The 52762-nt window shown below is 70.9% G+C and carries 39 protein-coding genes (1 of these 39 running past the window's edge); 29 read left to right on the forward strand and 10 right to left on the reverse strand.

The window, feature by feature from the left end; genetic code table 11:
• Positions 1-614 carry the 3' end of a proline--tRNA ligase gene (locus AB0C66_RS05685; RefSeq protein WP_362433162.1) on the forward strand. Its footprint begins 1096 nt before the window's first position, so the window shows 614 of its 1710 coding nt (coding positions 1097-1710); its start codon lies beyond the left edge, outside the window; it ends in the stop codon at positions 612-614.
• Between the two features lie 139 nt (positions 615-753).
• Here AB0C66_RS05685 and AB0C66_RS05690 read toward each other — a convergent pair whose 3' ends face one another.
• The 3 genes from AB0C66_RS05690 to AB0C66_RS05700 are packed head-to-tail and all read right to left on the reverse strand — an operon-like array spanning position 754 to position 2950.
• Complete coding sequence (locus AB0C66_RS05690) at positions 754-1698, reverse strand: aminoglycoside phosphotransferase family protein (protein WP_362433164.1); 945 nt, start codon at positions 1696-1698, stop codon at positions 754-756.
• Between the two features lie 58 nt (positions 1699-1756).
• Positions 1757-2260 carry a ferritin-like domain-containing protein gene (locus AB0C66_RS05695; RefSeq protein ID WP_362433166.1) on the reverse strand — a complete coding sequence of 168 codons (504 nt, stop codon included), beginning with the start codon at positions 2258-2260 and terminating at the stop codon, positions 1757-1759.
• A 21-nt stretch (positions 2261-2281) separates the two neighbouring features.
• The gene (locus AB0C66_RS05700) at positions 2282-2950 is read right to left on the reverse strand and encodes a hypothetical protein (RefSeq protein WP_362433168.1); all 669 of its coding nucleotides are present in this window, start codon (positions 2948-2950) and stop codon (positions 2282-2284) included.
• Between the two features lie 137 nt (positions 2951-3087).
• Here AB0C66_RS05700 and rimP point away from each other — a divergent pair, with 137 nt between their 5' ends.
• The 8 genes from rimP (at position 3088) to AB0C66_RS05740 (ending at position 11491) form a co-directional block, all read left to right on the forward strand.
• The gene (gene rimP / locus AB0C66_RS05705) at positions 3088-3600 is read left to right on the forward strand and encodes a ribosome maturation factor RimP (RefSeq protein WP_362433170.1); all 513 of its coding nucleotides are present in this window, start codon (positions 3088-3090) and stop codon (positions 3598-3600) included.
• 2 nt (positions 3601-3602) lie between these two features.
• The gene (gene nusA, locus AB0C66_RS05710) at positions 3603-4595 is read left to right on the forward strand and encodes a transcription termination factor NusA (RefSeq protein WP_254745065.1); all 993 of its coding nucleotides are present in this window, start codon (positions 3603-3605) and stop codon (positions 4593-4595) included.
• Positions 4596-4692: 97 nt separating this feature from the next.
• On the forward strand, positions 4693-4980 hold the full coding sequence (locus AB0C66_RS05715; RefSeq protein WP_362433174.1) for a YlxR family protein: 288 nt from the start codon (positions 4693-4695) through the stop codon (positions 4978-4980).
• Positions 4981-5131: 151 nt separating this feature from the next.
• On the forward strand, positions 5132-8254 hold the full coding sequence (gene infB, locus AB0C66_RS05720) for a translation initiation factor IF-2 (RefSeq protein ID WP_362433176.1): 3123 nt from the start codon (positions 5132-5134) through the stop codon (positions 8252-8254).
• Positions 8255-8387: 133 nt separating this feature from the next.
• On the forward strand, positions 8388-8684 hold the full coding sequence (locus AB0C66_RS05725; protein ID WP_362433178.1) for a DUF503 domain-containing protein: 297 nt from the start codon (positions 8388-8390) through the stop codon (positions 8682-8684).
• Between the two features lie 85 nt (positions 8685-8769).
• The gene (rbfA, locus tag AB0C66_RS05730; RefSeq protein ID WP_362433180.1) at positions 8770-9264 is read left to right on the forward strand and encodes a 30S ribosome-binding factor RbfA; all 495 of its coding nucleotides are present in this window, start codon (positions 8770-8772) and stop codon (positions 9262-9264) included.
• The gene (gene truB / locus AB0C66_RS05735; protein WP_362433182.1) at positions 9261-10187 is read left to right on the forward strand and encodes a tRNA pseudouridine(55) synthase TruB; all 927 of its coding nucleotides are present in this window, start codon (positions 9261-9263) and stop codon (positions 10185-10187) included. Before rbfA ends, truB begins: the two co-directional genes overlap by 4 nt.
• A gap of 350 nt (positions 10188-10537) precedes the next feature.
• Positions 10538-11491, forward strand: a complete 954-nt coding sequence (locus AB0C66_RS05740) for a bifunctional riboflavin kinase/FAD synthetase (RefSeq protein WP_362433184.1) — start codon at positions 10538-10540, stop codon at positions 11489-11491.
• 150 nt (positions 11492-11641) lie between these two features.
• Here the strand turns inward: AB0C66_RS05740 and AB0C66_RS05745 are convergent, their stop codons facing one another.
• Positions 11642-15154 (reverse strand): SCO5717 family growth-regulating ATPase, encoded by a 3513-nt coding sequence (locus tag AB0C66_RS05745; protein WP_362433186.1) that lies wholly within the window; start codon positions 15152-15154, stop codon positions 11642-11644.
• A 703-nt stretch (positions 15155-15857) separates the two neighbouring features.
• Between AB0C66_RS05745 and AB0C66_RS05750 the strand changes: the two genes are divergently transcribed.
• Positions 15858-17246 carry a PQQ-binding-like beta-propeller repeat protein gene (locus AB0C66_RS05750; protein WP_362433188.1) on the forward strand — a complete coding sequence of 463 codons (1389 nt, stop codon included), beginning with the start codon at positions 15858-15860 and terminating at the stop codon, positions 17244-17246.
• 103 nt (positions 17247-17349) lie between these two features.
• On the opposite strand, the gene AB0C66_RS05755 is transcribed toward AB0C66_RS05750, so the two are convergent.
• From AB0C66_RS05755 to eccE, 3 genes are all read right to left on the reverse strand, one after another.
• Entirely contained in the window at positions 17350-17580 is a 231-nt protein-coding gene (locus AB0C66_RS05755; RefSeq protein ID WP_254745047.1) for a DUF397 domain-containing protein, read from the reverse strand.
• A gap of 131 nt (positions 17581-17711) precedes the next feature.
• Positions 17712-18530 (reverse strand): hypothetical protein, encoded by an 819-nt coding sequence (locus AB0C66_RS05760; protein WP_362433192.1) that lies wholly within the window; start codon positions 18528-18530, stop codon positions 17712-17714.
• On the reverse strand, positions 18530-19888 hold the full coding sequence (eccE, locus tag AB0C66_RS05765; RefSeq protein WP_362433195.1) for a type VII secretion protein EccE: 1359 nt from the start codon (positions 19886-19888) through the stop codon (positions 18530-18532). Before eccE ends, AB0C66_RS05760 begins: the two co-directional genes overlap by 1 nt.
• A 182-nt stretch (positions 19889-20070) precedes the next feature.
• On the opposite strand from eccE, the gene eccB reads away from it, so the two are divergent.
• The 6 genes from eccB (at position 20071) to AB0C66_RS05795 (ending at position 27372) form a co-directional block, all read left to right on the forward strand.
• On the forward strand, positions 20071-21639 hold the full coding sequence (eccB, locus tag AB0C66_RS05770) for a type VII secretion protein EccB (RefSeq protein ID WP_362433197.1): 1569 nt from the start codon (positions 20071-20073) through the stop codon (positions 21637-21639).
• 4 nt (positions 21640-21643) lie between these two features.
• The gene (mycP, locus tag AB0C66_RS05775; protein ID WP_362433200.1) at positions 21644-22924 is read left to right on the forward strand and encodes a type VII secretion-associated serine protease mycosin; all 1281 of its coding nucleotides are present in this window, start codon (positions 21644-21646) and stop codon (positions 22922-22924) included.
• Positions 22925-23095: 171 nt separating this feature from the next.
• Positions 23096-23560: a hypothetical protein gene (locus AB0C66_RS05780; RefSeq protein WP_362433202.1), complete on the forward strand. Its 465-nt coding sequence runs from the start codon at positions 23096-23098 to the stop codon at positions 23558-23560.
• 1735 nt (positions 23561-25295) lie between these two features.
• Positions 25296-26483, forward strand: coding sequence for a type VII secretion-associated serine protease mycosin (gene mycP, locus AB0C66_RS05785; RefSeq protein ID WP_362433205.1), 1188 nt, complete (start codon positions 25296-25298; stop codon positions 26481-26483).
• A 117-nt stretch (positions 26484-26600) separates the two neighbouring features.
• Positions 26601-26978, forward strand: coding sequence for a hypothetical protein (locus AB0C66_RS05790; RefSeq protein ID WP_362433207.1), 378 nt, complete (start codon positions 26601-26603; stop codon positions 26976-26978).
• Positions 26979-27060: 82 nt separating this feature from the next.
• Positions 27061-27372 (forward strand): WXG100 family type VII secretion target, encoded by a 312-nt coding sequence (locus tag AB0C66_RS05795; protein WP_362433209.1) that lies wholly within the window; start codon positions 27061-27063, stop codon positions 27370-27372.
• A 109-nt stretch (positions 27373-27481) separates the two neighbouring features.
• Here the strand turns inward: AB0C66_RS05795 and eccCa are convergent, their stop codons facing one another.
• Positions 27482-31444: a type VII secretion protein EccCa gene (gene eccCa / locus AB0C66_RS05800; RefSeq protein ID WP_362433212.1), complete on the reverse strand. Its 3963-nt coding sequence runs from the start codon at positions 31442-31444 to the stop codon at positions 27482-27484.
• A 173-nt stretch (positions 31445-31617) separates the two neighbouring features.
• Between eccCa and eccD the strand changes: the two genes are divergently transcribed.
• The 10 genes from eccD to AB0C66_RS05850 all read left to right on the forward strand — a co-directional run bounded on the left by eccD (position 31618) and on the right by AB0C66_RS05850 (position 47685).
• Complete coding sequence (gene eccD, locus AB0C66_RS05805; RefSeq protein ID WP_362433214.1) at positions 31618-33084, forward strand: type VII secretion integral membrane protein EccD; 1467 nt, start codon at positions 31618-31620, stop codon at positions 33082-33084.
• 39 nt (positions 33085-33123) lie between these two features.
• The gene (locus AB0C66_RS05810) at positions 33124-35397 is read left to right on the forward strand and encodes a PQQ-binding-like beta-propeller repeat protein (RefSeq protein WP_362433217.1); all 2274 of its coding nucleotides are present in this window, start codon (positions 33124-33126) and stop codon (positions 35395-35397) included.
• 10 nt (positions 35398-35407) lie between these two features.
• Positions 35408-37501, forward strand: coding sequence for a PQQ-binding-like beta-propeller repeat protein (locus AB0C66_RS05815; RefSeq protein ID WP_362433219.1), 2094 nt, complete (start codon positions 35408-35410; stop codon positions 37499-37501).
• A gap of 5 nt (positions 37502-37506) precedes the next feature.
• Positions 37507-39669 carry a serine/threonine-protein kinase gene (locus tag AB0C66_RS05820; RefSeq protein ID WP_362433221.1) on the forward strand — a complete coding sequence of 721 codons (2163 nt, stop codon included), beginning with the start codon at positions 37507-37509 and terminating at the stop codon, positions 39667-39669.
• Between the two features lie 42 nt (positions 39670-39711).
• Positions 39712-41766, forward strand: coding sequence for a PQQ-binding-like beta-propeller repeat protein (locus tag AB0C66_RS05825; protein WP_362433223.1), 2055 nt, complete (start codon positions 39712-39714; stop codon positions 41764-41766).
• A gap of 374 nt (positions 41767-42140) precedes the next feature.
• The gene (gene rpsO / locus AB0C66_RS05830) at positions 42141-42428 is read left to right on the forward strand and encodes a 30S ribosomal protein S15 (protein WP_030288085.1); all 288 of its coding nucleotides are present in this window, start codon (positions 42141-42143) and stop codon (positions 42426-42428) included.
• 389 nt (positions 42429-42817) lie between these two features.
• Positions 42818-45043, forward strand: a complete 2226-nt coding sequence (locus AB0C66_RS05835; protein ID WP_362433226.1) for a polyribonucleotide nucleotidyltransferase — start codon at positions 42818-42820, stop codon at positions 45041-45043.
• Entirely contained in the window at positions 45040-46419 is a 1380-nt protein-coding gene (locus AB0C66_RS05840) for a pitrilysin family protein (protein WP_362433228.1), read from the forward strand. Before AB0C66_RS05835 ends, AB0C66_RS05840 begins: the two co-directional genes overlap by 4 nt.
• A 48-nt stretch (positions 46420-46467) precedes the next feature.
• The gene (gene dapB, locus AB0C66_RS05845) at positions 46468-47220 is read left to right on the forward strand and encodes a 4-hydroxy-tetrahydrodipicolinate reductase (RefSeq protein ID WP_362433230.1); all 753 of its coding nucleotides are present in this window, start codon (positions 46468-46470) and stop codon (positions 47218-47220) included.
• Positions 47221-47229: 9 nt separating this feature from the next.
• Complete coding sequence (locus AB0C66_RS05850) at positions 47230-47685, forward strand: tetratricopeptide repeat protein (protein ID WP_362433233.1); 456 nt, start codon at positions 47230-47232, stop codon at positions 47683-47685.
• A 22-nt stretch (positions 47686-47707) separates the two neighbouring features.
• Here AB0C66_RS05850 and AB0C66_RS05855 read toward each other — a convergent pair whose 3' ends face one another.
• Positions 47708-48262: a hypothetical protein gene (locus tag AB0C66_RS05855; protein WP_362433235.1), complete on the reverse strand. Its 555-nt coding sequence runs from the start codon at positions 48260-48262 to the stop codon at positions 47708-47710.
• 63 nt (positions 48263-48325) lie between these two features.
• The gene (locus AB0C66_RS05860; protein WP_362433238.1) at positions 48326-48568 is read right to left on the reverse strand and encodes a hypothetical protein; all 243 of its coding nucleotides are present in this window, start codon (positions 48566-48568) and stop codon (positions 48326-48328) included.
• A 189-nt stretch (positions 48569-48757) separates the two neighbouring features.
• On the opposite strand from AB0C66_RS05860, the gene thyX reads away from it, so the two are divergent.
• The 3 genes from thyX (at position 48758) to AB0C66_RS05875 (ending at position 52394) form a co-directional block, all read left to right on the forward strand.
• Positions 48758-49498 (forward strand): FAD-dependent thymidylate synthase, encoded by a 741-nt coding sequence (thyX, locus tag AB0C66_RS05865; protein ID WP_362433241.1) that lies wholly within the window; start codon positions 48758-48760, stop codon positions 49496-49498.
• 187 nt (positions 49499-49685) lie between these two features.
• Positions 49686-50585, forward strand: coding sequence for a 4-hydroxy-tetrahydrodipicolinate synthase (gene dapA, locus AB0C66_RS05870; RefSeq protein WP_362433244.1), 900 nt, complete (start codon positions 49686-49688; stop codon positions 50583-50585).
• Positions 50586-50708: 123 nt separating this feature from the next.
• Positions 50709-52394 (forward strand): ribonuclease J, encoded by a 1686-nt coding sequence (locus AB0C66_RS05875; protein WP_362433247.1) that lies wholly within the window; start codon positions 50709-50711, stop codon positions 52392-52394.
• Positions 52395-52762: the final 368 nt, after the last annotated feature.

Raw genomic sequence — 52762 nt, forward strand, 5'->3', positions numbered from 1 at the left:
GCGCCAACAAGGCCGACACCCACGCCCGCAACGTGGTCGTCGGCCGCGACTTCGACGTCGACGACTACCTCGACGTCGTCGTGGTCGAGCCGGGCGACCCCTGCCCGAAGTGCGGCGCGGGCATCGAACTCGACCGGGCCATCGAGATCGGCCATATCTTCCAGCTCGGCCGCAAGTACGCCGACGCCTTCCAGCTGGACGTGCTCGGCCAGAACGGCAAGCCGGTCCGCGTCACCATGGGCTCCTACGGCATCGGCGTCTCCCGCGCGGTGGCCGCCCTGGCCGAGCAGACCCACGACGAGTCCGGCCTGTGCTGGCCGCGCGAGGTCGCCCCGGCCGATGTCCACATCGTCGCCGCGGGCAAGGCCCTCCAGACCGAGCTGGCCCTCGACATCGCGGAGAAGCTGGGCACGGCGGGCGTCCGCGTCATGGTCGACGACCGGGCGGGCGTCTCCCCGGGCGTGAAGTTCACCGACGCGGAGCTGATCGGCGTGCCGACCATCCTGGTCGTCGGGCGCGGTGCCAAGGACGGTGTGGTGGAGCTGAAGGACCGCCGCACCGGTGAGCGCGAGGAACTCTCCCTCGACGAGGCCATCGCCCGCCTCACCGCCTGACCCGCTCCCGCCCACCGCCCGGCGCCGCACCCCCTGCGCGCCGGGCGGCGGCCGTCGGCCGGGCACCGCCCGCCCCCTATGGCAGCGGTGGGGCACCGCTCACGCCGAGCGTTCTGAGCGCCGCGCCGACCAGTCGGTCCTAGAGCCAGCCCGCGAACTCCAGGAGGAGTTCGGCGCGGGGGCGGTTGCCGGTGGTGGCGCGGTGGAGGCCCGTGGCGACGGCGCGGTAGAGCGTCCAGCCGCGGAGGCGGTCGCGGTCCACCTCCAGGGAATCGGCCAGTTTGGCCACCCGGCGGCGGGCCGCCGCGGCGGGCCCGGGGCCCGCGGCCAGATCCTCGCAGCGGTCGAGCACCAACTGCGCCAGGTCGTAGGCGCGTTCGCCGACCAGCGGGGCGGGGCCCACCGCGAGCCAGGGCGTGCGTTCCCCGGCGAGCACCTTGCCCTGCCGGAAATCGCCGTGCAGCAGGACCGTTTCCGGCGGGTCCGCGAGCAGTTCCGCCCGTATCCCCACCGCCTCCTCGGCCAGCGGGCCGGCGTCGGCCGCCCAGGTCCCGTGGGGGAGCAGCAGCCCCGCCTCGTGGCCCGCGCCGGTGCGCTCCGCGACCGTGGCGAAGGGGTGGCCGTCCGGCGGCGGCACCCACAGCCGCCGCACCGTGCCCGCCGCCTCCAGCAGCGCCTTCGCCTCCGGCAGCGAGCGGACCGAGACACCGCTGCTCAGCCGTTCGATCAGGAGCGCACCGGTGTCCGGGTCGGCGCGCAGCAGACGGGCCGCGCCCCAGCCGTCCCAGTGGGCGAGCGCTGCCCGCTCCGGTTCCGCGTCGGGCCCGGGGACGGGCAGTTTCAACGCGGCGGGGGCGCCGTCCGCCTGCCGTACCAGGACGACCAGGCCGTGCCGCCCGCCGGGCGTCACCACCCGCTCCGGGGTCAGCTCCCAGGCGTCGAGCAGCCGCCCCACGGTCTCCGGCAGGGCCTCCAGCCAGCTGCGAACCGGGCCTTCGGGAGCGTCGCTCAGCGCGTCCAGCAGCCGCTTGGGCGGGTGGAAGGGGGTCGTATCCCGTCCACCGGACTGCGGTGCCGATGCCATGCCTGAGCCGTCCCCTTCATCAACGTCATCACGATCACTGTTCGCCGCGGCTGCCCTGTCACAGCGCGTCGGCCGGGCCGCTCGCCGACGAGGACGGGGCGACCGGGGCGGCGGCGTGTTCGGTGAGTCCAGGGAAGGCTACGCCGCCCCCGCGCCAGCGCACCGCCCGGACCGCCGCCTCGCGCAGCGCGCCCGCGGCCTGACGGCGCAGCGAGGCGTCACCCGCCCGTACGAGATCGGCGTACACGGCGGCGATACGGTTCTCCAGCTCCGCCGCGAGCCGCACCGCGGCGGCCGCGTCCGGTACGGCGAAGGGCAGCGCGTACGCGGGCGCCGCGCCCGCGGGCGTGCCGCCGAGATCGCGCACGGTGCGGACCAGCGCGTCCCGGCGCGCGCGGTGCGCCGCGTACCCCTCGCGGGCTTCCGCGAGCCGGTCGTCACCGATCCGGCCGCCGACGACGCCGTAGCCGTAGACGGCGGCGTGTTCGGCGGCGAGCGCGGCCTGCGCGGCTCTCAGCGCCGCGGCGCGGCTGCCGCCCGTACGGCCTGGTCGAGAGGCCATGTCAACAACCCTTCCCGGTGGTCATGAGGCCGAGCCGCCCTGGGTCAGCAGGTACACATGGGCGGCGCCGCAGGCTGCGACGGAGGCCAGCAGCCGGGCGAGCTCGGGCGGCGCGGTGACGAGGGCGGTGGTGCGGGCGTCGGCGGTGTGCCGCTCGGCCTGGGCGAGCGCGGCGAGGGCCCCCTTCTCGTCCTTGGGCACCGCGGGCGGCCGCTCCCGCCGCGTGGCGGCCGGTCCCGACGCCGATCCCGAGGGGGACGCCGACGGTGCGGCGGACCCGCTGGGGGAGGCCGACCGCTCAGGGCCGCGGAAGGCCGAGGCATGCCGCGCCGTCTCCGCACGCAGCGGGGCCAGGCGCTTCGCAAGGGCGGGGTGCGCGTCCACGGTCGCGTCGTAGCGCGCCAGTAGCGCGGTGGACTCCCGCGCGCCGGTGGCCCGGAGTTTCGCGACGCTGGTGCCCCCTCCGGTGTCGTGCCGGGGCTCGGAGCCGTCGGAGCAGCCGCTGAGCAGCGCGACGGCCCCCAGCGCCCCGCCGCCCAGAAGCAGAGCGCGCCGTGGCGGAGTCGGCCCGTCCGAAGCGGAGAGCGCGGGGGAGACGTCGGTGGGGTACGGGGGGCCTGGTGGGGGCGTGGTGATCGACACGTTCCTCTTTCCGGGCTGCGGCAGCTCCCGGCCGCCGGTAGTGATCACAGCAGGCGAGCGTACCCGCGCGGGGGGCCGAAGCCCGGCAGCGCCCACCGAATCGTCAGCCCGTCACTGGAACAGATAGGCTTTGATCTGACACGCGACCTTCCCACAACAGCACACGCGGCCGAGGAGTCACCCGGATGAGCACCACCCAGAGCGAGAGGCTGCGCGGGCTGCTGGAACCGCTCGTCAGCGCCCGAGAGCTGGATCTGGAAGAGGTCGAGGTGACCCCCGCCGGCAAGCGGCGTGTGCTCCGTGTCGTGGTGGACTCCGACGACGGCGTGCAGCTGGACACCTGCGCCGAGCTCAGCCGGGACATCTCCCGCACGCTCGATGAGACGGACGCGATGGGCGCCACCCCGTATGTCCTCGAGGTCACCTCCCCCGGCGCCGAGCGCCCCCTGAACGAACCGCGCCACTACCGCCGTGCCACCGGCCGCCTCATGCGGGCCCGGCTGGCCGACGGCGATGAGCTGGTCGCCCGGATCACCGCCGTGGACGACGACGGGCTCGATGTGGAGGTGCCCGGCGTGAAGGGGCGCAAGCCCACCGCCAGGCGGCTGGCCTTCAAGGAGATCTCCAAGGCCCGGGTGGAGATCGAATTCAACCGCAAGCCCACTGCTGAGGGCGACGAGAGTAAAGAGGAGGCGTAGCCGTGGACATCGACATGAGTGCCCTGCGGGGTCTGGTGCGAGAGAAGGAGATCTCCTTCGACCTGCTGGTCGAGGCGATCGAATCGGCCCTCCTCATCGCCTACCACCGCACCGAGGGAAGCCGCCGCCGCGCCCGCGTGGAACTGGACCGCAACACCGGCCATGTGACGGTGTGGGCCCAGGAGGACGCCGAGGACCTGGAGGAAGGCGCCGAGCCCCGCGAGTTCGACGACACCCCCTCCGGCTTCGGCCGGATCGCCGCGATGACCGCCAAGCAGGTCATCCTCCAGCGGCTGCGGGACGCCGAGGAGGAGATCACCTTCGGCGAGTACGCGGGGCGCGAGGGCGATGTGGTCGCCGGTGTGGTGCAGCAGGGCAAGGACCCGAAGAACGTCCTGGTGGACATCGGCCGACTGGAGGCCATCCTGCCGGTGCAGGAGCAGGTGCCCGGTGAGGACTACGCCCACGGCACCCGGCTGCGCACCTATGTCGTACGCGTCGTCAAGGGCGTGCGCGGTCCGTCGGTGACCCTTTCGCGTACCCATCCCAATCTCGTGAAGAAGCTCTTCGCGCTCGAGGTGCCCGAGATCGCGGACGGTTCGGTGGAGATCGCGGCCATCGCCCGCGAGGCCGGTCACCGGACCAAGATCGCGGTCAGGTCCACCCGTTCGGGTCTGAACGCCAAGGGTGCCTGCATCGGCCCGATGGGCGGCCGGGTCCGCAGTGTGATGGCCGAACTGCACGGTGAGAAGATCGACATCGTCGACTGGTCGGACGACCCCGCCGAGCTGGTGGCCAACGCGCTGTCCCCCGCCCGGGTGAGCAAGGTCGAGGTGGTGGATCTGGCGGCGCGCTCGGCGCGCGTCACCGTGCCGGACTACCAGCTCTCCCTGGCCATCGGGAAGGAAGGGCAGAACGCCCGGCTCGCGGCACGGCTGACCGGGTGGCGGATCGACATCCGGCCGGACACCGAGCAGCCCGGCGATCAAGGCTGATTCAAGCCGCTGAGGCCCAGAATCCAGCCGAAAACGAGTAATCGTTCGATCACTCCCCCCGAGGGGTGAGGTCGATACGGGGAGGTAGACTTAAGCAGTGTCTGGCCGCGCGCTTGCTCGTGCCTGCCCTGAGAGAACCTGTGTGGGATGCCGGGATCGGGCGGCCAAGAACGATCTGCTGCGCATCGTGGCGGTCGAGGGCGCTTGCGTCCCCGATCGGCGCGGTACGCTGCCCGGTCGGGGTGCCTATGTGCACCCCACACGGGTCTGCCTCGACCTGGCGGTCCGCCGCCGGGCCTTTCCCCGGGCCTTCAGAGGCTCGGGGGCGCTCGACACCACGGACCTGCGCCGCTGCGTCGAGCAGAGCGAGCAGGCAACACCGTAAGTAGTTGTAAGAACGGCACGGGTCACCGTGCGGTCAGGTACCTCGCGAGTCGGAAGTAGGTCGAGATTGCGATGAGCACTCGATGAGTACGCGATGAGTACGCCCATGAAGTAGCGACGGTCCGGCGTAACCCGGACCTCAAAGGAGCGAAGTGGCTAAGGTCCGGGTATACGAACTCGCCAAGGAGTTCGGAGTTGAGAGCAAGGTCGTCATGGCCAAGCTCCAAGAACTCGGTGAATTTGTACGTTCGGCGTCCTCGACCATCGAGGCGCCGGTTGTGCGCAAGTTGACTGACGCATTCCAGGGCGGCAACGGTTCCGGCCGCGCCGCCGGCAAGCCCTCGGCGCCGCGCAAGGCGTCGCCCGCCAAGCCGCCGACACCCGGTCCGGGTTCCGCGGCCCGTCCGGCTGCCCCCAAGCCTCCGGCGCCCGGCCCCAAGCCGGCCGCCGCCGAGGCACCCCGCAGCACTCCCGCGGCGCCCGCCCCGGGCCCGCGCCCCGCGCCCGCGGCCCGTCCGACCCCCGGCCCCAAGCCGGCTCCGGCGCAGCCCGCGGCACCGCAGCAGCCCGAGTTCACCGCTCCGCCGGCGGCCGCCGGTCCCAAGCCGGGCCAGGCCCAGGCCAAGCCGGGCGCGCCCGCGAAGCCGGGCGCCACGCCCGGCCCGCGTCCCGCCCGTCCGGCCGCTTCCGGCCAGGGCCAGCAGGGTGGTCAGGGCCAGGGCGGCCAGGGTGCCCGTCCCGCGGGTCCGCGCCCCGGTGGCGGCGAGCGCGGTCCGCGTCCGGGCGGTGCCCGTCCGGCCGGTCCCCGGCCGGGTAACAACCCCTTCACCAGCGGTGGTTCCACCGGTATGGCGCGCCCGCAGGCGCCCCGTCCCGGCGGCGCCCCGCGTCCCGGCGGCCAGGGTGGCCCCGGCGCCCGCCCGCAGGGCGGCCAGGGCGGTCCCGGCCGCGGTCAGGGCGGCCCCGGCGGTCCCCGGCCCACTCCGGGTCAGATGCCGCGTCCGCAGGGCGCCCAGGGCGGCGGTCCGCGTCCGGGCGGCGGTCCCGGCGGTCCCCGTCCGAACCCGGGCATGATGCCGCAGCGTCCCGCCGCGGGCCCGCGTCCGGGCCCCGGTGGTGGCGGCGGCGGTCGCGGTCCCGGCGGTGCCGGTCGTCCCGGTGGCGGCGGCGGTCGTCCGGGCGGTGGCGGCGGCTTCGCCGGTCGTCCCGGCGGCGGTGGCGGCGGCGGTCGTCCCGGCGGCGGTGGCGGCGGCTTCGGCGGTCGTCCGGGTGGTCCCGGCGGTTTCGGTGGCGGCGGTGGCCGTCCCGGCTTCGGCGGTCGTCCCGGCGGTCCCGGTGGCCGTGGTGGCACACAGGGTGCGTTCGGTCGTCCCGGCGGCCCGGCGCGCCGTGGCCGTAAGTCGAAGCGGCAGAGGCGCCAGGAGTACGAGGCCATGCAGGCCCCGTCGGTCGGCGGTGTGATGCTGCCGCGTGGCAACGGCCAGACGGTCCGGCTGTCGCGTGGTGCCTCGCTCACCGACTTCGCGGAGAAGATCAACGCCAACCCGGCGTCGCTCGTCGCCGTGATGCTCAACCTCGGCGAGATGGTCACCGCGACCCAGTCGGTCTCCGACGAGACGCTCCAGCTGCTCGCCGACGAGATGAACTACGTCGTCGAGATCGTCAGCCCGGAGGAGGAGGACCGCGAGCTTCTCGAGTCCTTCGACATCGAGTTCGGCGAGAACGAGGGCGGCGAGGAGATGCTCGTCTCCCGTCCGCCGGTCGTGACCGTCATGGGTCACGTCGACCACGGTAAGACCCGCCTGCTGGACGCGATCCGCAAGACCAACGTCATCGCGGGCGAGGCCGGTGGCATCACCCAGCACATCGGTGCCTACCAGGTCTCGACCGAGGTCAACGAGGAAGAGCGCAAGATCACCTTCATTGACACCCCGGGTCACGAGGCGTTCACCGCCATGCGTGCCCGTGGTGCCAAGTCGACCGACATCGCGATCCTCGTGGTGGCGGCCAACGACGGTGTGATGCCCCAGACGATCGAGGCGCTGAACCACGCCAAGGCGGCCGATGTGCCGATCGTGGTCGCGGTCAACAAGATCGACGTCGAGGGCGCGGACCCGACCAAGGTGCGCGGTCAGCTGACCGAGTACGGCCTGGTGGCCGAGGAGTACGGCGGCGACACCATGTTCGTCGACATCTCCGCCAAGCAGGGTCTGCACATCGACAGCCTGCTGGAGGCCGTGGTCCTCACCGCGGACGCCTCGCTCGACCTGCGCGCCAACGCGGAGCAGGACGCGCAGGGCATCGCGATCGAGGCACACCTGGACCGCGGCCGCGGCGCCGTGGCCACCGTGCTGGTCCAGCGCGGCACCCTGCGGGTCGGCGACACGATGGTCGCGGGCGACGCCTACGGCCGTGTCCGGGCGATGCTCGACGACAACGGCAACGCGCTGGAGGAGGCCGGTCCGGCCACCCCGGTGCTGGTGCTCGGTCTGACCAACGTGCCGGGCGCGGGCGACAACTTCCTCGTCGTCGACGAGGACCGCACCGCCCGCCAGATCGCCGAGAAGCGCGCGGCGCGCGAGCGCAACGCGGCCTTCGCCAAGCGCACCCGCCGGGTCTCCCTGGAGGACCTGGACAAGGTGCTCAAGGCCGGTCAGGTGCAGCAGCTCAACCTCATCATCAAGGGCGACGCGTCCGGTTCGGTGGAGGCCCTCGAGTCCTCCCTGCTCCAGCTCGACGTCGGCGAAGAGGTCGACCTGCGCGTCCTGCACCGCGGTGTGGGTGCGGTCACCGAGACCGACATCGACCTGGCGACCGGCTCCGACGCCATCGTCATCGGCTTCAACGTGCGCGCCGATGGGCGTGCCACGCAGATGGCCGAGCGCGAGGGTGTGGACGTCCGCTACTACTCGGTCATCTACCAGGTGATCGAGGAGATCGAGGCGGCCCTGAAGGGCATGCTCAAGCCGGAGTACGAAGAGGTCGAGCTCGGTACGGCGGAGATCCGCGAGGTCTTCCGCTCGTCCAAGCTGGGCAACATCGCGGGTGTGCTCATCCGCTCCGGCGAGGTCAAGCGGAACACCAAGGCCCGCCTCGTCCGCGACGGCAAGGTCATCGCGGAGAACCTCAACATCGAGGGTCTGCGCCGCTTCAAGGACGACGTCACCGAGATTCGCGAAGGCTTCGAGGGCGGTATCAACCTCGGCAGCTACAACGACATCAAGATCGACGACGTCATCGCGACGTACGAGATGCGCGAGAAGCCGCGCGGCTGACGCGCTGCCTCTCATCCGGGGCCGGTCGGCGGGAAATTTCCGTCGATCGGCCCCGGCCCTTGCGTGTACGGTTCGAGGAGCCTGCACCGAGCCCGCACCTTCAAGGCCCCACGGGTGGCTTGACCCGGACCGCATGTATGTAGGGACGTTGTCCTTTGACCTGCTCCTTGGCGACGTACGGTCGTTGAAGGAGAAGCGCTCCGTCGTCCGGCCGATCGTCGCCGAGCTGCACCGTAAGTTCGCGGTGAGCGTGGCGGAGGTCGGCGACCAGGACCTCTATCGCAGGGCGCAGATCGCCCTCGCGGTGGTCTCCGGGGACGCGGGCCACCTCACGGACGTTCTCGACCGCTGTGAGCGTCTGGTCGCGGGGCGGCCGGAAGTGGAGCTGCTGTCGGTGCGACGGCGGTTCCACGGCGACGATGACGAGTGACGGACGGGGAACCCGACGGTGGTGACCACCGTCGATGACCGACCCCGGCCATCGATGACCAAGCGAAGAAGAGAGAAGTAGACGCATGACCGACACCGCGCGGGCACGCAAGCTGGCGGACCGCATCCGGGTCGTGGTCGCGGAGACCCTTCAGCGGCGGATCAAGGACCCGCGGCTCGGCTATGTGACCATCACGGACACCCGGATCACCGGTGACCTGCGGGAGGCGACCGTCTTCTACACGGTTTTCGGCGACGACGAGGAGCGGGCCGCCTCCGCCGCGGCCCTGGAGAGCGCCAAGGGCGTACTGCGCTCCGAGGTCGGCCGTCAGACCGGGGTGCGGTTCACCCCCACCCTGACGTTCGTCCCGGACGCCCTCCCGGACAACGCCCGCACCATCGACGATCTGCTCGCCAAGGCCAAGGCGGCCGATGAACAGGTCCGTGAGGCGTCCTCGGGCGCCGAGTACGCCGGTGACGCCGATCCGTACCGCAAGCCCGGTGAGGACGGGGACGGGGCCGCGGATGCCGACGCCGACGTGGAGGACAACACCGACGGCAAGGGCTCCCCGGACGCATGACGCGCAACGGCAGGGCCGGTTCCGGTGCGCCGGACGGCCTGGTGATCGTCGACAAACCGGCCGGGTACACCTCGCATGACGTCGTGGCCAGGATGCGCCGCTTCGCCCGGACCCGGCGGGTCGGCCACGCCGGCACGCTGGACCCCATGGCCACCGGCGTCCTGGTGATCGGCGTAGAGAAGGCCACCCGGCTCCTCGGCCACCTGGCACTGACCGAGAAGGAGTACACCGCCACCATCCGGCTCGGCCAGACCACCGTCACCGATGACGCGGAGGGGGAGATCACCGCCGCCCACGGGTCGGCCGGGGTCGAGCTCGACGCCGTCGAGGCCGGGATCGCCGCGCTGACCGGCGATATCCAGCAGGTGCCGTCCAAGGTCAGCGCCATCAAGATCGACGGCAAGCGGTCCTACGCACGGGCCCGTGAGGGCGAGGAGTTCGAGATTCCGGCCCGTCCGGTGACCGTCTCGTCCTTCGCGCTGCACGACCACCGGGAGACCAAGGCGGAGGACGGCACCGCCGTCCTCGACCTGGATGTCACGGTCGTCTGCTCCTCCGGCACCTACATCCGGGCGCTCGCCCGGGATCTGGGGGCCGGACTGGGCTCCGGCGGCCATCTGACGGCGCTGCGGCGCACCCGGGTCGGTCCGTATGGGCTGGCGGGCGCGGAGACGCTGGAGCGGCTGGAGGAGTCCCTGACGATCATGCCCACCGCGGAGGCCGCCGCGGCCGCCTTCCCGCGCTGGGACGTGGACGCGGACCAGGCCCGGCTGCTGGGCAACGGTGTGCGGATCGACATGCCCCCGGTGGCACCGGGGGAGGGGACCGGCGGGCCGGTGGCCGTCTTCGATCCGGACGGGCGCTTCCTGGCTCTGGTGGAGGAGTCGAAGGGCAAGGCCAAGAGCCTCGCCGTCTTCGTCTGAGCGATCTTCCCCGGGGCGGTGTCTGTCGAAGCCCGCGGCCGGGCCGCCGACGACGCCGTCCCGCACCGCGGGGCGGCTCATGCCGTCCTGCGGTGCGTGGCGACCCCCCGATCTCTTCCCCTCCCGATGTCTTTCCACTGCCGAGGGCGAATTCACCCCATCGTGCGGGCGCCCGGAAGGCATCACGGGAGTGAAAGGGGGCGCGTGACATCTCGCGAGGCCCCTGGCAGCCGTGGTGAAGACGGGGCCGGGCGCCCGGAGTGGCCACCGATGCAAGGGACGTGCCGACGGCATGGCACTCTTAGACCTGCGAAGTCGACAGACAAAGGTTCGGGCGAGGAGCGGGCAAAGTGCAGCGCTGGCGTGGCTTGGAGGACATCCCCGAGGACTGGGGACGCAGCGTCGTCACCATCGGCTCCTACGACGGGGTGCACCGAGGACACCAGCTGATCATCGGCCGCGCGGTGGCACGCGCGCGTGAGCTGGGCGTCCCTGCGGTCGTGGTCACCTTCGACCCGCACCCCAGCGAGGTCGTACGCCCCGGAAGCCACCCCCCGCTGCTCGCCACCCACCAGCGGCGCGCGGAGCTGATGGCGGACCTGGGCGTGGACGCGGTGCTCATCCTGCCGTTCACGGCGGAGTTCTCCCGGCTCACCCCGGGTGACTTCGTGGTGAAGGTGCTGGTCGACAAGCTCCACGCCCGTGTGGTCGTCGAGGGCCCCAACTTCCGCTTCGGCCACAAGGCCGCGGGGAACGTGGCGTTCCTGCGCGAGCTGGGCGCCACCTACGACTACGAGGTCGAGGTGATCGACCTGTACGAGCGCGGCGAGGCGGGCGGCGGCGAGGCGTTCTCGTCCACGCTGGTGCGCAGGCTGGTCGCCGACGGGGACGTCACGGGCGCCATGGAGGTGCTCGGACGGCCGCACCGCGTCGAGGGCGTGGTGGTGCGCGGCGCCCAGCGCGGCCGTGAACTGGGCTTCCCCACGGCCAACCTGGAGACCCTGCCGCATACCGCGATCCCCGCCGACGGCGTCTACGCGGGCTGGCTCACCGCCGGCGGCGAGGAGATGCCCGCGGCCATCTCGGTCGGCACCAACCCGCAGTTCGACGGCACCGAGCGGACCGTCGAGGCGTATGCGATCGACCGCGTGGGACTGGATCTGTACGGACTCCACGTCCAGGTGGACTTCCTCGCCTATCTGCGGGGCCAGGAGAAGTTCGACTCGATCGAGGCGCTGCTGGAGCGGATGGCGGCCGATGTGAAGCGGGCGCGCGAACTGGTCGAGGAGCACGGCGGCCGCTGAGGCCCGCCGCCCTTACTCCCGGCTATCCCCGGGGCCTTTCTTCCCGATTCCTTCCCGGTGCGTTCAGAGCGGCTCATACGGCGATCGCCCCGCCGGACCGGATCATCCGGTCCGGCGGGGCGATGCCTTTGGTGCCGGCGCGTCGCGCCGCTACTGCTGGGGCCCGGCCGGGGGCTGCTGCTGCCACGGCTGCCCCTGCTGTGCGGGCTGACCGGGCGGCCACGGCTGCCCGGGCTGGGCCTGGGCCTGTCCCGGCTGGCCCTGCTGGGGCGGCTGTCCCTGCGGCGGCTGCCATCCCTGCTGGGGGCCGGGCTGGCCCGGCTGGCCCTGTTGGGGGTAGCCCTGGGGCTGGCCGGGCTGCGGATAGCCGGGCTGGGGCTGCCCCGGCTGCGGCTGGCCCTGGGGCTGCGGCTGTCCTCCCGGCTGGGGCGCGTACGGCCCCGGGTAGGGCTGCGGCTGGCCCTGCCCCTGCCCCTGCTGCGGACCCGGCTGCTGCCCCTGCGCCTGGCCGGGGTACTGCTGCCCCTGACCGTGCACGGGCATCGGCGGGGCCACCAGCGGTGGCGGGGTGCTGCCGCCGTCCGCCGTCCACAGCCCCTGTGCCTGCTGGGCGCGGGCGAAGTCCTCCGCGACGAGGGCCGAGAGGTTGAAGTACGCCTCCCGGGTCTTCGGCCGCATCATGTCGAGGTCCACTTCGGCGCCCGCCGACAGATGCTCGTCGAACGGCACGACGACCACACCGCGGCAGCGCGTCTCGAAGTGCGACACGATGTCGTCAACCTTGATCATCTTTCCGGTCTCCCGGACCCCCGAGATCACGGTGAGGCTGCGCGAGACCAAGTCCGCGTAGCCGTGTGCGGACAGCCAGTCGAGCGTAGTGCTCGCGCTGCTCGCGCCGTCCACCGAGGGGGTGGAGATGATGATCAACTGGTCGGCGAGATCCAGCACTCCGCGCATCGCGCTGTACAGCAGACCGGTGCCCGAGTCGGTGAGGACGAGCGGGTACTGCTTGCCCAGGACGTCGATGACGCGGCGGTAGTCCTCGTCGTTGAAGGTCGTGGAGACCGCCGGGTCAACGTCGTTGGCGAGGATCTCCAGACCGGACGGGGCCTGTGAGGTGAACCGCCGGATGTCCATATAGCTGTTGAGATACGGAATCGCGGTGACCAGGTCGCGAATGGTCGCGCCGGTCTCGCGCCGCACCCGGCGCCCCAGGGTGCCCGCGTCGGGGTTGGCGTCGATCGCGATGACCTTGTCCTGGCGCTCGGTGGCCAGGGTCGCTCCGAGTGCGGTGGTCGTGGTGGTCTTGCCGACGCCGCCCTTGAGGCTGATCACCGCGATGCGGTAGCAGGACAGCACCGGTGTACGGATCAGCTCCAGCTTGCGCTGCCGCTCCGCCTCCTCCTTCTTGCCGCCGAACTTGAAGCGGGAGCTGCCGACGTTGTTCTTCTTCGGCTTCTGCTTGCCCCGGATGAGCCGGTCCGACGACAGCTCGACCGCCGCCGTGTAACCGAGCGGCGCACCCGCGCCGTGGGCGGCCTGGCGGCGCTCGTCCGGAGTGACGATGGGCCAGCCGCCGGTCCGCGGATCGGCAGGAGCGTCCGCCCCGGCAGCGGGGGTGGCACCGGCGTTGGCGGCGGCCGCGCCGCCGTCGGGGCGCGGGTAGCCGTAGCCGTCCTGTGGTGCGGGGGCCGCGTCGGGGCGCGGGTAGCCGTAGCCGTCCTGGCCCTGGGCCGGTCCCTGCGGTCCGGGCTGGGCGTACGGTCCGGGCTGGCCCGGCTGTCCCTGCTGTCCCTGCGGCATGGGCTGGGTCGCGGGGGGCGGCTGTGGGTGGTTCGGCGGTACGGCGTCCTGGGGCTCCGGCTGCGGCTGCGGACGCGGGAAGCCGTAGCCACCCTGTGCGGGCGCGGGCGCCGGGGGCTGGCCCGGACCGGCGGTCCCGGGCTGTCCCTGGTGCGGATAGCCGTACGGGGGCGGCTGCGGACCGGGGGCGGCCGGGGGCTGGCCACCGGGAGCGGGTGCGCCGCCCTGGCTCTGGCCCTGTCCCGGGAACGGGGTGGGGCCGGGCTGGCCGGGACCGCCGTGGGGGCCCGGAACGGGCTGGGCACCCGGGCCCTGCTGACCGGGGGCGGGCTGCGCCCCGGGGCCCGGGTATGGGCCGGGGCCGGGCTGTGCGTGGGGATCCGGAACGGGCTGGGCACCCGGACCTTGCTGACCGGGGCCGGGCTGGCCGGGAAGCGGACCCGGGGCGCCCTCGCCGGGGCGCGGGTAGCCGTAACCGCTCTGCGGGGCCGCGGGCGCCGGGATGCCGGGCGCGGGCTGACCCTGCGTACCGGGCACCGGCGGTGCCCAGGCTCCCCGCTGCTCCGGGACCGATGCCGCGGCGGCCCCGCTCGCGGGGGACCACGGGGCGCCCGCGTCGGGCTGTGGGGTGGAGGGCGCGGGGGGCTCCGGCGCGGTCGGCACGCCCGAACCGGCCGTACCGCCGTCCGAGCTCCGCGGCGCGGCGGGCTGGAAGTCCGGTGGCAGCGGCGGCAGTCCGGACTGCGGAGCGGCCGGAGGCGCCCACGGCGTGGCCGGCGGCTGCGCAGGCGCCTCGGGTGCGCCCTGCTGCGCCGCGCCCTCAGGGATCGCGTCCTGGGGCTCGTCGTCGGCCGCCGCCTCGCTCTCGGCCTTACGCCGCTCCGCGAAGTCCTGGCGCAGCGCGGCCGTGGAGAACCGCATGGTGCCCTCACTGCGCACCTCGCCGCTGGTGGGCGCCGAGACGTCTGCGGCGTCGCCCCCTGTGTCGCTCCCGGAGCTGCTGGGGCTCTCGGTGCTTTCAGGGCCACCGGCGCCGCGCAGTTCGGCCATCTCCGCCCGCAGGGCGGCGGTCGAGAAGCGCAGCGTGCCTTCACTGCGGAGCTCGCCGCCGTCGCTCCCGTCTGCGGGGGCGTCCTCGGGGGCGGGGTCGGCGTCGGCCTCGGCGGTGGGCTTCGGCGCGGTGACCGGCGGCAGCGCGTAGTCGTCGTCCTTCTCCGCGGCTTCCGAGGCCGGTTCAGCGGTGGTGTCCCGCTCCGACCGCTCGTCGCGCGCCGCGCTCCTCGAGCTCTCCGCGCCGAGGTCGCCCGCGTCGGCGTCAATGGCGGGCGGAATCATCGGGTTTGGGGAGAAGTCGGGCGCATAAGGTGTCGCGGGGGGTGTAGCGGAGTGCTCGTCGTCCGTCCCGCCCGGCCCGGCCTCGTCCCCGGGGCGCGTATGCGCCTCGCCCTCGTCGGACCCGCCCGGAGCGGCGCCGCCGGGGCCGTTCGCTATCTGGTCGGGCCCCGTCGGTGCGGGCGCGGTGGACGGCGCCGGGGGCGGCGGCCATGCCCCCGCGAAGCCATGCGGATCATGAACGCCCGGTGCGGGCACCGGGGTTCCGGTCGGGGGCGGCGGAGGCGGGGGTGCGGCCCCCGCGCCGGCCCCCGTGTCCACCCCGGATCCGATACTGTTCCCGGATGTCCGGGATGTCCCGGTCGGGCCGGGGGCGGGCGGGGCCGGTGACGGCGAAGCGTTCTGCGTGTACCAGGCGGGCGGGGTGTAGTCGATGGTGAACTCGCCGGTGTGCTCGGTCTCCGCGTCGGACCGATCATCGCCGGGTGTGGTTCCGCCCGCGCGGATCTCGTCCCGATCGCTGCTCACAATGCCTCCTGGTGTGGTCGAGCACCCTTGGAATTCTCGGCGAGGCCGATCCGTTGCCGATCGTTGCTGTCGTCCGACCGTACGGCTATTTCCCCTTTGGTGACGCCGGGGATACCTGATCAGGTTCTCCACCGCGTACACCAAGACTAATCACCCTGAGCGTCGCTATGGCAGGCCCGTCCGGCACTCAGACCTGTCCGATGCCTCACCGTGTCTCACGCGGCCGTAAACCCGCTCGCGCCCGGGGGGAGCCCCGGGGTCCGGTGGTAGAAATAAACCCGCTCGAATGCCGACGGACCCGCCTAAGAGGTGAGCGCTGATGCCGCGGCCGCCCCGACCGCCCCGCCAACCGCCGGCGGGGGGCTTCGGCCCGCCACCGGAACCCGAGCCGTCCCGTGGCGCCTTCGGCCCCCCGGCGCAGCCGCCGGTTCCACCGACCCCGCCTCCGGCCGCTCCGTCTCCGGCTACTCCGTCCCGGTCGAACGGGTCCACGCCACCGCAGATCTGGCATACCGGGGCACTCCCCACGAGCCCGTCCACACCACCGGCTCCCGACGTCCCGCCGCCCCCGGGGCCGCCGACGCCCGCCCCCGGCAATCCGTACGCCACGACCCCGACGCCCCCGTACGGCATACCCCCTGTCGACGGCGGCAGCGGCAGCGGTGGCGGTGGTGGCAGGAAGCGGAAGGCCATCGTCATCGGCATGGTGCTGGCGGTGCTGCTCGCGGCGGGCGGCGCGGTCCTCGCCGTCCTCGGTGACGACAGTGGCGACGACGGGCCCAAGAGGCCCACCGCCGTGTCGAACGGCGCCTCGGCCGAGCCCCACCGTAAGGAGCCGGCGGCCGAGCCCACCGGTGGCGGCGGAGGCGACGACAAGGTCCCGGACGGCGACGAGAGCGACCCCAACGACGTCCGGCGGCCGGGCGAGGCCAAGGTCCTGTTCCAGACGCCCGCGCCCGATCTCACCCGGCGCGGTGTGGACGTGCCCGGCTTCTGGGTGCGGAAGGGCCATGTCGTCAAGGCCGTTGACGACAGGGTGACCGCCTATAAGGACGACGGCAGCGAGAAGTGGTCGCTGTCGCTGCCCAAGCCCGTGTGCGCCGCGCCGGACTCGGCCACGGACGGCAAGGTCGTGGTCGCCTACGCGGGCCACCGTAAGAACTCGTGCAGCCGGCTCGCCCTCATCGACCTCGACAAGGGCGTCAAGCTCTGGGACCACGAGGCGCCCGAGGGGGGCCTCTTCGGCGGCGACCACTCGGAGATGGGCATGGCACAGAGCGGCAATCTGGTCGGCCTGGCCTGGTTCGGCGGCTCGGCCATGGTCAGGGTCGACAACGGCAAGGAGGTCTCGCCGGGCACGATGAGCCCCGCCTGCTCGGTGGACGGCTACGCGGGCGGCAAGGTCCTGGTGCGCGCGTACTCCTGCGACGACGGCACCGCCAAACTCCAGCGGTTCACCCCGGAGGGAAAGATCAAGTGGACCTATGTCGTCCGTAAGGGCTTCAAGGTCAGCAAGATCTTCTCCAGCAGCCCGGCCGTTGTCGCGCTCAGCAATGAGGACCGCAAGTCCGGTGGGGTGCTGGCCATTTCGGACCAGGGCAAGGAGCGCTCCGCCCTGGCCCTCGGCAAGCGGTCTTATCAGCCGCAGTGCGGGATGGACCTCTTCGGCACCGATATGGGCGCCTGCCAGGGCGTCGCCGCCACCGCCGACACCTTCTACCTGCCGACCGAGTTGAAACCGGGCGGTGCGGGCCCCACCACCGAGATCCACGCGTTCGACCTGGACAGCGGCAAGAAGAAGTGGGCCCTGAAGGTGAGCGGCCGGATGCTGCTCCCCTTGAGCATGGACGGAAAGAACCTCATCGCCTACGAGGAGCCCACGCTCTCCCGCGGCGGGATGGTCGTCCGTGTCGGCCCCAGCGGTGGAACACCGAAGAAGCTGCTCCAACTGCCCCGGGCCACCCGCAAGACGGAGCTCGGTCTCGCCACCGCCACCCGGATTTACCGGAACGGCACCTTCTACATCGCCTCGGACCGCGTCACGGGGACCTCTGGCGCCCACGAGAAGCTCCTGATCGCCTTCGGCCCCTGACAACCTGAACACCGCCTGAACGCCGCCTGAGCATCCCCGGTACCGCTGGAGACAGGCGGAGGGGGCGGACACCGGCCGGTGTCCGCCCCCTCCGCCGTACTCCTCAGCGCAGGTCGAACTCGCCGTCCCGTGCGCCCAGCACGAAGGCGCGCCACTCGGCCTCCGTGTAGCGCAACACCGTCCCGGGGTCGGCGGAACTCCTCATCGCCACCGCCCCGTTCGGCAGGTAGGCGATCTCCACCCGGTCCTCGGAGGTGCTGCCAGGCGCACTGAGCCACTCGACATCCGAGATGTCGAGGGCGTACAGCTCTGCCTTCTCTTTGGCGTCAGCCATCGGTGGAGATTCCCTTCACATACCGCGGACATCCGTCCGCCCGATGGTGACAAGTCTGATCCACCGCGCTGGCCGCGGCAATCGAACACGGAGAACCACCGGGGAGAGACGCACGGTGAGCCGACGTGGCGTCAGTCCATCCGGCGCGCCCCGCCCAGCAGCCCCGTCTCCACATCGGTGGGATGTGTGGCCACATAGAGCCGCGAGCGGCGGTTGCACCACAGGGTGACCCCGTCCGGCAGTGTGGACAGAGACTCGACGTCCGTGGTGGGCAGCCCCATGATCTTCCCCACCTGTGCGGCCTCGTCGGGTGAGACCCGCTGTACGCCGACCAGCTCGGCGTTCTCCATCAGCCGCGGTGCGACCGGGCTCAGATAGGGCAGCAGCGTCATCACCGACTGCCAGGGGGCCGCGGACACCCGGCCGCGCGGCGGCCGCATACCCGCGTCCCGGATCACCAGCACCGGGCTGCCGATCGACGCCCCCTGTGGCGGCACCCGGCCCACGTCGTGGAGGGTGATGCTCTCGTGGCCGCCGTTCGCCGCCTGGGTCAGCGCGGTCCACATCTGGCGGCGGCCGGTCTCGACGGTGACCCGCGCTCCCGTGGCCACCGCGCGCAACCCGATGACCTGCGCCGTCCACAATCCGCCGACCAGCAGGATGTTGAACGGTGTCGGACGGTGCAGACCGAGCACCGCGGGCTGGTCCCGGGCGCCGATGCCGATCACCACCCCGTCGTCGCCGACCGGCAGCGCCAGTGCGTCGAACTGCTCCGGGGACAGCTCATGCGGCTGCCGCCGGGGCCCGATCAGCCCGAAGCCGCGCCGCATCCTGCGGGGTGCGGGGGCGGTGGCCGCATCGCCCGCGCCACCGGGAGCGGGGGCGGGGGCCGGTGTGGTGCCTCCGTACGGGCCAGGGGCGCCGTAGGGGGCGGTCGTCGGCGTGGCCATCAGTGGGTCCCTCCCAGGGGCAGAGTGGCGAGGACACCGGGCACCTGCTCGCGGTCCAGCCGGACCAGCCCAACCCGAACCCCGCGCGTGGCGCGCTGCAACTCACGCCGGATCTGCACCAGTTCATCGGCGCTGCGCCCGGTGATCCGGATATGCCCGCTCACCGTCGGAGCGTGCCGACCGCCCTGGGTGCCCCCGCGGCGCAGGGTGAGGCTCAGGGTCGTGGCCAGCGCGGGCAGCGAGGTCAGCAGCGCGGCCAGATGGGGAAGCGGGGCGGCGCTCGGCCCCAGCTGCGGCCAGCGGCCCACCCAATAGGTGGTGTGCCAGCGATCGTCGCAGCGCCAGGTGCGGGAGCTCTCCACGGTGCGCCGCGAGAGGGTGTTGGTCTGCCGGGCCTGGGCCGTCGCCACCGGATTGACGCTCGCGGCAGTGGAGATGGCCGCGGTCAGCGCCTCCTCCGTCAACAGCGTCACCCCGAAACCGGCCCCCTGCAACCGGCTCGCCAACTGGTCGGCCGTGCGCAGCACGCAGCGCTGCGCACCCGCCAGACCGCCGCCGCGCGCCTCCACGGCCTCCGGGCACAGCTCCGGGTCGAACTTCAGCGCCACCCAGGTCAGCCGGGTGGACGGCGCGCCGGTGTGCTCCTGCAAGGGCCCGTAGTTGCGCACCGCTACCGCCTGCGCGGGCAGATGGGGCGCGGGCGCGGTCATCGCGTGCTGCACGACCTGCACCGACTCCAGCAGGATCCCGTCCACGTCCAGGGCGTCGCGCAGCAGCGCGAGCGGCAGCGGGCGCTGGGCGCGCTGGGGGCGCAGCGGCGCGTCCACCGCCTCCACCTGGAGGACGGCGGTCAGGAAGGTGCCGTCCCCGACCATGCCCACCGCGCGGCGGTCACGGTCGGTGTACGTGTACGTCCGCAGGGCGGGCTCGCATTCGACGACGGGCGTGAAGCCCGGGTCGGTGCCCGCGTCGACCGGCTGCGACGCGCGCCGCTGGCGGCCGCGCAGCGCCAGGGCCGTGGCCAGCCACTCCGGGATCGGCTGCTGGTGGCGGCTGACCACGGCCAGCAGCACCAGCACCACGCCCACCACCGCCGCGGGAACCAGCATCAGTTCGTCGATGACCCAGGCCACCAGCACGATCGCCGCGGCCACCTCGACGAGCACGAGCTGTTGCAGCCGCAGCGGGCCGAGGCTGCCGGGGCGGGCCAGCGGACGCGGCGTCACCGTGCTCGGGGCGGCTCCCGTGGCGCCCCCCGCGGCCGGGGGAGCCGGGGCCGGGGCCGGCGCACCGGCCCCGCCCGCTGTGCGCCGGCCGGACGCGCTCCTCGCGGTACGTGCGCGCGTTGCGGCAGCCATCCCCGTCAGCCCCTTACAGTCCGAAACCCGCCCCAACGGCTCGGTCGTTGCTCTTCCCCAAGAGTGTCCCCGAGCACCATGAGTCCATTGACTACCGGCATAGTAGAGGGTCGGTACGAGACCCGGTCCGAGGGCAGGCCACCTGACTACCGAGGCCGAAAAGCGGGGAGAAGCGGCTAAACATGGCATCACGGCGGGATGAACTCAACGCCTATATCTTTGCGAAGAAGCGGACAGTCGCCGCCTTCTTGCAACCGACGCCGAGCGGCACCGAGGAGGGCGCTCCGCGTCCGCTGCGTGCGGTGCTCCCCGGGGTGGTGGTCGGGGCCCTGATCCTCGCGGGATTCGGCGCCTGGGGCATGTTCAAACCGGTGGCCCCCAAGGGCTGGGACGACGTCGCCTCGCATGTTGTCGTCGGCAGCGACTCGACCACCCGCTACGTCGTGCTCAAGACCGACGGCAAGGTCCAGCTGCACCCCGTCCTCAACTTCGCCTCCGCCAAACTCCTGCTCGACCCCGACAAGTCGAGCATCGTCAAGGTGAAGGAATCCGAACTCGACAACGGCCACATCCCACGCGGCCCGACGATCGGCATTCCCTACGCCCCGGACCGGCTGCCCCCGGCCGACGAGGCGATGAAGCAGAAGGAATGGGCGGTCTGCGTACAGCCGGGCGGGAACGGGAAGACCACGCAGAAGGCCGTCTTCCTCTTCTCCGATCGCGACCCCAAGCTGAAGAAGCTGCACGGCTCGCAGGCGCTCCACGGTGGTCAGGCCCTCTATGTGGAAAACAAGGACGGTGACCGCTATGTCGTCGACCCGAAGGGCACCAAGTACCTCATCGGCGGCGGGGACCTCAAGAAGACCTCCCCGTCCGCCTACAACCTGATGCTGCGCACCGTCTTCCACGACGGTGACAAGCCCCAGCGGGTGACCGACGACTGGCTCGCCACCTTCCGGAACGGCAAGCCCATCACCTTCCCGGACATCCCGGGCACCGTCGCCGCCGATGCCGGAGTGCCCAGCCTCGGGGAGAAGGCCAATCACATCGGCATGGTCCTGGAGGCCTCGACGGGCACGGGCAAGCAGAACTACGTGGTGCTCAAGGGGAAGGTGCAGCGCATCTCGCAGTTTGTCGCCAAGCTGCTGCTCAGCAGTACGGAGCTGAACGATCTGGGGCAGAAGAACCGCCCGGAGCAGGTGCGCCCCGGCTCCTTCACCTCGGATGGGGAGGAGTTCTACGGCGATTACAACTGGCCCGACGAAATCCCCGCCCAGGCCAATTCCGTCGACCCGGAGCTGGGCAGCAGCGCCCGCGACACCAGTTGCAGCATCCTGCGCGGAGTCAGCGCGAAGGGCGAACCCAGGATGGCCACTTGGGCCGGCCGTGATTTCCCGGCCACCATTCCGGACGGTGCCACCAGCGCCTACGTCAGCCCCGGCTCCGGAATCCTCTACCGCCAGATCAAGGGCCACGAGGTCAATACCGGCTCGGTGTTCCTGGTGACCGACACCGGACTTCGCTATGCCGTCCAGGTCAACAACGACAGCGATTCCGGGAAGTCGAAGATCGGCGCCGATCCCGCCGACAAATCAGCGGCCGGTGCGGCTCAGCAGAACGCCGAGGAGGCCAAACAGCGGCTCGGCTACAAGGAGGTGGATCCGGTGAAGGTGCCCGACACCTGGTCCGAGTTCCTGCCCCGTGGGCCGCGGCTGGACAAGAACAGCGCCCGGCAGCCGCAGGGGTCCTGAGGTCATGAGGAATCCCCAGCGCAGGTGGCGCACCACCCGATCCCTGGCCCTGTCGGCCGCGGCCTCCCTCACGGCGCTGACCGCCGCGAGCGGCCCGCTCACGCCGTCCCCGGCAGCCGCCACGTCCCTGGCCGGCAACGGCGAGTGCACTTATCCCGCCAAGCCCATAAAGGGCACCCCCTGGTCGCTCCAGCGGGTTGTGCTCGACCAGCTGTGGCAGGACACCAAAGGCAAGGAGAAGAACGGCCGTCCCGTGAAGGTCGCCGTCATCGACACGGGCGTGGACAACACCAACGACCAACTGAAGGACGCCGTCGACACCAAGCTCGGCACGGAGGTCCTGCCTCCGAAGAAGAAGAAAGAAGACCGGATGGAGAAGGGGAAAAAGGGCAACGGCACCGACGACCTGGTCGGCCACGGCACCAAGGTCGCGGGCATCATCGCCGCCCGCCCCCACCCCGATACCGGATTTGTCGGTATCGCTCCAGCGGCAAGGATCATTCCGATTCGCCAGAACGACGAAAAGGGATCCGGTACGACCGACACCATGGCCGACTCCATCGGCAAAGCGGTGAGGGCGGGCGCCGCGGTCATCAACATCTCCCAGGACACCGCCAAACCGCTCCGGACCAACAACAGGCTGCAACGCGCCGTCCGAGATGCCCTGAAGGCGGATGTCGTCGTGGTCGCCTCCGCGGGGAACGACGGCGTCGACGGAAAGCTGCGGGAGACCTACCCCGCGGCCTACGACGGAGTCCTCGCGGTGGGTGCCTCCGACCGCAACAACGAGCGCGCGGCCTTCTCCCAGTCCGGCGACTTCGTCGATGTGGCGGCGCCCGGCGTCGAAATGGTCTCCACCGTTCCCAAAGGCGGCCAATGCGTCGACAACGGCACCAGCTTCTCCGCCCCCTATGTCGCGGGCGTCGCCGCCCTGATCCGGGCAAAGCATCCCCGGTGGACGCAGAACCAGGTCGTCACCCAGATCGAGCAGACCGCCGAACGTTCCATCAACGGTCATGACTCGCGGGTGGGTTGGGGAGTAGTCGACCCGGTCCGCGCCCTCACCGAGGACGACGAGGCCATCGACCGCGTCACCCTCGACAAGGACGCCGCCGCCGACGTCGACTCCCCGGACGCCGCCCCCCTCCCGGTCGGCGAGACCCCCCAGGAACACAAGGAACGCCTGGCTACATATGTCTTCGGCGGCGCGGTGATCCTCGTTACCGTCGTCGCGGGCCTGGCGACCGTCCTCAACGAGCAGCGGCGTCGGCGAGCGGCGAAATAGGTATGCGTACTCAGGCCCGGATGTGGTGTGCTCGGTAACGTTCGCCGGGGCGGGGGACTGTTACGGAACTGTCGAGCGGGCAAGGCTACTTGGGAGTTGGGGTGTCCACGCCGAGTGGCTAGAGTGCTGTAGGACGTCGTTGGTGTCATACGGGGTACGGGGAGGAGCGGCGTGGGTCAGAAGGATGACCACGGGGCTGGGTCTGAGCCTGAGTCGCCATTCGGCAAGAGGCTGGCCAAGCAAGCGAACACGCTTACCGAGTTCAAGAATCGCCTCGACCAGGTGCTGATCGCTCTGGAGAAGTCTCCCGCCGGGAATAGGAACCTTTCGGAACAGTCCATTACCAGGGACGCCTACAGTTCGACCTCGCAGAAGTTCGACTCGGCCGACGCCCTGGCCGAGCTGTACGAGACGATCCACGTCAAGCTGGAGACCTTCTCCAAGACCTTCGGTGACCAGATCGAGGCGTTCGGGCTATTGGGCATCGTAGCGGAGAAGGGCCTCGACGGCTTGGACGCGGAACAGGCCCGTCGGTTGCGCGAGATCCGGACGCGAGCGGAGGAGCACTACCGTCACCCCAAGGCCCAGAAGCCTGGCGGAAACGACAGTGATCAAGCTGAAGACGACCCGTCGTGAGGGGGAAGATGTAGATGGCTAAAGGCGGCTTCGACGGCCTGAGACTCCCGCAGCTGTTGGCCATGGTTGCCGACGCGGATCCGGCCAAGCTGGTGAACGTAGGGGCGGCGGTGTTCAGCGCTGCCACTCCCCTCCACGACCTTGCGGACGAACTGCTGGCTCACACCAAACGACCGCAGTGGGAAGGCGAAGGCGCGGAAGCCTTCCATGCGTACAGTGAGAAACTGGTCAAGCAAACCCGAGTCATGGCCGAATACACTCAACTCGTCGGTTTGAACATGTGGGTGGCAGGTCAGGGGCTGTACGGGGTCCAGTCGGGAATGCCCCGCCAGAAGGAGTGCGATCCCGATGACTGGAAGCCCAAGTTGTCGAAGGAGAAAGAGGAGGAGCGCCAAGAAGCTCTCCGGCTCATTGACATGCTGGACTCGTTCTACAGGGTGAGTCACGACAGCATTAGTGACCTTAAGGAGCCGAATTTTCCGTTGTTGCCAGCCGACGTAGGCGGCGACAGATTCGGCGTCGATCAGACCCCTGGCAGTGGTGGAGGAGGAAACACCTACGCCGCCACGGGCGGAGGCGAGGGCGGCGTCTCCCCGAAGTCATTCGCCAGTATTCCCCACTCGTCCGGCCCCGGGAGCGTCACGCCGATTAGCCACCCGGGTGTCGGTAGCAACGGTGAGGTCGGCTCGGGCGTCGGTGCGGCCGGTCCGCAGGCGACGGGCACGAACGTTGACTCCACGGCGCCGCCCATCGATCGCTCCATCGAGCGTCCGACCTTGCCCACGACACCGCCCGTTGGCCCGGAGCAGCGCACCCCCGGACCGGGCCCCTTCCCCCTCCCTGGCCCCGTGGTGCCAGGGACCGGTCGTGTCATTCCCCCGGGGCTTACCCGCACGCCGAACGTCCCCCCGACTCTGCGTGGAGGGCCTCCGCCTGCACCCGTTGGGCGGCCCATCGGAACGCCCCCAGGGCCGACGGGTCGACCGGTAATCCCTCCGCGGATCGGCCCCCAGGACGGCATTACCGGGCTGTCCCGTCCACCGCGCGGCCCCGTGTCCCGGCTTCCGCAGAGTCACGTGATCGGTGAAGAGCGACCCCTCATGGGACGAAACATGATGGGCGGGGGGTACCACCCCCTCAACACCGGACCGACCACCCCCGGCACCAACGGTCCCGGTCGACGCCTTGCCTCCGAGCGCGGTGGCATTGTCGACCGCCCGAACGGGAAGGGGCCGACGAACGGCCAGCGCTTGCCGCGGACCACGGTCGTGGGCGAGGAGCGCGGGATGCCGGTACGCGGTCCCATGGGGACGGGGACGCAGCCGGTCACCGGAGGTACGCACGGTCCTGGTGGTACCGGTGCCCGGCGCGTCTCTTCGGAGCCGGGAGGGGTTACCGGCGGCCCACGTGTAACAGGCAAGGGCCGGTCTGAGTTCACTCCCGGAGGATCGGGCCTGGTGCGCAATACCCAGACACCGGGAATGCTTCCGCCTCGAGCCGGAGCGGCCCGCCCTGGTGACCGGCAGGACCAGAACGGCACTAGGCCCGACTACCTTCAGGAAGACGAAGAGACCTGGACCGGAGGGCGGCGAGACACTGTCCCGCCGGTCGTCGACTGACACGTCAGCCACTGGTGCAAGGCCGAGGAGAGCACTCACCCATGCCATTTCGGAACTATGGAGCGCACCAGCGTTCCTTGTCGGCTCTCGCCTTGTTGGGGGCCAGCCTCGTGGCCATGAGCGGTCTTGCACCCGTGGCAGTCGCGGAGGACATCAGGTCTCAGCAGTGGCACTTGGAGGATATGCAGGCCGAGCAAATGTGGAAGGTGAGTAAGGGTAAGGGAGTCACCGTCGCTGTTATCGACTCGGGGGTCGACGGCTCTCTGCCCGAACTGCGTGGTCAGCTGTTGAAGGGAATCGACGCGTCCAGCAAGGGCACAAATCCACAGCGGGACCCTGATGGGCATGGGTCGAATATGGCGGGGCTCATCGCTGGAACAGGGGCTGGGGGCGGCATGCAGGGCTTGGCTCCGGAAGCCAAGATTCTGCCGATCAAGGCCCAGTTGCTCGATATGCGCACTGAATCGTCAGGGTCAATTATGGCGAAGGCGATTCGCTACGCTGCTGATCACGGAGCGAGAGTTCTAAATATCTCACTGGGGGCTCCCGGAGAGCGCTCGTACTACGCCAAGACACAGGAGGCTGTGAACTATGCGCTCAAGAAAGGGAGTTTGATCTTTGCGGGCGTTGGGAACGACCGGAACAAGGTAAATCTCCCTGCCTATCCCGCATCGCTCTCCGGTGTTGTGGGCGTGGGTGCAATAGATCGTCATGGCAAGGCCACCAAGTTCTCTACGACTGGTGACTCCGTGAGCCTTGTGGCGCTTGGTGAGGAGATCGTCGAGCGCTGTGAAGAGACTCAGGGTACGTGCACTGGTCGCGGTACGAGCCAAGCCACCGCCCTCGCTTCCGCCTCCGCCGCCCTCATCTGGGCCAAGCACCCCAAGTGGACCAACAATCAGGTCCTCCGGGTCATGATGCAGACCGCGGCGAAGCCCGTGTCCGGGGACATTCCGAGTGATTACATCGGATACGGATCCGTTCGTCCCCGTAAGGTCCTTCTGGACGGCGAGGGTGATCCGGGTCCCGCCACTACCAATCCGTTGCTCGCCCGTGAGGGCGCGACGAAACCAAATCCCTCCTCTTCTGCGTCTAGGTCACCGGACGCTGGATCAAAGAAGCACTCCTCCGGCTCGGACTCGGGCAAGCAGGGCGCCCAGAAGCCCGACAAGGAGACCAAGGCAAGCGACGGTGACGACGGCGACAACACTGCACTCTGGATCTCTTTGGGAGCCGGTGTCGCCGTTGTGGTCGGGGGCGCGGTCGCCTTCGCTGTGATGAGGCGGCGCCGTGGTGCCCTATGACGGTGTGGGCGAAAGGCGAGGGGTTGCCAGTTCGACCTACGGTAGGTAGGAATTCAGTGGTGAGTTGAAGCAGTACCCCATCCCAACTCGCCAACACTTCATGGGGGAAGGCGGAACATGTCGGGCACTCAGCGGATTAGCGACGCAGCTTTCAAGAAGTTCGAGACCGACCTCGGTCTTGTCAGCCAAGGCCTCTCCACAAACCTGCGTACCCTGATCAACGCCGTCGCCACAGTCGAGTCGGCGTGGACGGGTCAGGCTGGCATGAAATTCAACGAGAAGCAGACCGCTCTGAACGCGGACCACGAGGCATTGCGCCAGTTGATCGTCCAGATTCACGAGGCGGTGGAGCTCACCCACCGGTCCAGTGGCGCGAACGACGGTGAGATCGCCTCCATGCTGGGCAGGATCGACGTCAATGGCTCCGACGCGGGTGGCGGCCTCGGTTCCGGTAAAGACGGTCTCGAGCCGGGCAGCAAGGTCGACAAGTACTGATCCGCCCGGGCGCGACACGGGCGCTCGGCGTGGACACAAGGCTTTGAGCATGATCAAGACTTCACCAGAAATGGGGGCATAAATGTCCGGCGACCCTATGGACATCAAGGTCACATACGCTTCACTCCAGGACACCGCCGGTGACCTTGATCGAGGCGCTGCGGCGGTGCGCCAGCAGATCGATGACATCCTGGCTGCGGTCAAGAAGGTGACCGCCGGCTGGGAGGGCGAGGCTCACCAGATGATGCTGGCGGCCGAGAAGCAGTTCCATGCTCGAGCCAACCACATCGAGACCACGCTCAAGGATGTCGCGGCCAAGGTCCGTAATGGCAGCATGGACTACCACAGCACGGACAAGAGGAACGCCAACCTCTTCAGCGACATCTCGTTCTAAACGATTGCGCCACCCCGTTCGTCTTTTGCCTGCGGCGGGCTGCTGGTTCCATTCCTCCCCTGCCTCCCTTTCCAGGGAGGCAGGGGAGGAATCCCCATGACCAGGCGGCCTACTGCTCGGGCAGCCACCCGAGCTGAGTCAGCGGAATCCCGCGCTTACGGGAGACGAAGTAGCCACGGCCCGGCGGCATCGGCCGGGGCCGGACCCCGCCCAGAAGGTCACCTTCGCTCGGATCGCCGGACAACACCATGCCCTGGGCGCCGAGTTCCTTCACCCGCTGCATGAACGACTCGAACATCGAGCGCGACGAACCGGCCGAGCTACGGGCGATGATGAACCGCATCCCCACATCGCGCGCGAACGGGAGATTCTCCGTCAGAACGGCGAGCGGATTGCCGCTGGTGGTGGAGACCAGTTCGTAGTCATCGATGATCACGAAGAACTGGGGACCGCTCCACCAGCTGCGGTCGCGCAGCTGCTGCGGGGTGATATCCGGCTTCGGAGCCCGCCGCTCCATCAGCCCGTTCAACGCGTTGGCGTGGAGCTCCAGGGCCGAGGCGATCGGCGCGTACTCCAGCAGATGCGAATCCGGGATGACGCCGAGCAGCGAGCGGCGGTAGTCGCCGACCACGATCTTGGCTTCGTCCGGGCTGTACCGCTCGGTGATCTGCTTCGCCATCAGTCGCAGCAGCGCGGTCTTGCCCGATTCGCTCTCACCGAAGACAAGGAAGAACGGATCGGTCTCGAAGTCGACGAAGACCGGCTCGAGGTTGGTCTCGTCGATACCGATCGCGATGCCGTGCTGGGGCTGCTCGAACCCCTTGGGGAGTTCGTCCGCGCGCAGCCTGCGCGGCAGCAGCCGGACCCGGGGGGCCTGCGGACCGGTCCAGGCGGCGTTCGCCGCGCGTACCAGTTCGGCCGTCGCGTCCGTCATCGTCTCGGGGTCGGCGCCGCCGTCGATCCGCGGCTGGGCGCCCATGAAGTGGAGCTTCTCCGGGAGCTGACCGCGGCCGGGGACGCCCACCGGCACGTTCGCGGCGACCTTACGGTCGAACTCGGAGTCCATCGTGTCACCGAGGCGCAGCTCGAGCCGGTTGAGCAGCTGGTCCTTCAGGGACGCGCGGACCTCCATATTGCGGGAGGCGGTGACGATGACGTGGACGCCGTAGCCCAGACCGCGTCCGGCGATATCGGTGACCACGCCGTCCAGGATGTCGTACTCGGCCCGGAAGTTGCCCCAGCCGTCGATGACCAGGAAGACATCGCCCCAGCCCTGGTCGGCGTGGAGCCCGTTGGCCCGCTGGCGGCGGTAGGTGGCGATGGAGTCGATGTTCTGGGAGCGGAAGTACTCCTCGCGGCGGGCCAGGATGCCGGCGACCTCCGCGATCGTCCGCCGCACCTTCTCCGGGTCCAGACGTGAGGCCACCCCGCCCACGTGGGGGAGATCGGCGACGGTGCTCATCCCGCCGCCACCGAAGTCGAGCCCGTAGAACTGGACTTCGGCCGGGGTGTGGGTGAGGGCGAAAGCCGCGATCAGGCTGCGCATCAGCGTGGACTTGCCGGACTGCGGACCGCCGACGACGAGCATATGGCCCGCGGCGCCGGAGAAGTCGCGGTAGAGGATGTCACGCCGCTGCTCGAAGGGCTTGTCGATGAGGCCGAGCGGGACGACCAGACCGCCGGGTCGGGCGTAGCCCGCCGACTGGAGCCCGCGCTCGGCCGAGGGCGCCAGCGACGGCAGCAGCTCGTCCAGCGACGGGGCCTTGTCCAGCGGCGGCAGCCAGACCTGGTGGGCGGGCTGTCCCTGGCCCTCCAGACGGCCCACGATGACGTCGAGGACCGTCTCGGCCAGCGCGTCGTCCTCGTCCGGCCGGGCCGAGGCGGAGGCCAGCAGGGCCGCCGGATCGGGGGCGGCGTAGCTCACCGGCACCGGCGCGGCGGTGAAGAGGACCGGCTTGCGCTCGATGGGCAGCGTGGCGCCCTCGACCTGCTGCGTGGTGCCGGTGCGGTACACCCCGGAGACATACGCCGCCTTGAAGCGCGTCATCTCGTCCGTGCCGAACTTCAGATAGCCCGAACCGGGGATGGACGGCAGGTGGTACGCGTCCGGAACGCCCAGGACGGTACGGGACTCCGCCGCGGAGAACGTCCGCAGACCGATCCGGTACGACAGATAGGTCTCCAGACCGCGCAGCCGCCCCTCCTCGAGACGCTGCGAGGCCAGCAGCAGGTGCACACCCAGCGAACGGCCGATCCGGCCGATCTGGATGAACATGTCGATGAAGTCCGGCTTCGCCGTCAGCAGCTCGCTGAACTCGTCGATCACCAGGACCAGCGACGCCAGCGGCTCAAGCGGGGCACCGGCGGCCCGCGCCTTCTCGTAGTCGTGCATGTTGGCGTAGTTGCCCGCCGAGCGCAGCAGCTCCTGGCGGCGCTGGAGCTCACCGGTGATCGAGTCGCGCATACGGTCGACCAGCGTCAGGTCGTCGGCGAGGTTGGTGATGACCGCGGCCACATGCGGCAGTTCGGACATCCCCGCGAAAGTGGCGCCACCCTTGAAGTCCGCCAGGACGAAGTTCAGCGTCTCCGAGGAGTGGGTGACCGCCAGGCCCAGCACCAGCGTCCGCATCAGCTCGGACTTACCGGAACCCGTCGCGCCCACGCACAGACCGTGCGGGCCCATACCCTCCTGGGCCGCTTCCTTCAGGTCCAGCATGACCGGCGAGCCGTCCTCGGCGATGCCGATGGGCACCCGCAGCCGCTCGGCCAGCGACCGTGGCCGCCAGGTGCGGGACACATCGACCGAACCGGCGTCGCCGAGGCCCAGCAGATCGGTGAAGTCGAGGTTGGCGAGCAGTGGTTCGTCGTCGTCGCCGACGCCCATGCGCAGCGGGGCGAGCTGCCGCCCCAGCGCCTCGGCCGACTCCCTGGACAGCGTGTCCGGGACGCCGTCGTACTCCGCGACCTGGGAGAGCAGTTGCAGTTTGCCCGGCCGGACCACGATCGACAGACCGCCGCGCGGCTCCTCCAGCTCGCCCGTCACCACCTCGATCACGGTCACGCCCTGAAGGCCCTCGGCCGCCGCGAACGCCGAGTCAGGGGGCACGATGCCGCCGTCGAGGACGACGACCACATGCGGATGGTCCAGGGCGGGCTGGGCGTCCCGGCTGAACCGGGTCCGGCCCTCCAGCCGCGGCTTGAGCAGCTCCTCCAGCTCGGCCAGCGAATCACCGAACAGCCGCCGGGAGCCCGCCCCGTCGACCGCGCCCGCGATCTGCATATGGGGGAGCCACTTGGTCCACTCCCACTGCTCCGCCGACGCGCGCGCCGCGACCACCGCGATGACCAGGTCCTCCGGCGAGTGCAGGGTGGCCAGTTGGGCGACCAGCGCCCGTGCCGACCCGTGCACGCTCTCCGGCACCCCGGAGACGGTGAGGTGGTAGAAGGCGCGCAGCGACACCGCCATCGGCATGCCGTCCAGCGAGCCCTGGGCCGCCAGGAACTGCTGCATCGCGCCCGCCGTCAGCGGTTCGAGGTCCTCGATGGTGGCCGTGTCGGGGGCGATCAGGGGCGTGGCGAGCTGCTGCGCGCCCAGCCCGATCCGCACCTGACCGAAGTCGTCATCGCTCAGCCGCCGTTCCCACACCCGGCTGCCCTCGGCCACCACCGACCACAGCTGGTCGGGGGAGGGGTGCAGGTAGTACTGCGCGCTCCGCTGCAAACGGGCCGTCTTCCGCACGGTCCGGCGGGTCTGCGCCAGGTACTTGAGGTAGTCGCGCCGGGTGTCGGCCATCTGGCCCTGGGAACCCCGCCGGTACCGCATGATCATCGCCACGGTCATACCGAGCGTGGAGAACATCATCATCACGCCCATGATCTTCATCATGGGCGCGGCGCCCGGCATGAAGAAGTAGACCATCGACGAACCCATGCCGAGGGTCGGCAAGAGCTGCATCAGCATGCCCTCTTGCTGCCCCCGCGGCAGCTCCGGGGGCGGTTCGAGACGGAGTTCCTCGGTCGGCACCTCGGGCGGCAGAGCCCGTGGCTGGCGCTTCACGACGACCTGGCTCACCGGATCCCTCATCCTCCACACGGCAGGGACAGTTCTCGTCCGGCACCCCCGTGGCGACGGCCTCCCTCCGCGAGTCAGCGATCCTATCGACGTATCAGCGTGATGGCCCGGGTAGGGTGGCCGCCGCGCGCATCATCGAGCGAGGCAGCAGACCGAACAAGGGGGCCCTGAGGGTGAGTACGTCCGCTACGACCGGATTCTGCCGAGTCACTGTTGTCGCGCCCGACAGCCGCATCGATGTCGCACTCCCCGAGGACGTCCCCGTCGCCGACGTCTACCCCGAGATCCTCCGGCTGACCGGTCAGACCCAGCCCGCGGGCGCGCCCACCGGATACCACCTGGTGCGGCGCAACGGCACGGTGCTGGACAGTTCGCGCTCGCTCGTCGCCCAGCAGGTCCTGGACGGCGAGCTGTTGTCCCTGCGGCCGTTCGCCGAATCGCTGCCGCCCGCCGTCTACGACGACGTCTCCGACGCCATCGCGTCGGCCGTCACCCGGGACCGGGCGCTGTGGCGGGACGGCTTCCTGCGTGCCGCGGGCCTGGCCGGCGGCGCGCTCCTCCTGGTCCTCATGGGCTTCGTGCTCTGGTTCGCCGATCCGCTCCGGCACGATATGCACGGGCTGCCCGGCATCATCGCGGGCTCGGTGGGGCTGCTGCTGACCGCCCTCGCGGGCGTACGGGCGCGGGTCTACGACGACCGCGCCTCCGCCGTGGCGCTCGGCCTCGGTGCCCTTCCGCATCTGATGATCGCGGGCTCCGGCCTGCTGGCCCTGGACAAGGGCGAGGGCGTCGGCCGCCTCCAGTTCCTGCTGGGCTGCGCCACGGTGCTCATCGCCTCCGTCGCCCTGGTCGCCGCCATGCCGCGGGGTGACGCCCCGTTCGTCGCGGCCGTCTTCGCCTCGAGCGTCGGCACCCTGGCCACCTTCTGCGCGATCCTCACCGAGACCGGCCCCACCGAGACCGCCGCCGTCTGCTCGGTCGTGGCGATCGGCGCCATCGCCTTCCTGCCCGGTCTTTCGGCGCGCGTCGCCCGCCTCCCCATCGGCTACGCCCCACCCCACGCGGCGGCCGACGAGACCCTGGACCCCGTCACCCCGCACTCCGCCGAGCCGCTGGACGCCGAGCGGGTGGCCACCCAGGCGCGCCGGGGGCACGAGATGCTGCTGGGCCTGGTCGGCGGCTGCTCCGCCGTCGTCGTGGGCTCCTCCGCGGTCCTCGGCTTCTCCGACAGCATGTGGGGCCAGCTGCTGGCTCTCGCCGGGGGACTGGCGATGCTGCTGCGGGCCCGGCTCTTCCGCTACACCGCGCAGGTCGTCTCGGTCCTGGGCGCGGGTCTGGTCGCCCTCGGGCTGCTGGTGCTGGGGATGTCCCTGAACCCGCCCGCCGACGCGGTCCTCAAGCTGGTCACCGAGAACGACCGCGGTCCGCTCGACGTGCGCACGATCTGGCTCGCCGCGGCCGTGACCGCGGGCGCCGCCCTGCTCGTCGCCATCGCCCTGATCATTCCCCGGGTGGGCGTCTCCCCCTTCTGGGGACGTCTGTCGGACCTGGCCGAGAGCGCCTTCCTGCTCTCCCTGGTGCCGCTGTGCCTCGCGGTGCTGGACGTCTACAGCTCCGCGCGGAGCTTGACCAGTGGCTGACATGGCACCCGGCCGTCCCGGGCAAGGCGGGGCGCGCGTGTGGAACCGCTGACCACGGACGACCCGCGGCGGCTCGGCCCCTACCACCTCATTGCGAGGCTGACCCAGGGGACGGGCGAGATCACGGTGACGGCCCGGCAGTTCATCGCGCGCAGCGCGGGCGGCGCCAGAACGGTCGTACTCACCACACCGCTGCCGGAGGTCGCGGATGATCCGGCCGGTCGCGGCCGCTTCCTGGCGGAGGCGGAAACGGCTCGTCTGCTGGCCGCCGGCCAACTCCCCGGCTGGCTCGCTCCGATCGTGGAACTGGCGGGCGACCCCGCGGAATCACCGTGGAGCGCTACCCCCTACGCGCCGATGCTGCCGCTGCCCGCCGCCCTGGAGGCCCACCGCGGCCCGCTGCCGCCCGCCACCGTGCGCGCACTTGGCGCTGCCCTGGCCGAGACGCTGGCAGGGATCCATACCGCGGGCACCGCTCATGCGGGTATCGCGCCGGACACGGTGTTCGTGGCGGGCGACGGGCCGCGCCTCGCCGGATTCGGTGCCGTGCGCGCGGCTGGTCCGGACGGGGTGACCCGGGCGGAGCTGCCGGGGGTGGCCCGCGCCTTGCTGCCGCCGGAGCAGCTTGCGGGCGGGCGGCCGCGCCCTCTGGGCGATGTCTTCTCGCTGGGCGCGGTTCTGGCGTACGCGGTGACGGGGCGACCGGGGCCGGACGTCGACACGCTGCCGGAGGAACTCAGGGATACTCTCGGCGCCTGTCTCGCTCCTGACCCGGCGGACCGGCCAACGGCTCAGGCCCTGCTGGACGCATGGGCCGGTGGCCTCGCACCGCGGGTGAACCGACCTGCGGTCGGTATGCCCCCCGCGGGCTGGAGCGCGACCGTACGGGACCGCGGCGGGGTGAGCCCGGCCGCGGCGCTGTTGGGGCCGGGGTGGCTGCCGGGGCGGGTGATCGCCGCGCTGTCGGAACAGTCCTCGGCGGTACTGGACGCGGAAGTCGACACCGCGCGGACACCCTCCCCGCAGGAGACGGATGCGCCCGCGACGCCTGACAACGGTGGGGAGCCACCGCCGTCCACCGGGCCGTCACGGCGCGGACTTCTCGTCGGTGCCGTCTGCGGCACCGCGGGGGTCGCGGTGGGTACTGCGGTCACCTGGACCGCGACGGCGCCCGACGACCCGCCGCCCGCGACGCGTGCCGAGCGCCTCGCCGCCGCCCACCGCTCTCATCGCCGTCTCAAGGGCACGCCGCCCAACCCTCGTTGGCGGTACGACGTCACGGGAGCGGCACCCGCGTACGCGCCCCTCGTCTGGCGGGACAGGGTCGTGATCCTGACGGGGAGGACAGCGGTCCATGGGATCGATCTGCGCACCGGCAGGCGGTTGTGGACGCGCGACGGGCTCCGCCCCGCCGGAACGCCTTGGGCGGCTGACGCGGAGACGCTGCTCGTCCCGGGCGACGGACTGGTGGTGCTGGACGCGCTGACCGGTCGGGTGCGTTGGCGCAGCAAGGACTACCGACGCGACGCCCAGGCCGAGTTCGGGCGGGTATTGGCCGTGGACCGGTCCACTGTCTGGTTCACCGTGACGGTCGACCGAGGAAGGAGTGGCGACCGTCATGCCGCGGTCGCCTTCGACGTCGGTACGCGGCACGAGGCATGGCGTCGCACCCTGCCCGGCGGATTCACCGAGGGGCACCTGCTCAACGACGCGTTGGTCCTCATGGGCGGTGGCGGCAAAAGCGGCAGACAAGCCATCGCCTTCGCCCGCGAGAGCGGGAAACGGCTCTGGCAACGGGTGTACCGCGGCATGGGGACGGAAGGGTTCATCACCAGTGACGGAACCAGCACGCTGGTCGCGGCCGCCGCCGACACCCTACGGGGTTTCGACCTGGTCCACGGCAGCCGGGGCGTGTGGTCCCTCCGGTCGCTCAGCAAGGACGCCGACGGCCATCTCGCGGACTTCGGCCTGCCGTACGTTCACAGGAAGACGGCTTACGTCGCCGACGGCGGCTACGCGCTGCACGCCGTCGAAGCCCGGACCGGCACGGTCCGCTGGCAGCGCGCCTACGACTTCACGGGGAAGATCGTGGCGGCCTCGGACACTCCCGACACGATGGTCAGTCCGTCGGGACGGAGGGTGATCTTGACCAGTGACACCGAGGTCGACGCCTTCGACGCCACGGACGGCGCCTTGTTGTGGCGCTTCCTGGACGTCGGCGAAGGAGGGCCGCGGCGACGCAGGGTGGCACTCACGGACGACACGGTGGTCGTGGTGGACGGGCGTGGCATCTACGCGCTGCCCATGGACTAGGGAAGGACGCATGACCGACCAGGACGGACCCTCGCGGTTCGGCTCGTACCGTGCCCTCGAAACCCTGGACGTCCCGGGCCACGATGGGGACGCCCGGCGCTGCCTCGCACGGGACGACCGGACCGGCCGCGTGATGGTCCTGACGTTCCCGCACGCGTCGCTCGCGGGGGACGCAGGGTACGCGGTCCGTTTCCGGGCGGAGGCCGAGAACTCCCGGCGGCTCAGGGGACGTTGGGCGGCGTCGGTCGTCGATGTCGCCCCGGCCGGAGCGGCCCTTCCCTGGATCGCCCACGACTGCGTCCCCGCGCTGACGCTGCCCGCCGCGCTCGCCGCACACGGCGGCCCGCTCCCGGAGCCCACCGTGCGTGCCGTGGGGGCGGCGCTCGCCGAGTGCCTCGCGGCCGCGCACGCCAACGGCCTCGTCCACGCGGGGATATCGCCGGGATCCGTATGGCTGACATCCGATGGCCCGCGGCTGACCGGTTACGGACTGGCCCGCGCGGCCTCGGCGGACGCCGGACACCGTGCCGGGATGCCCCACGGCGTCGTCCCGTCGGCCCTGCCGCCCGAGTGGCGTACAGGCGAACCGCCCAGGCCCCAGGGCGACCTCTACGCGCTCGGGGCGGTGCTGGTCTACGCGGCGACGGGCCGGATCGACTCCGGTTCCGACGCCCTGCCGCGTGGCCTGCGCGACCCGGTAGCCGCCTGCCTGGCCCCGGATCCCGCGGACCGGCCGGAGCCCGGATCCCTGGCCCGAGTGTTGGCCACCGGAGCCACGGGGCTGCCGGAAACCGTTCGCGCGGCCTTGGCGGCACAGGCGGCGAGCCACCCGGTGACGGTGCCGCTCGTGCCGTCGGCAGCCTCGGAGCCGGCCGGAAGTCCACGGCGCTTCTCCCGGCGCGCTGTCGCTGTCGGCATGCTGTCCGGTGCGGCCGGGCTCGCCTTGGGAGCGGCCGGGGCTGGCGTTGGCAGGGCGCTCGCCGATGACCCGCGCCGGCGCCGACCGGTTCCCCGGGTCCGCGGAACGGCGCCCGCCCCGCTGTGGCGGCGGACGCTCGGCGAGGACCCTCAGCTCCCGCCGTTGATCTGGCGCGGGAACGTCTCTCTCCTCGTGGGCGAGAAGTCGCTGTCGGCGGTGCGCCTCCAGGACGGCAAGCAGTTGTGGAGCCGGGACGACCTGTGGCCGATCGGCGACCTCACCCTGCTGGGCAGTGGCCTCTTCCTGAGGTCGTCGGGCACCGAGTTCTCAGCTGTCTCCGTCCGCACGGGCAAAGTCGTGTGGACCGAGAGGCGGTATGACGGTTCTGGCCGCCACCCGCTGTTCAGAGTGGCATGGGCGGCCGAGGGGCACACGCTCTGGTTCCTGGCCTTGAGGGTCGTGGAAGGGAAGGAACAGGGGCAGGTGGTCGTCGCCTACGACGTCGCCCGGCGCCGGGAGCTGTGGCGCGCGGCAGTCCCGCACACGAGCGACATCAAGTTCTCCGGACAGGGCGTGCTGCGCGGGGGTGCCGTGCTCGTCCCGGGCACGCGGGACACGTTGTCGGAGAAGCCGTGGTCCTACCTCGCGCTGGACGCGCGGAGCGGCCGGAAGCTGTGGACGCGTAGCTACCGGGGCGTGAGCTCCGACACCGAGGCCATCAGGACGACAGCACCCGGCGACCTCTTGATCTCCTACGACCGGAAGCGAGTCCAGGCGCACGACATCTCAAGCGGTGAGCGGCGCTGGCGGTTCACCGCCGGGGGTTACTTCTACAGGTCCCCTGTCGTCCACGGCCGGACCCTCTTCACCACCGACGAGCACGGCAACACCTATGCGATCGACACCCACCGGGGTGAGCAACGCTGGCGGCGCGGCCCTGCCCTCACGCCCCTCGACGCCAGGAGCTCCGGCGAGACCGTACTGAGCCATACGGGACGCACCGGGTTCCGACGTAACGACTCGGAGATCGAGGCGTTCGACACGGCCGACGGCTCACCCCGCTGGCGCTTCGCGCCCGTGGGCTCCGGACAGCGGGCCGGTGGGCTCAGCGGATACCTGACCAGCGCACCAGGAATGGCCGTCGTGGTGAACGGTGCGAACCTCTACGCCCTGCCCGTGGACTGATACCGATGCCTCATCCCCTCACTCATGACGACCCCTCGCGTATCGGGCCCTTCGTACTTGTCGCCCGCCTCGGCAGCGGCGGAATGGGCACCGTCTACCTGGCCCGCTCCTCGGGCGGCCGCACGGTGGCACTCAAGACCATGCACGCCCGGTTCGCCGCGCAGCCGGAGTTCCGCACCCGCTTCCGGCTGGAGACCGACGCCGCGCGCGTCATCGGTGGCCAGTACGGCGCGCAGGTCGTGGACGCCGATCCGCTGGCGGACACCCCCTGGCTCGCCACCGCCTATGTCCTCGGTCCGCCGCTCGACGACGCGGTGGCGCTGTGCGGCGCCCTGCCCGAGCCGGCCGTACGGTCTATCGGCGCCGCCCTGTGCGACGCGCTGGGACAACTCCACCGGTCGGATGTGGTGCACCGTGACCTCAAACCGTCCAACATCCTGCTGACCGCGACCGGTCCCAAGGTCATCGACTTCGGCATCGCACGGGCGGCGGGTGACGACCGGCTGACCCGGGCGGGCGCGGCCGCGGGAACGCCCGCCTACATGTCTCCGGAACAGGCGACTGGCGGTGAACACACCGCCGCCGGTGAGGTGTTCGCCCTGGCGGGGGTGCTCGTGTTCGCGGCGACCGGACGGCCGCCGTTCGGGACGGGGCAGCCCGCGGACCTGCTCTATCGGGTGCGCTATGCCGAGCCCGAGCTGTCAGCGGTCCCTGAGGGATTGCGCCCCGCGCTGGAATGGTGTCTGTCGAAGGACCCCGGGCGGCGGCCGAACATGGCGGAGCTGGGGTCCCAGCTGCGGCAGGGTACCGGCGACGTGGTGGACCACCTGCCCGACGTCGTACTGGCGGATATCGCCCGACGCGGCGCGGCCGTTTGGGAGGTGCGGACCTCCCGTCTTGCCGCACCGGACACCGAAGACATGCCCACCGAGTCCGCCGTGGCGAGGACGCCGCATCCGGCTCGGCGCAAACTCATCGTCGCCGGAGGGGGGCTGCTCGCCGCCGGAGGCGCTGGCCTGGCCTGGGCCCTGCGCGACGGTGGCGGGGAGATGACCGCCGGCTCCCCGCATCACGGTGCGGGCTCGCGCCCCACGGGAGCGCCGCGCCCGGCGTGGAAGACAACCGGGGGCAGCAGCGTGTTGGACGCCCGCCTGCTGCGGGTGGGTGAGGGGCTCGCCATGGTCTCCGAGTCCGGGCTGCGCTGCTTCGACGCACGGACCGGCAGGCGCCGCGGAGTCAACGACGAGCTGGTGACCGACTCGGACGTGGTCTCCGACGGGCGCGGGCTGTTCGCCCTCGACAATGGCTCCTCCACGCTCCGCATCGTCCCCGTCGACTTCGCCACGGGCACCATGCGGTCCCCTCTCGCCACACTGCGCGGAATCGCCGGGCTGGACGCCAGGTTCCTCGCGGCCACCGGTTCCGCGCTGATCGTGGAGGGGAAGGCACGCGGAGGCTGGGTGCGGGTAGCCGTCGACCCCGATACGGGGCACGAGTTGTGGCGCCGTCGGATGGCCACCCCGGGGGACGACGAGATCGTGGCCACCCCGGTGGGAACGTCGGGACTCATCCGGACCCAGGGCGAGCAGGTCACCCTGATCGATCTTGACAGTGGGGCGCCGCGCTGGACAGCGAAGGTACCCGAGAAGCTGACCGGCGGCCTGTCCGTGGGGGCCCGGCACGCGGTCTCCGCAGGGTTTGTGTTTCTCGGCAGCTGGGAGCTGATGGCCTTCCGGCTCTCCGACGGCAAACGCGCGTGGACCTTCGGTGCGGGGCGGACGTCCGGGGCGGGGGACAAGCCCGGGAGACAGCACTACGGACCCCCCGTCGTTCAGGGCGGCGTGGTCTATTCCGCGGAGCGCGGGCGGGGCCTCGTCGCCGTCGACGCTACGAGTGGGCGCCTGATGTGGGATCTGAAGAGGGGCGATGGCCCCGTGCTTGACTTCGGTGCCACGCCCGCTGCGGACGGGGACTACGTCTACGTCTCACCTGACAACGACAGTCAGTGGGCCACCGCGATCGACCACCGCACCCACCGCGTGGCGTGGACCTTCCAGAGCCCCTTGGGAGTTCAGGGCGCATCCTCCCCGACGCTCATGACGCACCCCCGCGCCAAGCGCCTGATCATCGGACGCGGCGACGCCGTATGCGCCCTCCCGCTCCCCTGACCCCCGGCTCGTACCCGACCCCCACCCCCAGGAGCCTCACCCATGAAACCCCTCGGCACCGGCGACCCGCTGCGCCTTGGCCCCTACCGCCTCACCGGCATGCTCGGGGCCGGTGGAATGGGGCAGGTCTACCTGGGCCGGGACGCGCGGGGGCAGCTCGCGGCGGTGAAGGTGCTGCGGCCGGAGCTGGCTCATGAGCCGGAGATGGCCCAGAGGTTCCTGCGCGAGGCGCAGGCGGCACAGGCGGTGCGGAGCGATGGTGTGGCGCGGGTGCTCGCCGTGCGGATGGAGGGCGGACGGCCGTGGATCGCCACGGAGTTCCTGGCGGGCCCCACTCTGGACCAGGCGGTCGAGAAGTACGGCCCCCTGGACGAGCCGACCGTGCGGGCCCTGGGCGCCCCGCTGGTGCGCACGCTTCTTGACATCCATGGCGCCGGGCTCGTACACCGCGATCTCAAACCGTCCAACATCGTGCTGACGTCCCGTGGCCCGCGGATCATCGACTTCGGCATCGCCCGGCCCGAGCACGGGCTGACCCTGACCACCACCGGACAGTCGCTCGCCACCCCGGGCTACGCCGCGCCCGAGCAGGTCCTCGGTCGGCGGACCGGCCCCGCGGGCGATGTGTTCTCGCTCGGCGTGGTCCTCGCCTACGCGGCCGGAGGACGGCCGGTCTACCAGGGCGGGCATGTGGCGGCGGTGCAGTACCAGGTGGTGCACGGTGAGCCGGACCTGGACGCGGTCCCGGAGACGATACGAGTTCTGATGACGCCCTGCCTCGACAAGGAGCCCGGACAGCGCCCGGCCCTCGACGCGGTCGCCCGGGAACTGGCGCCGCCCCGGGGAGCGGACCGAGCGTGGCGTACCGGGCCGCTGGCCGAGGACATCGCGCGACGTGAGGCGGGCGCGAAGCGCATGGCCACCCTGCCGGGCGACGAGGCGTCAGGACCCTCGCGGCGACGGCTGATCGGCGGTCTGGCGGCGGGTGGCGCGGTGCTCGTGGCCGGGGGCGGCGCCGGCGCGTGGTGGCTGCTGCGGGGTGACGACTCCCAGGCGGATAAACGGCCCTGGGCGGCGAAGCCGCTCGCGCACTACGAGGAGGGGAACGCGCCGGCGCCGCTGTGGGGCCCGGTCGACACGGGCGTCTCGGACCCCGGCGACGAGATCACCCCGATCCCGGTACACGACCTCGTCGTCGTCGCGGCCGCCGGGCGACGGCTGGGTGCCTACGGCGTTCGCGACGGTGCCGAGCGCTGGACCTCCACCGAGTCCGGGCTGACCGGACGGCCGCTCGTCCTCTCCGATGACACCGTGCTCATCGCCGACAGCCGGGGCGCCGTACGGGCGCTGGGGGCCGCGGACGGGAAAGAGCGCTGGGCCGCGCCCCGAGCGGACGCGGCGACCCTGCTGGCGGTGGACGACACGGCCGTCTACCTGGCCACCCGCACCGGACGGCTGCGGGCCGTCTCGCTGTCGTCGCGCACCATGCTGTGGACGGCCCCCTCGCCGGTGAAGCTGAGCGGCCCGCACTCCGCGGCGGGGGTCGCGGCCAGGGGGCGTCTGGTGGTCCACGGTTCCGACGGCCGGGCCGTCGCCCTCGACACCCGGAGCGGGAGGACGGCATGGGGCCCGAGGGTGTACGGACCCGGCGCCGTGGCCCCGCTCATCGACGGCGACACCGTCCATCTGGGCGGGAAGTCCCTGACCGCGCTCACCCTCGCGACGGGTGAGCGGAAGTGGGCGCACCCCGGTACGGGTGATCTCGGCTGGGGCGCTCCGGCCCTGCATGACGGTGTCGTGTACGCCGTGGACGGCACCGATCTGCATGCCCGCCGTGCGGAAACCGGCGCGGCGGAGTGGATGGTGACCGTCGGCTCCGAGACGCATCCGCTCGATCCCCCGGTGGCCGAGGGCCGCAGTGTGTGGGTCGGTGTGGACTCCACCGGCAGCAGCGGAATCGTCGCGGCCGACACCCGTGAGGGAAGGATCGCCTGGCCGTACAGTCAGGGCAGAGACGGAGCCTGGAGGCTGGCTGGAGCCGACAACCGCGTGTTCCTCCTCCAGGCCGGGCAGCTCACCGCCATGCCGGTCCTCTGAGCGCGACCTCACGGAAGTCCGGTGCCGTTCGGGTGTGCCCGGAAGGGGCACGGGGAACTGCGCGACCGGCCGCGACGTAGCCGCGGACGCACGACGGCACCTCGTGGCACTTCTCGCAGCCGCTCAGCCGTCCCGGAGGCCACCGCCACCCGACCGGGGACCCGGCAGCACAGGTGTCCGACCGGACCCGCGTCGGACCCCACCGAGGACGCTGGTACGCTGTGTGACGGCCGTTTGTGTACGCGCCCCCGGAGCCTCTCTTCGAGGATCTGGAGACAGCGCCCAGCGGACCCCGCCTCCCGAGTCACGGAAGCTCCCCTGAGACACCGACCAGGGGCACTCGGCGGCTGAAATGACTGACCAAGGAGTACCGCGTGTCGCTCGACGCCGCTACGAAGAAGCAGATCATGTCCGAGTTCGCCACCAAGGAGGGCGACACCGGTTCCCCCGAGGTCCAGGTCGCGCTGCTCTCGCGTCGGATCTCCGACCTGACCGAGCACCTCAAGACCCACAAGCACGACCACCACTCCCGTCGGGGTCTGCTGCTGCTGGTCGGCCAGCGCCGCCGGCTGCTCCAGTACCTGGCGAAGAAGGACATCACGCGCTTCCGTGCGCTGGTCGAGCGCCTCGGCATCCGCCGTGGTGCGGCGGGCGCCAAGTAGGACGTCGTGAAGGGAGCGGTTCCCGGGACCGGGAGCCGCTCCCTTTGCCGTATGTGTTGCCGTACGTGCCGCCCCAGGGCGGCCCACACCCGCGGTGCGCAGCGTATTTTGTCCGCTACGCGCCGCACATGCCAGACAGCGCAGCCGTCGTGATGATGGCCGATGCTTTGTAGTCTGGTCCCAACAACGCCATAGAGAACGAGGAGGAGCGCCTCATTCCCGCCGTACCGGTGCCACAGGAGCCGGTCCTCGGTAGTGGCTCCCGGAACTGGCAATTCCGGTGGCTTCGATCGAAGACCGGCCCGGCCGCCGGACAACAGGCCCGGGGCGCTGCTCCACCACCGTCCCCCGTCACACGGACGAGGGACGCAGAAGAGGAGAATTCCCTGGTGGAGAACGAGACCCACTACGCCGAAGCCGTTATCGACAACGGTTCCTTCGGCACCCGCACCATCCGTTTCGAGACGGGCCGCCTCGCCCGTCAGGCCGCCGGCTCCGCCGTGGCCTACCTGGACGACGACACCATGGTGCTGTCGGCCACCACCGCTTCGAAGAACCCCAAGGACCAGCTCGACTTCTTCCCGCTGACGGTCGATGTCGAGGAGCGGATGTACGCCGCGGGCCGCATCCCCGGGTCGTTCTTCCGCCGTGAGGGCCGCCCGTCCGAGGACGCGATCCTCACCTGCCGCCTGATCGACCGCCCGCTGCGCCCGTCCTTCAAGAAGGGCCTGCGCAACGAGATCCAGGTCGTCGAGACGATCATGGCGCTAAACCCCGACCACCTCTACGACGTGGTCGCGATCAACGCCGCCTCCTGCTCCACGCAGCTGGCGGGGCTGCCCTTCTCCGGCCCGATCGGCGGCACCCGCGTCGCCCTGATCAAGGGCCAGTGGGTGGCGTTCCCGACCCACACCGAGCTCGAGGACGCCGTCTTCGACATGGTCGTCGCCGGCCGTGTCCTGGAGGACGGCGACGTCGCGATCATGATGGTCGAGGCCGAGGCCACCAAGCAGACCATCCAGCTGGTCAAGGACGGTGCCGAGGCGCCGACCGAGGAGCTGGTCGCCGCGGGCCTCGAGGCCGCGAAGCCGTTCATCAAGGTCCTGTGCAAGGCGCAGTCGGACCTCGCCGCCAAGGCCGCCAAGCCGACCGGCGAGTTCCCGATCTTCCTCGACTACCAGGACGACGTCCTGGAGGCGCTGACCACCGCCGTCCGCGGCGAGCTGGCCCAGGCGCTGACCATCGCGGGCAAGCAGGAGCGCGAGGGCGAGCTGGACCGGGTCAAGGCGCTGGCCGCCGAGAAGCTGCTGCCGCAGTTCGAGGGACGCGAGAAGGAGATCTCCGCCGCGTACCGCTCGCTGACCAAGACCCTGGTGCGCGAGCGCGTCATCAAGGAGAAGAAGCGCATCGACGGCCGGGGCGTCACGGACATCCGTACACTCGCCGCCGAGGTCGAGGCGATCCCGCGGGTGCACGGCTCGGCGCTGTTCGAGCGCGGCGAGACCCAGATCCTGGGTGTCACCACGCTGAACATGCTCCGCATGGAGCAGCAGCTCGACACGCTCTCCCCGGAGACGCGTCGGCGCTACATGCACAACTACAACTTCCCGCCGTACTCCACCGGTGAGACCGGCCGCGTCGGCTCCCCCAAGCGCCGCGAGATCGGTCACGGCGCGCTGGCCGAGCGGGCGCTGCTGCCGGTGCTGCCGACGCGCGAGGAGTTCCCGTACGCCATCCGTCAGGTCTCCGAGGCGCTCAGCTCCAACGGCTCGACCTCCATGGGTTCGGTCTGCGCCTCCACCATGTCGCTGCTGAACGCCGGTGTGCCGCTGAAGGCCCCGGTCGCGGGCATCGCCATGGGTCTGATCTCCCAGGAGATCGACGGCGAGACCCACTACGTCACCCTCACCGACATCCTCGGTGCGGAGGACGCCTTCGGTGACATGGACTTCAAGGTCGCCGGCACCAAGCAGTTCGTCACCGCGCTCCAGCTGGACACCAAGCTGGACGGCATCCCGGCGTCCGTCCTGGCCGCGGCCCTCAAGCAGGCCCGCGACGCCCGGCTGCACATCCTCGACGTGATGATGGAAGCCATCGACACGCCGGACGAGATGTCCCCCAACGCTCCGCGGATCATCACCGTGAAGATCCCCGTGGACAAGATCGGTGAGGTCATCGGCCCCAAGGGCAAGATGATCAACCAGATCCAGGAGGACACCGGCGCCGAGATCACCATCGAGGACGACGGCACCATCTACATCGGTGCCGCCGACGGTCCGGCCGCCGAGGCCGCCCGCACCACGATCAACGGCATCGCCAACCCGACGATGCCCGAGGTCGGCGAGCGCTACCTGGGCACGGTCGTGAAGACCACCACCTTCGGTGCCTTCGTCTCCCTGCTCCCGGGCAAGGACGGCCTGCTGCACATCTCGCAGATCCGCAAGCTGGCCGGTGGCAAGCGCGTGGAGAACGTCGAGGACGTGCTCGCGGTCGGCTCCAAGGTCCAGGTCGAGATCGCCGAGATCGACCAGCGGGGCAAGCTCTCGCTGCACCCGGTCGTCGAGGGCGAAGACGACAGCAAGGACGACGAGGCGAAGGACGAAGCCGCCAAGTGACGTCCCGCGCAGACGTGACGACGGCCCGCCCCTCTTCGGAGGGGCGGGCCGTCGCCCGTACCCAAACCCTTCTCAAGGGCGAGAACGGCATCGGCACGGTCCGCAGGACGACCCTCCCCGGGGGCCTGCGCATCGTCACCGAAACCCTTCCGTCCGTCCGCTCGGCCACCTTCGGCATCTGGGCGCACGTCGGCTCGCGTGACGAGACCCCCGCGCTGGGCGGCGCCACCCACTATCTGGAGCATCTGCTCTTCAAGGGCACCCGGCGGCGCAGCGCCCTGGACATCTCCTCCGCCATCGACGCGGTCGGCGGCGAGATGAACGCGTTCACCGCCAAGGAGTACACCTGCTACTACGCGCGGGTGCTCGACACCGATCTGCCGCTGGCCATCGACGTCGTCTGCGACATGCTGACCGGCTCGGTGATCGACGCGGCGGATGTGGACGCCGAGCGCGGAGTGGTCCTCGAAGAGATCGCGATGACCGAGGACGACCCGGGCGACTGTGTGCACGACCTGTTCGCGCACACCATGCTCGGCGACACCCCCCTCGGCCGCCCGGTCCTGGGCACCGTGGACACCGTCAACGGCCTCGGCCGCGACCAGATCGCCCGCTTCTACAAGAAGCACTACGACCCGACCCATCTGGTCGTCGCCGCCGCGGGCAATGTGGACCACGCCACCGTCGTCCGGCAGGTGCGCCGGGCCTTCGAGAAGGCGGACGCCCTCACCCGTACCGACGCGGTCCCGGTCGCCCCGCGCGACGGCTCCCGTACGATCCGCACCGCGGGCCGGGTGGAGCTGCTGAACCGCAAGACCGAGCAGGCGCACGTCGTCCTCGGCATGCCCGGCATCCCGCGCACCGACGACCGGCGCTGGGCGCTGGGCGTGCTCAACGCGGCGCTCGGCGGCGGTATGAGCTCCCGGCTCTTCCAGGAGGTCCGGGAGAAGCGCGGGCTCGCCTACAGCGTCTACTCCTACACCTCGGGATTTGCCGACTGCGGTCTGTTCGGCGTCTACGCGGGCTGCCGCCCCAGCCAGGTGCACGATGTGCTGAAGATCTGCCGCGACGAGCTCGACCATGTCGCCCAGCACGGCCTCACCGACGACGAGCTGCGCCGCGCCGTCGGCCAGCTCTCCGGCTCCACGGTGCTGGGCCTGGAGGACACCGGCGCGCTGATGAACCGCATCGGCAAGAGCGAGCTGTGCTGGGGCGAGCAGATGTCCGTGGACGACATGCTCGCGCGGATGGCCGCGGTCACCCCCGACGAGGTGCGCGAGGTGGCGCGCGATGTACTGGGGCGGCGTCCTTCGCTGTCCGTCATCGGCCCGCTGAAGGACAAGCAGGCGGCCCGTCTCGACGACGCCGTCGCCTAGCCGCAGACGCCGTCGCCTAGCCGCACCGGAAGCGAAGGAAGAGAAACGATGAGCAAGCTGCGCGTGGCCGTCCTCGGTGCCCACGGCCGGATCGGCTCCGAGGCGGTCCGGGCCGTGACGGCCGCCGAGGACATGGAGCTGGTCGCCGCGCTCGGCCGCGGGGACTCGCTCGAGTCCCTGGCCGAGGCGGGCGCCGAGGTCGCGGTGGAGCTGACCGAGCCCGGCTCGGTCATGGACAACCTCGAGTTCTGCGTCCGGCACGGCATCCACGGCGTCGTCGGCACCACCGGCTGGACCGATGAGCGTCTCGCGCGGCTGCGCGGGTGGCTCGACGCCTCGCCCCGCACCGGAGTGCTCATCGCGCCGAACTTCTCCATCGGCGCGGTGCTCACCATGCGGTTCGCCCGCCAGGCCGCCCGGTTCTTCGAGTCGGTCGAGGTCATCGAGCTGCACCACCCCAACAAGGTGGACGCCCCCTCCGGCACCGCCGCCCGTACCGCCCAGCTGATCGCCGAGGCGCGCCGGGAGGCGGGCTGCCCGCCCGCGCCGGACGCCACGGCCACCGGTCTGGACGGTGCGCGGGGGGCCGACGTGGACGGCGTACCGGTGCACTCGGTGCGGCTGCGCGGACTCCTGGCCCATCAGGAGGTCCTGCTCGGCGGCGAGGGCGAGACGCTCACCATCCGCCATGACTCCACCCACCACAGCAGCTTCATGCCGGGCATCCTGCTCGGCGCCCGGCGCGTGGTGACCACCCCCGGCCTCACCTTCGGCCTGGAACACTTCCTCGATCTGGACTGAGGGCCACCGGTGCGCGCAAAGATCACGTATTTCGTTCTCGCGGCCGTCCTGGTCGTGTACTTCGTGCTGGTCGGCAGCCGGGGAGTGCTGCTGATCCGGGAGGGCACCCCGGTCACCATCGCGTTCGGCGTGGCCGTGCTGGTGCTGCCGTTCATCGGCGGCTGGTTCCTGTGGCAGACCACGCAGTTCGCGCGGAACGCCAACCGGCTGGCGCGTGAGCTGGAGGCCGAGGGCGGTCTTCCGGTGGACGAGCTGGTGCGCACCCCCGGCGGGCGGATCGACCGGGACTCCGCCGACGCGGTCTTCGCCAGGCGGCGGGCCGAGACCGAGGAGTCCCCGGACGACTGGCGCTCCTGGTTCCGGCTCGCGGTGGCCTACCACGACGCCCGGGACGTGCCGCGGGCCCGCAAGGCGATGCAGCGGGCCATCGCGCTGCACGACGGCAGGCCGGTACGGGCTGACTGACCCCCGGCCCGTCCGCTTCCGCTCAGCGGCGGTAGGCGGCCGCCCAGCTCTCGAGGGCGTCGGCGGCCATGTCGAACCCCTCCGGACGGGCCAGGAAGTCGGCACTGTGGCTGGAGATCAGGGTGAGCGGCGCACCGCCGTCCGCCGGTTCGGCGATCACGGCCTGCCCCTGCACCGTACGCGGCAGGCCCAGCCAGCGGACCGGCTGCTGCGCCGTGCGTATCGCCGCGATCCGCGACCAGTCCGTCGTGGCGTAGGTGAAGACGCCCACCTGACGCAGTCCGTGGGCGCTGACCTGCACACCGGAGCGCACCACCCGGACGGCGAACCCGATCACCAGGGCGGCCACGGCGACACAGATCCCGGCGGCGGGCAGCGATCCCGCCATCGCGATGATCATCGCGGAGAAGAGGATGTACGAGGCGAGCAGGAGCAGCAGGGCGGCTCCGCCGACGCGCCAGGTGCCGGGACGATAGGGGCGGCGCCACCGGTCCAGGTCCTCGTACGAGGGATCGTCCGGTGCGCCGCCCGTTTGGTCGTCCAGGGCTCCGTCGGCAGTCAGGAAGGGCAGGGGCACGGGATGTCCTCACTCACACACACGTCCGGTTGGGCCTGTGGTGGGTGAGGCTATCCCAGCGGCTCAACGGCCGTCCGACGCCTCCGACTGCTGGGTCTGGCGGGTGGGATGGGACTGGCTGTCCAGAGCGGGCATGCCGAACATCAGCGAGCCGACGAATCCGGCGACGATCGTGAGTCCGATCAGGGTGCGCCCGGCGATCTGGGACGGTGTGGCTCGGGGGCGGGCGGGTGGAGTGACATTGCTGCGGAATCGGTCGGCTTCGGAGACGAAGGCGAACGGCACGGGCTCTCGCCGGCGGGACATCTGCGGGCTCTCCTTGGAACCTCGAACGCGGGTACTTCTGACCGTTAGGACGTGTGAACGGCGTCCGAGGTGCCCTGTTTCGGCGACTTCATTCAATATTTTTCCGCTCGGTCCGCCCCGCGGGGAAGTGCCGGCGGCGGCCCGTAAGCTGGGCCCGCCCCGAGCGACGCAATACGGAAGGACCCGTCGGTGACCGAGAGCCCCACCGAGACCGAGAAGCCCGAGTTCCGCAGCGATGTGACCGTCGAACTGGTCAAGCACAGCGCCGCCGATTCCGACGTCCTGTGGGCGGCGCGGGTCTCCACCGCCGGTGAGCAGTCCCTCGAGGAGCTCACCAAGGACCCGGAGCGGTCCAAGGGGCTGATCAACTTCCTGATGCGGGACCGCCACGGCAGCCCCTTCGAGCACAACTCGATGACGTTCTTCATCAGCGCCCCGATCTTCGTCTTCCGCGAGTTCATGCGGCACCGGGTGGGCTGGTCGTACAACGAGGAGTCCGGCCGCTACCGGCAGCTCCAGCCGGTGTTCTACGTCCCGGGGGAGGCCCGCAAGCTGGTCCAGCAGGGCCGCCCGGGGAAGTACGAGTTCGTCGAGGGCACCCAGGCGCAGCACGAGCTGACCGGCCGGGTGATGGAGGACGCGTACCGCCATGCGTACGAGGCGTACCAGGAGATGCTGAGCGCCGGGGTCGCCCGTGAGGTGGCCCGCTCGGTGCTGCCGGTCGGCCTGTTCTCCTCGATGTACGCCACCTGCAACGCCCGCTCGCTGATGCACTTCCTGGGGCTGCGCACCCAGCATGAGCAGGCCGCCGTGCCGACTTTCCCGCAGCGCGAGATCGAGATGGTCGGGGAGCGGATGGAGGAGCACTGGGCCCGGCTGATGCCGCTCACCCACGCCGCCTTCAATGCCAACGGCCGGGTGGCCCCGTAGTCCCGGCCGGTCGCCGTCACCGGAGCGAGGTGTCCGTATTGCGGCGTTTCGAGAAGTTCATCTAGGCTGAACAAACGGGCCCGGCACTGCTTGAACCCCCGAGCAGGCAGTGCCGGGTCCCATCTCTTCGCTCCGTCGACCGCCCCGAGGGAGCACTGCGGGGCGCGCTACGAGTAGCGTGGGGCCCATGGCACCGACTTCCACATCGCAGACCCCTTTCGGGCGGGTGCTGACCGCCATGGTCACGCCATTCACTTCGGACGGCGCGCTCGACCTCGACGGCGCCCAGCGACTCGCCGCCCACCTGGTGGACGCCGGCAATGACGGCCTGATCGTCAACGGCACCACCGGCGAGTCCCCCACCACCCGCGATGTGGAGAAAGCCCAGCTGGTACGAGCCGTGGTGGAGGCGGTCGGCGACCGCGCCCACGTGGTGGCCGGTGCCAGCACCAACGACACCGCGCACAGCGTCGAGCTCGCCCGTGCGGCCGAGCAGGCCGGCGCCCACGGACTGCTGGCGGTCACGCCGTACTACAGCAAGCCTCCGCAGGAAGGGCTCCTGCGCCACTTCACCGCCATCGCCGACGCCACCGGCCTGCCGGTCATGCTCTATGACATCCCCGGCCGCAGCGGCGTCCCGATCGGCACCGAGACCATGGTCCGGCTGGCCGAGCATCCGCGCATCGTCGCCAACAAGGACGCCAAGGGCGACCTCGGCCGCGCCAGCTGGGCCATCGCCCGCTCGCGCCTGGCCTGGTACTCCGGCGACGACATGCTGAACCTCCCGCTGCTGTCGGTCGGCGCGGTCGGCTTCGTCTCCGTCGTCGGCCACCTCGTCAGCCCCGAGCTGCGCGCGATGCTCGAGGCCCATCTCGCGGGTGACGTCGCGAAGGCAACCGAGATCCACCAGCAGCTGCTCCCGGTCTTCACCGGGATGTTCCGCACTCAGGGCGTCATCACGACGAAGGCGGCGCTGGCCCTCCTGGGCCTGCCCGCGGGGCCGCTGCGGCTGCCGCTCGTCGACCTCACCCGCGAGGAGACGGAACAGCTCAGGCGCGATCTTGCCGCGGGCGGGGTACAGCTCTAGACAAGCCCCGAAAGTCGCACCTTCATACTTCACAACTGCATACAGACACATCAGCAAGTGCATGAATGTCACGCGCGCCATGTGCCCCAGGGGGCATGTGGCGTGTGTGGTGAGGAGAGTCTTTTGAGTCATCCGCATCCTGAGCTCGGCCCACCGCCGAAGCTCCCCGAAGGCGGTCTGCGGGTCACCCCGCTCGGCGGCCTCGGCGAGATCGGCCGCAACATGACGGTTTTCGAGTACGCCGGACGGCTGCTGATCGTCGACTGCGGAGTGCTCTTCCCCGAGGAGGAGCAGCCCGGAATCGACTTGATCCTGCCGGACTTCACGTCCATCCGGGACCGCCTCGACGACATCGACGGCATCGTGCTCACCCATGGGCACGAGGACCACATCGGTGGTGTCCCCTTCCTGCTCCGCGAGAAGCCGGACATCCCGCTGATCGGCTCCAAGCTGACCCTCGCCCTGATCGAGGCCAAGCTCCAGGAGCACCGGATCCGGCCGTACACCCTCGAGGTCGAGGAGGGGCACCGCGAGCGCATCGGCCCCTTCGAGTGCGAGTTCATCGCCGTCAACCACTCCATCCCGGACGCTCTCGCGGTCGCCATCCGCACCCCGGCCGGTATGGCCGTGCACACCGGCGACTTCAAGATGGACCAGCTCCCGCTGGACGGCCGGCTGACCGATCTGCCCGCCTTCGCCAAGCTGGGCGAGGAGGGCATCGACCTGCTGCTGGTGGACTCCACCAACGCCGAGGTCCCCGGCTTCGTCCCGCCCGAGCGCGATATCTCGAACGTGCTGCGCCAGGTGTTCGCCAACGCCCAGAAGCGCATCATCGTCGCCAGCTTCGCCAGCCATGTGCACCGCATCCAGCAGATCCTCGACGCGGCCCATGAGTACGGCCGCCGGGTCGCCTTCGTCGGCCGCTCGATGGTCCGCAATATGGGTATCGCGCGCGACCTCGGCTATCTGCGGGTCCCGGGCGGTCTGGTCGTCGATGTGAAGGCCCTCGACGACCTCCCGGACGACGAGGTGGTGCTCGTCTGCACCGGCTCCCAGGGCGAACCGATGGCCGCGCTGTCCCGGATGGCCAACCGTGATCACCAGATCCGGATCGTCCCGGGCGACACGGTGATCCTCGCGTCGTCGCTCATCCCGGGCAACGAGAACGCGGTCTACCGGGTCATCAACGGTCTGACCCGCTGGGGCGCCAACGTCGTCCACAAGGGCAACGCCAAGGTCCATGTCTCCGGCCATGCCTCGGCCGGTGAGCTGCTGTACTTCTACAACATCTGCAAGCCCCGGAACCTGATGCCGGTGCACGGCGAGTGGCGCCATCTACGGGCCAACGCCGAGCTGGGCGCCCTCACCGGCGTTCCCAAGAACCGCTGTGTGATCGCCGAGGACGGAGTGGTCGTCGACCTCGTCGACGGTGTCGCCAAGATCGCCGGCAAGGTCCAGGCGGGATACGTCTATGTGGACGGCCTCTCGGTCGGCGATGTCACCGAGACCTCGCTGAAGGACCGCCGCATCCTCGGCGACGAAGGCATCATCTCGGTCTTCGTGGTCGTCGACAGCACGACCGGCAAGATCGTGGGCGGTCCGCATATCCAGGCCCGGGGCTCCGGAATCGAGGACTCCGCGTTCTCGGCCGTGATCCCGAAGATCGGGGACGCCCTGGCCAAGAGCGCTTCCGACGGCGTCTCGGAGCCCCACCAGCTCCAGCAGCTGGTGCGCCGCGCGGTGGGGAAGTGGGTCTCCGACAGCTACCGCCGTCGCCCCATGATCCTCCCCGTCGTGGTCGAGGTCTGACACACCCTCAGCGCCCCTGACAGCGCTGGACAGTGGGCGGGGCTCCTCGATTTGCATCGAGGAGCCCCGCTCCAGTACGTTTACGGCTCCGCCAGCGGGGAAACCCGGAGCACCCATGGTCCTCCGGAGGAGCCCCCGGCGGAGGTGGAAAACCGGCTCAGAGAATTCTGATAAAGTCGGAACCACCGAAAGGGAAGGCCCTCCAACGGCCGCCGGAAACGGAATTCGGTTCGGAAACGGACTGGAAAACGGATCTGGTAAGGTTGGAAACACCGAAGGGAAGCGCCCGGAGAAACCGGTGAAATGGTTTCGAAGGAAGCGTCCGTTCCTTGAGAACTCAACAGCGTGCCAAAAGTCAACGCCAGATA

This window comes from Streptomyces sp. NPDC048636, assembly GCF_040650655.1.
Lineage (GTDB): Bacteria > Actinomycetota > Actinomycetes > Streptomycetales > Streptomycetaceae > Streptomyces.

Bases quoted from the DNA above. Each gene is read 5' to 3' on its own strand.
- AB0C66_RS05755 (WP_254745047.1), bottom strand. From the start codon at position 17,580: ATGGCTGACGCCAAAGAGAAGGCAGAGCTGTACGCCCTCGACATCTCG.
- AB0C66_RS05860 (WP_362433238.1), bottom strand. From the start codon at position 48,568: ATGTCCCGCCGGCGAGAGCCCGTGCCGTTCGCCTTCGTCTCCGAAGCC.
- rimP (WP_362433170.1), top strand. From the start codon at position 3,088: ATGAGCACCACCCAGAGCGAGAGGCTGCGCGGGCTGCTGGAACCGCTC.
- AB0C66_RS05795 (WP_362433209.1), top strand. From the start codon at position 27,061: ATGTCCGGCGACCCTATGGACATCAAGGTCACATACGCTTCACTCCAG.
- mycP (WP_362433200.1), top strand. From the start codon at position 21,644: ATGAGGAATCCCCAGCGCAGGTGGCGCACCACCCGATCCCTGGCCCTG.
- AB0C66_RS05790 (WP_362433207.1), top strand. From the start codon at position 26,601: ATGTCGGGCACTCAGCGGATTAGCGACGCAGCTTTCAAGAAGTTCGAG.
- AB0C66_RS05725 (WP_362433178.1), top strand. From the start codon at position 8,388: ATGTATGTAGGGACGTTGTCCTTTGACCTGCTCCTTGGCGACGTACGG.
- AB0C66_RS05820 (WP_362433221.1), top strand. From the start codon at position 37,507: ATGCCTCATCCCCTCACTCATGACGACCCCTCGCGTATCGGGCCCTTC.
- AB0C66_RS05825 (WP_362433223.1), top strand. From the start codon at position 39,712: ATGAAACCCCTCGGCACCGGCGACCCGCTGCGCCTTGGCCCCTACCGC.
- rbfA (WP_362433180.1), top strand. From the start codon at position 8,770: ATGACCGACACCGCGCGGGCACGCAAGCTGGCGGACCGCATCCGGGTC.
- eccE (WP_362433195.1), bottom strand. From the start codon at position 19,888: ATGGCTGCCGCAACGCGCGCACGTACCGCGAGGAGCGCGTCCGGCCGG.
- AB0C66_RS05760 (WP_362433192.1), bottom strand. From the start codon at position 18,530: ATGGCCACGCCGACGACCGCCCCCTACGGCGCCCCTGGCCCGTACGGA.
- dapA (WP_362433244.1), top strand. From the start codon at position 49,686: ATGGCACCGACTTCCACATCGCAGACCCCTTTCGGGCGGGTGCTGACC.
- AB0C66_RS05815 (WP_362433219.1), top strand. From the start codon at position 35,408: ATGACCGACCAGGACGGACCCTCGCGGTTCGGCTCGTACCGTGCCCTC.
- AB0C66_RS05750 (WP_362433188.1), top strand. From the start codon at position 15,858: ATGGTGCTGGCGGTGCTGCTCGCGGCGGGCGGCGCGGTCCTCGCCGTC.
- dapB (WP_362433230.1), top strand. From the start codon at position 46,468: ATGAGCAAGCTGCGCGTGGCCGTCCTCGGTGCCCACGGCCGGATCGGC.
- mycP (WP_362433205.1), top strand. From the start codon at position 25,296: ATGAGCGGTCTTGCACCCGTGGCAGTCGCGGAGGACATCAGGTCTCAG.
- AB0C66_RS05695 (WP_362433166.1), bottom strand. From the start codon at position 2,260: ATGGCCTCTCGACCAGGCCGTACGGGCGGCAGCCGCGCCGCGGCGCTG.
- truB (WP_362433182.1), top strand. From the start codon at position 9,261: ATGACGCGCAACGGCAGGGCCGGTTCCGGTGCGCCGGACGGCCTGGTG.
- eccB (WP_362433197.1), top strand. From the start codon at position 20,071: ATGGCATCACGGCGGGATGAACTCAACGCCTATATCTTTGCGAAGAAG.
- AB0C66_RS05690 (WP_362433164.1), bottom strand. From the start codon at position 1,698: ATGGCATCGGCACCGCAGTCCGGTGGACGGGATACGACCCCCTTCCAC.